Here is a 56,200-nt window from a genome sequence, read left to right as displayed (position 1 = left end):
AAACGCGGCCTGATCGCCTTTATGGCTGTTATGGGCGACCGTCGCCGTATTCCAGGACAGCCGATTCAGTTCATGCAATGCCTTTTTCATCGAATTCGAATTCCGGTGGAATGGAGCAGGATAGGCCATATCGTTTCGCCGTGCGCAATGGATGCCCGCATTGGCGCGCCGGGCGGTGCGTTGTGACCGGCGGACACGCGTGCGCGGCGATTATCGCCGGAATATTTGATCGAAATCATGGTAATGGCTGGATTGCATATTTTATGCGCGGCAGGATTAAGGTTTTCTGCCGAATTGCCGACAGCAAGGACGAGAACGTCGTAAAGCGATCAACCGTTTTTCGGCTACTGAGCGTGATTTCAGCGCGGCGCGGACAACCAATCCGCCTTTCGGAGCCTTGCATGCGCAACAACCAGCCCGTTACCCAACAGGAATTCGATTTTCCCGACGACGTCACGCTGATGTCGACGACCGATGCCGACAGCTACATCACGTACGCGAACACGACATTCGCGCAGGTGAGCGGCTATTCGAACGAGGAACTCGTCGGCCAGCCGCACAATGCCGTGCGCCACCCGGACATGCCGCGCGAGGCGTTCGCCGACATGTGGGCGACGCTCAAGCGCGGCGAGCCGTGGACCGCGCTCGTGAAGAACCGCCGCAAGAACGGCGATCACTACTGGGTGCGCGCGAACGCGATTCCGGTGATGCGCAACGGCGAGCCGCAGGGCTACATGTCGGTGCGCACGAAGGCGCCGAGCGACGAGACCGTGGCCGCCGATGCGCTGTATCGCGCGTTTCGCGAAGGCAAGGCCGGCCAGCGCCGCTTCCACAAGGGGCTCGTGATCCGTACCGGGCTGCTGCGCATCGCGTCGCTGCCGCAGACGATGTCGGTGCGCGCGCGCGTGCATGCGGCGCTGGGCGTGCTGGCGCCGGTCGTCGTCGGCACGGGCTGGGCCTGCGGGCTGACCGGCGGCGCGCTCGCGGCGTTCGCCGCGGTGACGGCCGGCGTGGCGGCCGCGGCCGGCTGGTGGCTCGACGCGCAGAGATCGTGCAACCGGTGAAGCGGTTGCACGAGCAGGCGCTGAACGTCGCGACCGGTGAAAGCCGGCGCGGCGTGCGGATGAACCGCGTCGACGAGATCGGCATGACGCTGCGCACGATCAATCAGCTCGGGCTGATGTTTCGCTGGCTCGTCGACGACGTCAGCGAGCAGGTGCACAACGTGCAGCGCGCGAGCAACGAGATCGCACAGGGCAACAACGACCTGAGCGCGCGCACCGAGCAGGCTGCGTCGAGCGTGCAGCAGACGGCCGCATCGATGGCCGAGATGACGGCGACCGTGTCGAGCAACGCGGAGACGGCCCTGCAGGCGAACCAGCTGTCGGTGTCGGCGAGCGACGCGGCCGAGCGCGGCGGGCAGGCGGTGAGCGAGGTCGTGACGACGATGAGCGAGATCACCGACAGCTCGCGCAAGATCGCCGACATCATCGGCGTGATCGACGGCATTGCATTCCAGACCAACATCCTCGCGCTGAACGCGGCGGTCGAGGCCGCGCGGGCCGGTGAACAGGGGCGCGGTTTCGCGGTGGTCGCGGGCGAGGTGCGCGCGCTCGCGCAGCGCAGCGCGAACGCGGCGAAGGAGATCAAGACGCTGATCGGCGCGAGCGTCGAGCGCGTGGAATCGGGCGCGCGGATCGTCGACGGCGCGGGCAAGACGATGGAAGACATCGTCACGCAGGTGAAGCGCGTGTCGGACCTGATCGCGGAGATCAGCTCGTCGACGGCCGAGCAGAGCACGGGCGTCGCGCAGGTCGACCAGGCGGTCGTGCATCTGGACAACATCACGCAGCAGAACGCGGCGCTCGTCGAGCAGAGCACGGCGGCATCGGAGAGCCTGAAGCAGCAGGCGACCCGGCTGGTGGATGCGGTGAACGTGTTCCGCTGATGGCCGCAAGCGTGCGCGACGGGCGGATTCGATCGAAGATTTCCGAATGTCGCGCACCCTGCGCATGGCTTTTTTTGCTTCAATCGAAATTCGATAAACGAGAAATATTCGTATTCATATTTTTCCGGCGGCGCATTAAATGGAATTGGCCGAATCGAAATCAATAATCAGACGAATACCCGTTAAACCGTTGTCCGGCAAGGCTTTTGTTTCATCCATAAACAAACGATTCGGCAAAAACAAGATGATGCAAATTTAATGAATATTTTCCCGAATACACCGTAATGTTTTCGTGGAATTTGCCGAAAGCGCAGGAGCACGGCTCACGCGCATGCGAATCGACAGCAATGCGCGCGGGTCTCGAATCAATCCACAAGCGGGCGCAAGATCCGCCATCCGGAGCTCCTCACCATGCGCAACAACCAGCCCGTCACGCAACGCGAATTCGATTTCCCCGATGACGCGACGCTGATGTCGACGACCGATGCCGACAGCTACATCACGTACGCCAACGCGGCATTCATCCAGGTCAGCGGATTTTCTCCCGACGAAATCGAACGTCAGCCGCACAACGTCGTGCGCCATCCGGACATGCCGAAGGAGGCGTTCGCCGACATGTGGGCGACGCTCAAGGGCGGCGAGCCGTGGACCGCGCTCGTGAAGAATCGCCGCAAGAACGGCGATCACTACTGGGTGCGCGCGAACGCGATTCCGGTGATGCGCAACGGCCAGCCGAAAGGCTATATGTCGGTGCGCACGAAGGCGACGCGCGACGAGATCGCGGCCGCCGAAGCGCTGTATCGCGATTTCCGCGAAGGCAAGGCCGGCAATCGCCGCTTCCACAAGGGGTTGATCGTCCGCACGGGTGTGATGCGCGTTGTTTCGCTGTTCCAGACGATGTCGGTGCGTGCGCGCGTGCATGCGGCGCTGGGCGCGCTGGCGCCGGCCGTCGTCGGCGCGGGCTGGGCCTGCGGGCTGACCGGCGGCGCGCTGGCGGCGTTTGCCGGCGCGGCGGTGGGCGTGACGGCGGTTGCCGGCTGGTGGCTCGATGCGCAGATCGTGCAGCCGCTTCGGCAGTTGCGCGACGAGGCGCTGCGCGTCGCGACCGGCGAGAGCCGCAGCAGCGTGCGGATGAACCGCGTCGACGAGATCGGCATGACGCTGCGCACGATCAACCAGCTCGGGCTGATGTTCCGCTGGCTCGTCGACGACGTCAGCGAGCAGGTGCACAACGTGCAGCGCGCGAGAGCAACGAGATCGCGCAGGGCAACAACGACCTGAGCGCACGTACCGAACAGGCCTCGACAAGCGTGCAGCAGACGGCCGCGTCGATGGCCGAGATGACGGCGACCGTGTCGAGCAACGCGGAGACGGCGCTGCAGGCGAACCAGCTGTCGGTGTCGGCGAGCGATGCGGCCGAGCGCGGCGGGCAGGCGGTGAGCGAGGTCGTGACGACGATGAACGACATCACCGCCAGTTCGCGCAAGATCGCCGACATCATCGGCGTGATCGACGGCATCGCGTTCCAGACCAATATCCTCGCGCTGAACGCCGCGGTCGAGGCCGCGCGCGCGGGCGACCAGGGACGCGGTTTCGCGGTGGTCGCGGGCGAGGTGCGCGCGCTCGCGCAGCGCAGCGCGAACGCGGCGAAGGAGATCAAGGCGCTGATCGGCGCGAGCGTCGAGCGCGTGGAATCGGGCGCGCGGATCGTCGACGGCGCGGGCAAGACGATGGAGGACATCGTCACGCAGGTGAAGCGCGTGTCGGACCTGATCGCGGAGATCAGCTCGTCGACGGCCGAGCAGAGCACGGGCGTCGCGCAGGTCGACCAGGCGGTCGTGCATCTGGACAACATCACGCAGCAGAACGCGGCGCTCGTCGAGCAGAGTGCGGCGGCGTCGGAGAGCCTGAAGCAGCAGGCGGCGCGGCTCGTGGAAGCGGTGAACGTGTTTCGTTGATCGCGGCAGGGAAGGTGACGCGGGCGCGGCGGAGAGGGGCGCCGGCCCGCGTCGGACCGCCCGGTTCCGGCCGGGCGGTCAGGGCCTGTCGCCGAAGCGGCAGGCCCCGAGCCGTCAGACGGCGAGGCAGAGGTACTTGATCACGACGTAGTCGTCGATGCCGTAGTGCGAGCCTTCGCGGCCGAGGCCCGACTGCTTGACGCCGCCGAACGGCGCGACTTCGTTCGAGATCAGGCCCGTGTTCACGCCGACCATCCCGTATTCGAGCGCTTCCGCCACCTTCCACACGCGGCCGATGTCGCGGCTGTAGAAGTAGGCGGCCAGGCCGAACTCGGTATCGTTCGCGAGGCCGATCACTTCCTCGTCGCTGCTGAACTTGAACAGCGGCGCGAGCGGCCCGAACGTCTCTTCCTTCGCGACCTTCATCGCCGGCGTGACGCCCGTCAGCACGGTCGGCTCGAAGAAGCCGTGGCCGAGCGCGTGGCGCTTGCCGCCCGTCACGACGGTCGCACCCTTCGCGAGCGCGTCCTCGATGTGCGCCTCGACCTTCAGCACGGCCGCTTCGTTGATCAGCGGGCCCTGCGTGACGCCCGGCTCGGTGCCGCGGCCGACCTTCAGCTGGCCGACGGCGGCCGCGAGCTTCTGCGCGAACGAGTCGTACACGGCTTCATGCACGTAGAAGCGGTTCGTGCACACGCAGGTCTGGCCGCTGTTGCGGTACTTCGATGCGATCGCGCCCTGCACGGCCGCATCGAGGTCGGCGTCGTCGAACACGATGAACGGCGCGTTGCCGCCCAGCTCCAGCGACACCTTCTTGACCGTCGCCGCGCATTGCGACATCAGCAGGCGGCCGACCGGCGTCGAGCCCGTGAACGACAGCTTGCGCACGATCGGGTTCGACGTCATTTCGCCGCCGATCGCCTTCGGGTCGCCCGTGACGACGCTGAACACGCCGGCCGGCACGCCCGCGCGTTCGGCCAGCACGGCCATCGCGAGTGCGGAGAACGGCGTGGCCTCGGCCGGCTTCACGACGATCGGGCAGCCGGCCGCGAGCGCCGGGCCGACCTTGCGCGTGATCATCGCCGCCGGGAAGTTCCACGGCGTGATCGCCGCGCACACGCCGATCGCTTCCTTCGTCACGACGATGCGCTTGTCGCTCGCCGGCGTTGGGATCGTGTCGCCGTACACGCGCTTGCCCTCTTCCGCGAACCACTCGAGGAACGACGCCGCGTAGCCGATCTCGCCCTTCGCCTCGGCCAGCGACTTGCCCTGCTCGGTCGTGAGGATCAGCGCGAGGTCGTCGGCGTTTTCCATCATCAGGTCGTGCCACTTGCGCAGGATGACCGCGCGTTCCTTCGCGGTCTTCTTGCGCCACGCCGGCCATGCGGCGTTCGCGGCGTCGATCGCGTGACGCGTCTCGGCCGTGCCCATCGCCGGCACGGTGCCGAGCAGGCCGCCCGTCGCCGGGTTGCGGACATCGAACGTCTCGCCGTTCGTTGCGCCTTGCCATTCGCCGTTGACGTACGCCTGCTGGCGGAACAGCGACGGATCTTTCAGTGCCAGGGTTTCCTGAACGGTGCTCATATGAATCGCCTGCTTTGAAAAGGACGGATAAGGACGGATGAAAACGGCCGCCGCCGTCTTCACGACGGCGGCGGCCCATTCAGTTGAAGTGGGCGGGCACTCAGGCCGGCACGCCGACCGTTTCCTTCAGCACTTCCTCGAGGATCGCGAGCGCTTCGTCGAACACGGGCTGCGTGATCGTCAGCGGGAACAGGAAACGCACGACGTTCGAGTACACGCCGCACACGAGCAGCAGCAGGCCGCGCTCGAGCGCGCGCGTCTGCACGCGCTTCGTGAATTCGGCATCCGGCTCGCCCGAGCCCGGCTTCAGGAACTCGACCGCGATCATCGCGCCCGGGCCGCGCACGTCGGCGATCTGCGGCACGTCGGCCTGCAGCGACGTCAGCTTCGCCTTCAGCACGTCGCCGAGCTGCGTCGCGCGTTCGCACAGCTTTTCCTCGTCGATGATCTCGAGCACCGCGTGCGCCGAGGCGACGGCCAGCGGGTTGCCCGCGTACGTGCCGCCGAGGCCGCCGGGCGCTGCCGCGTCCATCACGTCCGCACGGCCGACGACGCCCGACAGCGGCATGCCGCCCGCGAGGCTCTTCGCCATCGTGATCAGGTCGGCCAGCACGTCGTAGTGCTGCATCGCGAACAGTTTGCCGGTGCGTGCGAAGCCCGTCTGGACTTCGTCGGCGATCAGCAGGATGCCGTGTTCGTTACAGATCTTGCGCAGCGCGCGCACGAATTCGGCCGGTGCCGGGTTGAAGCCGCCTTCGCCCTGGACCGGTTCGAAGATGATCGCGGCGACGCGCTTCGGATCGATGTCGGCCTTGAACAGCATCTCGATCGCCTTGATCGAGTCGGCGGTCGTCACGCCGTGCAGCGCGTTCGGGTACGGCGCGTGGAACACGTCGCCCGGGAACGGGCCGAAGTTCAGTTTGTACGGGGCGACCTTGCCGGTCAGCGCCATGCCCATCATCGTGCGGCCGTGGAAGCCGCCCGAGAACGCGATGACGCCCGGGCGGCCGGTCGCGGCCCGCGCGATCTTGATCGCGTTCTCGACGGCTTCGGCGCCGGTCGTGAAGAATGCGGTCTTCTTCGGGAAGTCGCCCGGCGCGCGGTCGTTGATCTTCTCGGCCAGCTCGACGTACGACGCGTACGGGACGATCTGGTAAGCGGTGTGCGTGAAGCTGTTCAGTTGATCCGAGATCGCCTTGACGATCTTCGGGTGGCGGTGGCCCGTGTTCAGCACCGCGATGCCGGCGGCGAAATCGATGAAGCGACGGCCTTCGACATCCCACAGTTCCGCGTTCTCGGCGCGGGCTGCGTAGAAATCGCACATCACGCCGACGCCGCGCGGGGTGGCGGCGTTCTTGCGGGCCTGCAGATCGGCATTCTTCACGGTCATCTCCTTGATGTTCTTTCCGGTGAGTAGAAATTCGGGCGCCTTGGCAGCCCATGGAGGCGACTATAATCACATTTGGCTCTGGCAATCAGAGCCATTTCAATAAATATTCAGGAGCCAATCATGCGCGCGAGCGTGTTGTCGGACTGGCTGGCGCAGCGCCTCGTGCGCGGCGGCGCGCAGCCGATCTACCGGCAGCTTCACCGGCTGCTGCAACAGGCGATCCTGTCGCGCGAACTGCCGGCCGGCACGCGCGTGCCGTCGTCGCGGCTGCTGGCCGCCGAGCTCGGCATCGCCCGCAACACGGTCACGCAGGTTTACGAACAGCTGGCGCTCGAAGGCTATGTGAATTCGGCGACCGGCCGAGGCACCTTCGTCGCCGACAGCGCGCCGGACGAGATCGTCGGCGTGCCGCCCGACGCGGCGGCCGGGCCCGCCGTCGTGATGCCGTCCGCGCGGCGGCTGTCCGCGCGCGGCACGCGGCTCGTCGAAGGCGCCGGCGTGTCGAAGCGCCAGGGTGGCGCGTTCATGCCGGGCGTGCCCGATGTGTCGCGATTTCCGGCGCGCGTGTGGACGCGGCTGCACAACAAGTACTGGCGGCGCCTGCGCCCCGACCTGCTGACGTACGCACCGGGCGGCGGGCTCGCGCTGCTGCGCGAGGCGCTGGCCGACTACCTGCGCACGTCGCGCTCGGTGCGCTGCACGCCCGAGCAGATCGTGATCACGACCGGCATCCACCAGTCGATCGACCTCGCGGTGCGGTTGCTGACCGATCCGGGCGACGCGATCTGGACCGAGGACCCGTGCTACTGGGGCGTGCGCAGCGTGCTGAACGTGTCGGGGCTGACCACGCGGCCGATTCCGGTCGACGACGAAGGCATCGCGCCGTCGGCCGCCGATCTCGCCGCGCCGCCGAAGCTGATGCTCGTCACGCCGTCGCACCAGTATCCGCTCGGCATGGTGATGAGCCTCGCGCGGCGGCGGATGCTGCTCGAATACGCGCGCCAGCACGGCTGCTGGATCATCGAGGACGACTACGACAGCGAATTCCGCTACGGCAGCCGACCGCTCGCGTCGCTGCAGGGGCTCGACACGGCCGGGCAGGTGATCTACGTCGGCAGTTTCGGCAAGACGCTGTTCCCGGGGCTGCGGGTCGGGTATCTCGTCGCGCCGGAACCGCTCGCGGAAAGTTTCGCGACCGCGAGCGCCGAGCTGTACCGCGAAGGGCAACTGCTGCAGCAGGCGGTGCTCGCGGAATTCATCGCGGAAGGGCACTTCGTGTCGCATATCCGCAAGATGCGCACGCTGTACGGGCAGCGCCGCGAGGTGCTGCTCGAGGCGGTCGCGCGCCGCTACGGCGATACGCTGCAGGCACTCGGCAGCGACGCGGGGCTGCATCTGGTCACGCAACTGCCGGAAGGGGTCGACGATTGCGCGGTCGCGCAGGCCGCGCTCGAACGCAATATCGTTGTGCGGCCGCTGTCCGGTTACTACGCGGATCGCGAGCGCGCCGCGTCGGGGTTGCTGCTCGGTTATGCGTGCGTGCCGGAAGACGAGATCGCGACCGCGTTCGCGACGCTCGCCGAGGCGATCGACGAGCGGGCGTTCGGCAGGGCCGTCGCGGTGGCTTGACGGCGCGGCAGCGGCATCGTCGCGGGGCGGCGCCGGTGGTCGGTGCGAGGCCGGCGCGGGCGCGCCTACAGCCGGATCAGCGCCGCGCCGGCCACCACCAGCGCGCACGCAGCGAGCCGTTGCGCGCCGGGCCGCTCGCGCATCACGAACCAGCCGATCGCGACCGCGAAGATCGAACTCGTTTCGCGCAGCGCGGACACGGTCGCGACCGGCAGGTGCCGGTACGCGAGGATCACGATCCCGTATGCGGCGAGCGAGATCGTGCCGGCGATCGCGCCCTGCGTGAGCGCCGTGCGCGACGCGAGCACCGCGCGCGGGCCGCCGCGCAGCACGCCGACGAGCACGAGCTGCGGCACGCTCCACAGCAGGTACACCCACGCGATGTAGCCGAGCGCGCTGCCGGACAGGCGCGAGCCGATCCCGTCGCAGATCGAGTACGCGGCGATGAACACGCCCGTGAGCAGCGCATACGGCACGCCTTCGCCGGAGAACCGGAAGCCGCGCCGCAACGCGAGCGACATGATCCCGAACGACACCAGCGCGATGCCCGCGAAGCCGAACGGCGTCGGCCGCTCGTGCAGCATCGCGAGCGCCAGCACCGACACGAGCAGCGGCGAGATACCGCGCGCGATCGGATAGATCTGGCCGAATTCGCCGCTGCGGTACGCGCGCGCGAGCGTGAAGCAGTACGCGACCTCGAGCGTGGCCGACGCGACGATGTACGGCCACGCGGCGGGCGCCGGCGCCGGCAGCAGCGCGGCGCCGGCGATGCCGAACGCGAGATACGGCAGCGACATCGTGCCGAGCTGCACGAGCCGGTCTTCGCTGACGTGGAGGAACGCATTCCAGATGGCATGCAGCAGCGCGGAGCACAGCACGAGGCCGATGAACAGGTGATCCATGAACGAAGGTGCGGGCGGTGGCGGGCGGGGGACGGCGCCGTCAATTATGTGGGTATCCGGCGCGCTCGCGCGGAATTGTCGATAATAGAACGTTGTTATTCACCGGATGCCGACGATGACCGAAGCCACCCAAGCCCAGCCTGCCGTTCCGCGCCTCACGAGCCTGTCGCACGGGGGCGGCTGCGGCTGCAAGATCGCGCCGGGCGTGCTGTCCGAACTGCTGAAGCGCGCGACGCCGCCCGCGCTGTTCCCGGACCTGCTGGTCGGCACCGAGACGTCCGACGACGCGGCCGTCTACCGGCTCAACGACGAGCAGGCGATCGTCGCGACCACCGATTTCTTCATGCCGATCGTCGACGATCCGTTCGACTTCGGCCGCATCGCGGCGACCAACGCGCTGTCCGACGTGTATGCGATGGGCGGCAAGCCGATCCTCGCGCTCGCGCTGGTCGGCATGCCGATCAACGTGCTGCCGCATGAAACGATCGCGGCCGTGCTGCGCGGCGGCGAATCGGTGTGCGCGGACGCCGGCATTCCGGTCGCGGGCGGCCATTCGATCGATTCGGTCGAGCCGATCTACGGGCTCGCGGCGATCGGCGTCGTGCACCCGTCGCGCGTGAAGCGCAATGCGGCCGCGCGCGCCGGCGACGTGCTCGTGCTCGGCAAGCCGCTCGGCGTCGGCGTGCTGTCGGCCGCGCTGAAGAAGAACCAGCTCGATGCCGACGGTTACGCGCAGATGGTCGCGACGACCACCAAGCTGAACCGGCCGGGCACGGAGCTGGCCGCGCTGCCGGGCGTGCACGCGCTGACCGACGTCACGGGCTTCGGGCTGCTCGGCCATACGCTCGAGCTGGCGCGCGGCGCGCAGCTGACCGCGCGCGTGCACTATGCGTCGCTGCCGTGGCTCGCCGGCGTCGAGGCGTTCGTGGCCGACGGCGTGTTCACCGGCGCGTCGGGCCGCAACTGGGCCGCGTACGGCACCGACGTGCGGCTTGCCGACGGCCTGCCGCCGGTCGCGCAGGCGCTGCTGACCGATCCGCAGACGTCGGGCGGCCTGCTCGTCGCGTGCGCGCCCGACGCGGTCGACGACGTGCTCGCGTGCTTCCGTGCCGACGGTTTCGACCGCGCGGCCGTGATCGGCGAGATGGTGGACGGGCCCGCGCGCGTCGACGTCGCCTGACGCGGATTTTCCGCGCGGGTTCTTTATGCGGTCGCCGGAATCGATGCCTTCCCTCGAAGGCATCGACGATCGATGAACGACTTCCCGTTCGGGCTGATGATCGCGCTGTCGGTCGGGCCCGTTGCATGGATGATCGCGAACTACGGCATGCGCGCCGGCACGGCGACCGGCGTGCGCGCGGCAATCGGCGTTGCCGCGGCGGACGGCTGTCATGCAGTCGTCGCGTTCACGATCGGCGCGATGCTCGCGAGCACGCTCGCGGCGCATCTGTCGTTGTTCCGTAGCGTGGGCGCGGGCGTATTGCTCGCGATGGGCATGCGGATGCTGTGGCAGGCGCTGCGCGACCGTCGGCGCACGCTCGAAGGCGATACGCCGCCGCCGGGCGACCGCCCGTTCATGTCGATGTTCGTCGTCACACTCGCGAACCCGCTGACGATCCTGTTGTTCTACGGCTATGCAACGGCTGCCGCCGGCGCGCATCGGCACTGGCTGACCGGTGCCGCGTGCGTGTTCGCGGGCAGCCTCGCGGGGCAGCTCGCGTTCGCGTTCGGCGGCAGCGCGATCGGACGCTTCGTGAAGTCGCCCGGGTGGCTCGCGGCGAGCCATGTGGTCGCCGCGCTCGTCGTGCTCGGTAACGGTGTTGCGGGGCTGATGCGCGTGTAGCGCGGCGGGCAGCGGCCGGCGTCGCACGGGCGGCCAACCCGATAGCATTCCTGATGTTTGCAATACGGCGGCGAACGCGCGCATTCCGTCACGCAACACGCGTCCATGCGCACGAAACACCATTCGCCGTTTCGTAGTCGGGTTCCGCATTGCGTACGCCCGTTCTATACTCCCTCGCGCAGTCTCCGAGAGCCGTTCTCACCCAACATCATCGAAACAAGGAACGCCGATGCTGACTCGCTCCATCCTTTCCGCTGCCGCATTCTCGCTCGCAGCCTGTGCGACCGCGCCGTCGATCGCGCAGGACAACCAGGGCAACAACGCGGGCAACCATGCATTCGCCGAGACCGGTGCACAGGGCCGCCCGGTCAAGGTCATGATCATCACGATGTTCGGTCCGGAGGGCCAGGCGTGGCTCGACCGGCTCGGCCCGTGGCGCGACATCGCCGTGCCGGGCCTGTCGCCCGACTACCCGGCCGTTCACTGCAACAAGCAGGACGTGTGCGTCGTGACGACCGGCATGGGTTATGCGAACGCGTCGGCGACGATCATGGCGCTCACGTTCTCGCAGCGCTTCGATCTGCGCCGGACGTATTTCCTGGTGTCCGGCATCGCGGGCGTCGACCCCGCGCAGGGCACGGTCGGTTCGGCCGCGTGGTCGAAATACCTCGTCGATTTCAGCCTGCAGTGGGAGCTCGACGCGCGCGAGATTCCCGCCGGCTGGAACACGGGTTTCCTCGGCATCAACACGAAGAGCCCGAACGACAAGCCGCCGCTCGACTATCGCACCGAAGTGTTCCAGCTCAACCCGCAGCTGACCGACGCCGCGTACGCGCTGTCGCGCAACGTCGTGCTCGCCGACAGCGCGCAGGCGCAGGCTGCCCGCGCGAAGTTCACGTATGCGCCGGCGAACCGGCCGCCGACGGTGATCCAGTGCGATACGTCATCGGGCAACACGTGGTTCTCCGGCACGCTGATCGGCGAGCGCGCGCGCCAGTGGACGAAGATCCTGACCGACGGCAAGGGCACCTACTGCATGACCGCGCAGGAAGACAACGCGACGTATGAGGCGCTCAAGCGCGCGGCGAGCGTGAAGCGGGTCGACCTGTCACGCGTCGCGGTGCTGCGCACGGGGTCCGATTTCGACCGCCCGTATGCGGGGCAGACGAGCGCCGACAACCTGCTGAACTACGCGGACCAGGGCGGCTTCGCCCCGGCGACCGAAAACCTGTACCGCGCGGGTAATCCGCTGGTTCAGGACATCGTCACGCACTGGGGCGAATGGCGCGACGGCGTGCCGCGCCGTTGACGGCCGGACGATGACTCGGCCGGCGGTCAATGCGATCGCGGGGCCGAACGGAACGGCGTCCAGACCGGCGTGGTGTCGTCCCAGTGATCGAGCGGCGAAGGAAGGGTGTCGTTCATCATGTGCTCCTGCAAGTCACTGACTCGGCGAGTCGTCGAAAGGTGTGCCGCGACGCCGCGCACGGGCCGACCCGTTGCGCGGCGTCGCGCGTTTACCGGCCCCCGCCGGCGAGCTGGTTGCTTTCCGGCAGCGAGCGATACGGGCCCTGGGCGAGTTCGAGCCCTTGCGGATACGAATTCGCCTTGCGCAGGTACGCGAGCGTGCCGTCCTTGCGCGCTTGCACGACTTCCGCGCTCACTTCGGCACGCGTACGCGGGCCATTGTGCTGCGCGTACCACGACGTATTGCCGTAGTCGCCGGCGTGCGGCGTGCCCGAATCGGCGAAGGCCGGTGCGGCCACGGCGAGCGTGAGCGCGAGGGCGGAGAGAAGATGGCGGCGGTTCATGGCATAACTCCTGTGTCGATATGAGTCAGCGCTTCAGCGCTGACTCGGATCCCATGTCGGAGCGGGCGTCCGAGCGCTGCTCCGGTCCCATCGAGCGGGATCTGTTCGATGCGCAACGAGGTGCGCGACAGGGTTTACTCTAGGTATCTGTTCGGTCGCGATAAATGCGGCAGACGCGAATTGATTTGTCGCCGCACCGGAACAATCGACATCCGCATGGACGACAGGGTTATGCGGAAATTGCCGGCAGCCCCGTGCAGCGGGGCGCACGCGGGTGCGGCGGCCACCCGCGACGGCGCGCGCGGGCGATTGCTGCTCGCGACACAAAGGTTTGCTGCGGAATCGGGAAGGATCGGATGCGCCGAGCGCATCGGCGGCTTGAAGACGGCGAGGAGAGCGGACGATGCGCGAGCCGCGCGGCCCGCGCATGCAGGTCAGACGATTACGCGACCCATTCGTTGATGACCGGCGTGTCGAGCGCCGGTGCGCGTTCGGCTTCCTCGAACGTGCGCTTGCTGCACGTCGCGTCGAGGCTGCCCTTGCCGCTCAGCAGCGGGCAGCGGTCGAACACCTCGGCCACCCAGTCGACGAACACGCGCACCTTCGGCGACAGGTGGCGGCTGTGCGGATACACGACCGAGATCGGCATCGGCAGCGGCTTGACGCCGGGCAGCACTTCCTTGAGCCGGCCTTCGCGCAGCTGCGGCAGCACCATGAAGAGCGGCGGCTGGATCAGGCCGAAGCCTTCGATCCCGCAGGTCACGTACGCATCCGCGTCGTTCACCGACACGATGCTGTTCATCTTCACCTCGATTTCCTTGCCTTCGGTGAGGAACGTCCAGTCGATCGTGCGGCCGGTGCGGCTCGAGAAATAATTGACGGCCTTGTGCTGGCCGAGATCGTCGATCGTCTGCGGCTCGCCGTGGCGCTCGAGATACGCGGGCGCGGCGACCGTCACGCATTCGAACAGGCCGACGCGACGCGCGACCAGCGACGAATCCTGCAGCGCGCCGACCCGGATCACGCAGTCGACGCCTTCCTGCAGCAGGTCGACCGGCCGGTCGGACAGGCCGAGCTGCAGGTCGATGTCCGGATAGCGTGTATGAAATTCGCACAGCGACGGAATCACGAGCAGCCGCCCGATCGAGCCCGGCATGTCGATACGCAACTTTCCGTGCGGTTTCCGGTTGTTGGCCTGGAAGCTCGCTTCGGTTTCCTCGACGTCCGCGAGGATCCGCACGCATCGTTCGTAGTACGCGGCGCCGTCCGGCGTGAGCGACAGCCGGCGCGTGGTCCGGTGCATCAGTCGCACGCCGAGGAAGGCTTCGAGATTCTGGATGATCGTCGTGACGGACGCTCGCGGCAGGCCGAGCGTTTCTGCTGCCTTGGTGAAGCTGCTTGTATCGACGACGCGAGTAAACACCTGCATGGCCTGAAGCCGGTCCATCACAACCTCCGCAATCTAATTTGCCGCCGGAACGACAAGGCTGCGCTACCTCGTGGGTAAACGCAGCCTCGGATTGTTCGGGGGCGTTGAATTGTGTTGCCGGATTATAGGCATTTATCCCAATGTCTGCCGGACCCAGAATTCGTTCCATCTCGAAATGGATGCTGCATCGTCATGGACGCTTCTGAATTCAGCAAATTCCTGAAAGCCGCGTTGCCCGCGCAAGCCTTGGCGGGCGCGGCGCTGACGGTCGCCGAAGTGGAAATTCCTGGCTACGCGCAGGACATCGTGCTGCGCCTCTACCGCCGCCCGGACAAGACCGGGTTGCCGGTAGTGCTTTATTTCCACGGCGGCGGTTTCGTCCGCGGTTCGCTCGAGGACGCGGATTTCGCCGCGCGTTTTTTAGCAGAACGCTTACCAGCACTCGTAGTGTCGGTCGATTATTCGCTCGCGCCGGCCTTTCCCTTTCCGGCCGCGCCGGAGGATGCGTATCGCGCGGCCGTGTGGGTCGCGACGCGGGCCCGCGCGTTCGGCGGCAACCCGAAGAAGATCGGGGTCGCCGGCCACGACGCGGGCGGCCAGCTCGCGAATTGCCTCGCCTTCATCGCCCGCGACCGCGGTGAAGTGTCGATCGCCGCGCAGGCGCTGTTCGGACCGATGCTCGACCCGAGCATGACGCGCATCGGCGACGCCGAGCGCCTCGCGTCCGACATCACCCCGCGCGAATGCGCGGCCTGTTATCGCGCGTATCTGCCGCAGGCGGCGCAGCGCATGCATCCGTACGCGGCGCCGCTCGAGTCGGTGCGCCTCGCGGGGCTGCCGCCGACGCTTGTCGTCACCGCGCAGAACGACGTGCTGCACGTCGAAGCGGAGAAATATGCGAGCTGCCTGATCTCGTCGGGCGTGCTCACGCAGGTGATCCGCTATCCGGACATCACGCACGCCGCGCTCGCGACGCACGAAGCCGCGTTCGAGGAAGCCGTGCGCTTCTTCCAGTGCCGCTTCCAGGCGCGCCAGCCGAACCGTTCCGAATAACCAAAACCATTCCACGTTTACTGGAGATCCACATGGCCATCCTACGCACCTCCCGCTCGCGAATCGCCACCGCGGCGATCGTGACGCTCGCCGTCGTCGGCCTCGGCACGTTCGGCGCGATGCGCGTGAACGCGAACGCGCCCGAGAAAGCGGCGGCGCCGCTGCCCGAAGTCGACGTCGCGACCGTCGTGCCGCAAACCGTGACCGACTGGCAAAGTTATTCGGGCCGCCTCGAAGCGGTCGAGAAAGTCGACGTGCGTCCGCAGGTGTCGGGCACGATCGTCGCGGTGAACTTCAAGGACGGCGCGCTCGTGAAGAAGGGCGACGTGCTGTTCGTGATCGACCCGCGCCCGTACCAGGCCGAAACCGATCGCGCGGCCGCGCAGCTGGCCGCCGCGCAGGCGCGCAACGGTTATGCGCAGACGGACTGGCAGCGCGCGCAGCGGCTGATCGGCGACAACGCGATCGCGAAGCGCGACTACGACGAGAAGCAGAACGCGGCGCGCGAGGCGACGGCGAACCTGAAGGCCGCCGAAGCCGCGCTGGAAACGGCGCGCATCAACCTCGGCTATACGCGGATCACCGCCCCCGTGTCGGGCCGCGTGTCGCGCGCGGAAATCACGCTCGGCAACGTCGTGTCGGCCGGCGCGTCGGCCGCGCCGCTGACGACGCTGGTATCGGTGTCGCCGATCTACGCGTCGTTCGACGCGGACGAGCAGACCTACCTGCAATACATCAACGGCGCGCGCAACGGCCGCAAGGTGCCGGTGGAGCTCGGTCTCGCGAACGAAACGGGCTACTCGCGCAGCGGCGAGATCGATTCGGTCGACAACCGGCTCGATACGTCGTCCGGCACGATCCGCGTACGCGCGCGTTTCGACAACGCCGACGGCGCGCTCGTCCCGGGGCTCTATGCACGCGTGAAGGTGGGCGGCAGCGCGCCGCACGAGGCATTGCTCGTCGACGACGCGGCGATCAACACCGACCAGGACAAGAAGTTCGTGTTCGTCGTCGACCAGCAGGGCCGTGTGTCGTACCGCGAAGTGCAGCAGGGAATGCAGCACGGCAACCGGCGCGTGATCGTGAGCGGGCTGTCGGCCGGCGATCGCGTGATCGTGAACGGCACGCAGCGCGTACGCCCCGGCGAGCAGGTGAAGCCGCACATGGTCCCGATGACGGGCGGCGATGCGCCGTCCGCGCCGCTCGCGAACAACGCGAAGCCGGCCGCACCGGCGAAGGCGGATTCGTAAGCGGCCCGCCGCTTCGCATCCGCGTTCAACCAGACAGAGCCACACATGAACATTTCCAAATTCTTTATCGACCGGCCGATCTTTGCAGGAGTCCTATCGGTGATCATCCTGCTCGGCGGGGTGATCGCGATGTTCCTGCTGCCGATTTCGGAGTATCCGGAAGTCGTGCCGCCTTCGGTGATCGTGAAGGCGCAGTATCCGGGCGCGAACCCGAAAGTGATCGCCGAGACGGTCGCGTCGCCGCTTGAAGAGCAGATCAACGGCGTCGAGGACATGCTCTACATGCAGTCGCAGGCGAACAGCGACGGCAACATGACGATCACCGTCACGTTCAAGCTCGGCACCGATCCGGACAAGGCCACGCAGCTCGTGCAGAACCGCGTGAACCAGGCGCTGCCGCGCTTGCCGGAAGACGTGCAGCGGCTCGGCATCACGACGGTGAAGAGCTCGCCGACGCTGACGATGGTGGTCCACCTGATCTCGCCGGACAACCGCTACGACATGACCTACCTGCGCAACTACGCGCTGATCAACGTGAAGGATCGCCTGTCGCGGATCCAGGGCGTCGGCCAGGTGCAGCTGTGGGGTTCGGGCGACTACGCGATGCGCGTATGGCTCGATCCGCAGAAGGTCGCGCAGCGCGGGTTGTCGGCCGAGGACGTCGTGCAGTCGATCCGCGAGCAGAACGTGCAGGTCGCGGCCGGCGTGATCGGCGCGTCGCCGTCGCTGCCCGGCACGCCGTTGCAGCTGTCGGTGAACGCGCGCGGCCGTCTGCAGACGGAAGACGAATTCGGCGACATCGTCGTGAAGACGACGCCGGACGGCGGCGTCACGCACCTGCGCGACATCGCGCGGATCGAGCTCGACGCGTCCGAATACGGGCTGCGCTCGCTGCTCGACAACAAGCCGGCCGTCGCGATGGCGATCAACCAGTCGCCTGGTGCGAACTCGCTGCAGATCTCGGACGAAGTCCGCAAGACGATGGCCGAGCTGAAGCAGGACATGCCGGCGGGCGTCGACTACAAGATCGTCTATGACCCGACGCAGTTCGTGCGCTCGTCGATCAAGGCCGTCGTGCACACGCTGCTCGAGGCGATCGCGCTGGTCGTGATCGTCGTGATCGTGTTCCTGCAGACCTGGCGCGCGTCGCTGATTCCGCTGATCGCTGTGCCGGTGTCGATCATCGGCACGTTCTCGCTGCTGCTGGCGTTCGGGTATTCGATCAACGCGTTGTCGCTGTTCGGGATGGTGCTCGCGATCGGGATCGTGGTCGACGATGCGATCGTCGTCGTCGAGAACGTCGAGCGGAACATCGAGAGCGGGATGAACGCGCGGCAGGCGACCTACAAGGCGATGCAGGAAGTGAGCGGGCCGATCATCGCGATCGCGCTGACGCTCGTCGCCGTGTTCGTGCCGCTCGCGTTCATGTCGGGCCTGACCGGCCAGTTCTACAAGCAGTTCGCGATGACCATCGCGATCTCGACGGTGATCTCGGCGTTCAACTCGCTGACGCTGTCGCCGGCGCTGTCCGCGATCCTGCTGAAGGGTCACGGCGACAAGGAAGACTGGCTCACGCGCGTGATGAACCGCGTGCTCGGCGGCTTCTTCCGCGGCTTCAACAAGGTGTTCCATCGCGGCGCGGAGAACTACGGCCGCGGCGTGCGCGGCGTGCTGTCGCGCAAGACGCTGATGCTCGGCGTGTACCTCGTGCTGGTGGGCGCGACCGTGCTCGTGTCGAAGGTCGTGCCGGGCGGCTTCGTGCCCGCGCAGGACAAGGAATACCTGATCGCGTTCGCGCAGCTGCCGAACGGCGCGTCGCTCGACCGTACCGAGAAGGTGATCCGCGACATGGGCTCGATCGCGCTGAAGCAGCCGGGCGTCGAGAGCGCGGTCGCGTTCCCGGGGCTGTCGGTGAACGGCTTCACGAACAGCTCGAGCGCGGGCATCGTGTTCGTCACGCTGAAGCCGTTCTCGGAACGGCATGGCAAGGCGCTGTCGGCCGGCGCGATCGCGGGCGCATTGAACCAGCAGTACAGCACGATGAAGGATTCGTTCGTCGCGGTGTTCCCGCCGCCGCCGGTGCTGGGGCTCGGTACGCTCGGCGGGTTCAAGATGCAGATCGAGGATCGCGGCGCGGTCGGCTACGCGAAGCTGTCGGATGCGACCAACGACTTCATCAAGCGCGCGCAGCAGGCGCCTGAACTCGGCCCGCTGTTCACGAGCTACCAGATCAACGTGCCGCAGCTCAACGTCGATCTCGATCGCGTGAAGGCGAAGCAGCTCGGCGTGCCGGTGACCGACGTGTTCAACACGATGCAGGTGTATCTCGGCTCGCTGTACGTGAACGACTTCAACCGCTTCGGGCGCGTGTACCAGGTGCGCGTGCAGGCCGATGCGCCGTTCCGCCAGCGCGCGGACGACATCCTGCAGCTGAAGACGCGCAACGACAAGGGGGAGATGGTGCCGCTGTCGTCGCTCGTCACGGTGACGCCGACGTTCGGCCCCGAAATGGTCGTGCGCTACAACGGCTACACGGCGGCCGACATCAACGGCGGCCCGGCGCCGGGTTTCTCGTCGGGCCAGGCGCAGGCCGCGATCGAGCGCATCGCGCATGAAACGCTGCCGCGCGGCGTGCGGTTCGAGTGGACCGACCTCACGTACCAGCAGATTCTTGCCGGCGATTCGGCGATGTACGTGTTCCCGATCAGCGTGCTGCTCGTGTTCCTCGTGCTCGCGGCGTTGTACGAAAGCCTGACGCTGCCGCTCGCGGTGATCCTGATCGTGCCGATGAGCATTCTGTCGGCGCTGACGGGCGTGTGGCTCACGCAGGGCGACAACAACATCTTCACGCAGATCGGCCTGATGGTGCTGGTGGGGCTGTCGGCGAAGAACGCGATCCTGATCGTCGAGTTCGCACGCGAGCTCGAACACGACGGCAGGACGCCGCTCGAGGCCGCGATCGAGGCGAGCCGGCTGCGTCTGCGCCCGATCCTGATGACGTCGATCGCCTTCATCATGGGCGTGGTGCCGCTCGTCACGTCGACGGGGGCCGGGTCGGAAATGCGCCATGCGATGGGGGTCGCGGTGTTCTTCGGGATGCTGGGCGTGACGCTGTTCGGGCTGATGCTGACGCCGGTGTTCTACGTCGTGCTGCGGACGCTTGCGGGCGGCAAGATCCACGTCGCCGGCAAGGATTCGTCGGGATACGGCGTGCCGCCGTCGGGCGCGTCGGCTTCGGATGCTTGAGGAAAACAAGATGGACAACATGCACAACACGAACGGCCTGATGCGCTTCGCGAAGGTGGCGGCCGCGAGCACCCTGCTCGCGACGCTGCTCGCCGCGTGCGCGGTGGGCCCCGACTACCAGCGTCCGGATGCCGCGGCGCCCGCCGCATTCAAGGAAGCGCCGACACTCGCCGCCGGCGAGCAGGCCGGCACCTGGAAGACGGCCGAGCCGTCGGACGGCGCCCATCGCGGCGAATGGTGGAAGGTATTCGGCGACCCGGTGCTCGATTCGCTCGAGACCCAGGCGCTCGCCGCGAACCAGAACCTGAAGGCCGCGGCCGCGCGTGTCGAGGAAGCGCGCGCGGCGACGCGTTCGGCGCGTTCGCAATGGTTCCCGCAGGTCGGCGCTGGTTTCGGGCCGACGCGCGAAGGGCTGTCGTCGGCGTCGCAGTTCCAGCCGCAGGGCACGGGCCCGACCAACGCGACGCTGTGGCGCGCGCAGGGCACGGTGTCGTACGAGGCCGACCTGTTCGGCCGCGTCGGCCGCAACGTCGAGGCGTCGCGTGCGGACCAGGCGCAGAGCGAAGCGCTGTTCCTTTCGGTGCAGCTCGCGCTGCAGGCCGACGTCGCGCAGAACTACTTCGAACTGCGCCAGCTCGATGCGGACCAGGACCTGTACCGCCGCACGGTGGAGCTGCGCGAGCAGGCACTGACGCTCGTGCAGCGCCGCTTCAACGAAGGCGACATCAGCGAGCTCGACGTGTCGCGCGCGAAGAACGAGCTGGCCAGCGCGCAGGCCGATGCGGTCGGCGTCGCGCGCCGGCGTGCGGCGTCCGAGCATGCGCTCGCGATCCTGCTCGGCAAGGCGCCCGCGGATTTCGGGTTCAAGGAAACGCCGATCGTGCCGGTCGCGGTGAAGATTCCGCCGGGCCTGCCGTCCGCGCTGCTCGAACGCCGTCCGGACGTGTCGGCGGCCGAGCGCGCGATGGCCGCCGCGAATGCGCGGATCGGCCTCGCGAAGTCCGCGTACTTCCCGAAGCTCGATATCACGGGCTCGTTCGGTTATGAAGCGTCGACGCTCGGCAACCTGTTCCTGTGGTCGAGCCGCACGTTCCTGCTCGGGCCGTTCGCCGGCACCGCGCTGACGTTGCCGCTGTTCGACGGCGGCCGTCGCGCGGCCGGCGTGCAGCAGGCGCGCGCGCAGTACGACGAGCAGGTCGCGAACTACCGGCAGCAGGTGCTCGTCGCGTTCCGCGAGGTCGAGGACAATCTGTCCGACCTGCGCCTGCTCGACGACCAGATCCGCGCGCAGGATGCGGCCGTCAACGCGTCGCGCCGTGCGGCGAAGCTGTCTCGGACGCAGTACCAGGAAGGCGAGGTCGCCTATCTCGACGTGATCGACAGCGAGCGCTCGGTGCTGCAGTCGCAACTGCAGGCGAACCAGTTGACCGGCGCGCAGGCCGTGTCGACCGTCAACCTGATCCGCGCGCTCGGCGGCGGCTGGGGCGCGGCGCCGACGGCGGTCGGCGATGCGGCCTCCGTGAAGGCGGAAGTCGCAGCACGTTGACGCGGCGGCCCGTCAAGGGCCGTTCAGGCAGATGGTGGAGGCCAGTACCCCGATTCGCGGCAACGCGGATCGGGGTTTTTTCATTGGCCGGTCGTCAGGGCTGCCGTTCGGGCTGCACGTCCGTGCGCTCGGCGATCACGACTGCGTAGCGGCCGACCGCATCGGCGATGCGCTGCGCGAGTTCGGGATCGCGCACGGCACGCGCGAGCGTGACGCCGCCCGACAGCAGCGCGAGGAACGCGATCGCGCGGTCGTCGTCGGGTCGGTCGCCGAGCCCGGACGACACTTCGTCGACGATCTGCCGCAACGCCTGTTCGTACGCGTCGCGCGTGTCGTCGTCGGCGCGCATCACTTCGGGCGACAGGCTCGGCAGCGCGCAGCTTTCGCCGAGTGCGCAGGTGCGCCGCGGCCCGAGATAGAACGACACGAACGGGCGCCGCCAGCGCGCGCCGTGTTCGGCCTTGAGCGCCGCGACGCCTTGCCGGAGCTGGTCGAGGCCGTCGAGCACGACGGTGCGGAACGCTTCGCCTTTCGATTTGAAATGCCCGTAGAACGCGCCGTTGGTGACGCCGGCCGCTTTCGTCAGCGGACCGACGCCGGAGCCGCCGTAACCCTCCTGGCGGAACAGGCGGCTCGCGGCTTCGAGGATGCGCGTGCGGGTTTCGTGCTTGTGCTCGACGGAATAACGCATGACAGGCTCGCTTCAGAGCGATCGCTCTCTTTATGACTTGCATAGAGAGCGATCAGTGTCTAATGTATAGAGAGTGACTGATATTTATATCACGTCACGATTCTGATGACCTGACCTGGAGAAAGTGCGATGCCGATTACGCTGACAGTATCCGAAGGGGTTTTCACGCCGGACGACGAGGGGCCGGTGTTTGCCGAGTTGACCGATGCGCTGCTGGAAGTCGAGGGCTTGACCGGGAACGGGTTCCTGGCGCCGAACGTGGTGGGCACGCTCAACGTGCTGCCGCGTAACAGGACCTTCGTGCACGGCCGCGCGGCGCCCGCCGCGTTCGTCGAACTGAAACTGCCTGCCGTGGCGCTCGCGGCGCCCGACAAGCAGCGGCAATTCGTCGAACGGGCGACCGGGATCGTGCTGCATCGCGCGGGCGGGCGCCTGACGCCGGCGCAGGTATGGGTGAATGTCGTGCATGCGGCCGATGGCGGATGGGGCATTGCCGGGCGACGGTACGACAACGCAGCGCTCGTCGATTCGATTCAGGGCGCGGCGGTTGCCTCGCATTGATCGCAACTAACGGTCAGGCCGCCGGGCGTTGACCGACGGCGTGGCGGCGATGGCCGCCACGCCGGCTATTTGCCGTCGCCGGCCGCCCGCAGCGCGCGCACCAGCTCGCTCGCCGCCTTGCCGAGCTCCGTATGCTTCGGCCGCCGCAGATAAACGGGCAGCGGCAAGCCGTTGCGGATGTTCGCGAACACGAGCGGCGCGAGTTCGCCGTCGGCGACATACCGGCCGATCATGGATTCGGGCAGGTTCGCCCAGCCGTGCCCGGCCTTCACGAGCGAGATCGCGGTCGCCATGTCGGTCACTTTCCAGGTGCGGTTGCCGATCAGCGGCCGCACGTCGGTCAATGGCCGTTCGGGATCGGCGATCACGATCTGCCGGAAGCCCGACAGCCGCTCGATCCCTTCGGGATGCGCGGCTTCGGCGAGCGACGGATGATCGGGCGCCGCAACGGCTAGCAGCGTCTCGGTCCACAGCGCATGAATCTGCTCCCGCGGATGCAGGTCGAGCCCGCCGTACGCGACGCAGAGATCGACGGTGCCGCGATGCAGGGCGTCGACGATCGCGTCCTGCGGCGCGGTCACGATGCTGATCGCGAGCGCCGGGTATTTCGCGGCAACGGCGGTCAGCGCACGCGCAACGGGCGCGCCGTCGAGTTCGGCCGCGAGCCCGAGCCGCAGCGTGTCCTCGACGCCTTCGGACAAGTGCCGCGCATGCGCGCGCAGCGCGTGCAGCCGTTCGGCGATCGAGCGCGCGTCGGGCAGCAGCGCGATCATCGCGGCGGTTGGCGTCGGTTCGCGCGAGCCGCGATCGAACAGCACGAGATCGAGTTCGGCCTCGAGGTTCGCGATCGCCATGCTGACGGCCGACGGCGTGCGACCGAGCGCACGCGCGGCTGCCGAGAATGAGCCTTGGTCGATCACGGTCAGCAGCATGTCGATGTGATCGCTGGTCAGCATCGGCGGCCTCCTGTCAGCAAAATTGAAAGGACCTGACTTGGGCGGGCGGCGGCCCGCTGATAGTCTCGCCACCTTGTTCGACATGAAGGTGGATGGTCATGCAAGGGTGGAAGAGACGCATAGTTTACGTCGTGATGTTCGAGGTGCTCGGCATCCTCGTCGCGTCGTCGGTGCTCGGCATGCTGAGCGGGGCGAGTGTCGCGGCGAGCGGCCTGCTGGGCGTGATGATCTCGACGACGGGCGTCACGGTCAATTTTCTGTACAACCTCGCGTTCGAGGCATGGGAGCGGCGCAGCGCGGCGACGACGCGCACGGTCGGGCGGCGCGTGGTGCATGCGATCGGGTTCCAGGTCGCGCTGGTGACGTTCCTGATTCCGCTGATCGCGTGGTGGCTCGACGTGTCGCTGTGGCAGGCGTTCCTGTACGACGCGGTGCTGATCGTGTTCTTCCCGATCTTCACGTTCACGTACAACTGGGCGTTCGACAGCGTATTCGGATTGCCGGATGCGGTGACGCGCAAGGCCGAACCGGTCGTTTGAGGCAAAGGCAGGCGCAACGGCGCGACGCGGGGTTGGCCGCCCGCATCGTTTCGTGTCGGAGGGGAAAAGGCGTGACGGGCGGCGCGACAGCCGCCCCGGAAATCACGCGGCGACGAATTCGTGCACGTAACGGTTGAACACGGCGGGGCTCGCGGCGTTCATCCCGTGCGACGCGCCGGCGACGGTCTGCCGTTGCGCGTTGGCGATCCACTGCGACAGCGTATCGACGTTGTGGCGGAACATCTTCGGGCTGCGCTGGCCGTCGATCAGCAGCGTGCGGCATGCGATATCGCCGGCCGTGTGCTGCGAATACGCGGGCAGCGGGTCGCGCAGCTGTTTCGGCAGCGTGCTCGCGTTGTCGATCGCCATCGTGCGGAAGCGCGACGTGCTCTTCTTCCACGCGCCCGGCAGGCTCACGGAATCGACGAACATCTCGAGGCCGGATTCGACGTCGCCCTGGCCGATCAGGTTCACGGCCTGCGTGCGCAGCGCGAGCGCGGCGGCCGGCAGCGCGGCTTCGCGCACGCCCGGCTGCTGCAGCGGGCCGCCCGGATCGGCGAGCACGAGCGACTCGACGAGGTGCGGATGCTGGCGCGCGACATTGAATGCAACGCTGCCGCCACGCGAATGGCCGACCAGGTGCACGGGGCCGAGATCGAGCGCGTCGATGAATTCGGCGAGCTCGTCGACGTGGTTCTGCCAGCTGAACTCGTCCTGGATGCCCGCTTCGACGGCCGGCCAGTAGTGGCTGAGGCTCGGCGCGATGCAGCGGTAGTGGGCCGACAGCGCCGCGAGTTGCGGATCCCAGTAGCGGTAGTCGCACAGCGAGCCGTGCACGAACACCATCGGCGCACCGCTGCCCCGCTCGACATACGGCAGGCTGATGCCCGACGAAAGCGTCGCAAATTGCAGGTCGGGGTTCGCGAGCACGGACGGCTCGATTCGCATGTTCATGACTGAAAGGCTCAAAGGTGCGTCAACACGACGCAACTATGCATCACGGCGACCTGCAAGGAAAACGCATAATTTTCATCGTGACGATCAATTTTTTTGATGGCTGCGGCGGAAACCCTTGTCGCAGCGTGGTCATGTGTCGAAGCCTTCAATCGTCTGACGATTCATTTCGCCGATGAAAGGGCGCGCGACGGCCCGCGCGCATGCGCCTTCGCCGCGAAAAAGAGGAGGCCCGCGCGTCAGCGCACCGTCAACGCGGGCGCGGTCTGAAGCGCGACGGGGAGGTCGTTGTCGGCGGCGAACTGCATCGCGAAGGCGAATGCGTCCGCGCATACGGTGCGCAATTCGTCCGACACGAACAGGCATTTGACGTTGTCGACGACGACGGGCATCGCGAGCCGCGACAGCGCGCACGGATAGCCGGGCCGCCGTTCGCCGACGAACAGCGTGATGACGCCCGCGAGGCGCTCGGGCCAGTCGCTCGGGCGGAAGGTCTTCCGCGCGTGCGTGATGCCGCGGATCAGGTGGCCGGTGACGCGTCCGCGTTCGGTGACTTCGATGCGATCCATGCTGTCGTGCGTGCCCTCGTTCGCGTCATTCGCCACCGTCGGCCGCCGCGTCGCCGCGCGCGGGGATCCGCAGGTTGCGCAGCTTGTGATAGAGCGTCTTCTTCGGCATGCCGAGCGCGACGCTGGCATCGGCCACGTTGCCGTGGTGACGCTGCAGCATGTCCTCGATCAGCATCCGTTCGAAATACGCGAGCTGCTCCGCGAGCGTGCCGCCCACGACCGGCGCTGCGCCGGACGACAGCAGGCTGTCGCCGGTCAGCCCGAGCACGAAGCGGTCGGCCACGTTCTGCAGTTCGCGCACGTTGCCGGGCCACGCATGCGTCATCAGTTCGGACACCTGCGCGGCCGTGACGACCGGCGCCGGCTGCCCGAAGCGCCGCGCGGCCGCGAGCACGAAATGCTCGAACAGCAGCGGTACGTCCTCGCGCCGCTCGCGCAGCGGCGGCAGCTCGATCTGCGCGACGTTGAGGCGATACAGGAGGTCCGCGCGAAAGCGCCCGTCGGCCGCGAGTTCGGCGAGATCGGCCTTCGAGGCGGCCACCACGCGGCAGTCGACCGGAATCAGCTCGTTCGCGCCGAGCCGCTCGACCACGCGCTCCTGCAGCACGCGCAGCATCTTGATCTGCAGCGCAATCGGCATCGTCTCGATCTCGTCGAGGAACAGCGTGCCGCCGTCCGCCCATTCGATCTTGCCGATGCGCTTCTTGATCGCGCCCGTGAACGCGCCCGCTTCGTGGCCGAACAGTTCGCTCTCGAAGATCTGCTCGGGCAGGCCGCCGCAATTGAGCGCGACGAAGTGCGCGTCGCGCCGGCCGCCGAAGTCGTGCAGGCTGCGTGCGATCAGTTCCTTGCCGGTACCCGTCTCGCCGGTGATCAGCACCGACACCGCGGTATCGGCGAGGCGCAGGATCTTCTTGCGCACGTCGGCCATCGCGGGCGACTTGCCGAGCACGAACGCCTCGATGCCCTGCCAGTTGTTCAACGCCGCGCGCAGCCCCTGCACCTCGAGCGTCAGGCGGCGCTTCTCGACCGCGCGCGCGACGCGCCCGGCGATCACGTCCGACGAAAACGGCTTCTCGATGAAGTCGTACGCGCCGACCTGCATCGCGCCGACGGCCGTCGAGATGTCCGCGTGGCCGCTGATCAGCACGACCGGGATCTGCGCATCGACGGCCATCACGCGGTCGAGCAGCTGCAGCCCGTCGATGCCCGGCATCCGCACGTCCGACACGATCACGACCGGCGCGCCCGGTGCGACGTGGGCGAGCGCGTCGGCGGCCGACGCGAATGCGTCCACCGGGAACCCGGCGAGCGCGACGGCCTGCTCGACGCCGATCCGGACGTTTTCATCGTCCTCGACGACCAGCACGCGAATCTTATCTTCCATGCTCTATCCTCTGTTGCGGCGTGGCCGCCGCGAATTCGATACTGAACTGCGCGCCGCCCTCGTCGCGGTTCGTCGCGGCGATCCTCGCGCCGAACGCCTCGACGAGGCGCGACGTGATCGCGAGGCCGAGCCCGAGGCCCTGGCCGCGCGGCTTGGTCGTGACGAACGGCTCGAACAGGTGCGGCAGCACGTCGGGCGCGATGCCGGCGCCGCTGTCGGCCACCGTGAAGCGCACGCGGCCCGCTTCGTCCGGCCCGGCGGCTTCGATGACGATGCGGCGCACCGGTGCGTCGTGCACCGCGTCGAGCGCGTTGCCGAGCAGGTTCACGATCACCTGCTGCAACTGGCTCGACTCGGCCGACACGGTCGTGCCGGGGGCGATGTTCACGTCGAGCCGCACGCCTTCGTCGCGAATCCGCGCGTCGTAGATCAGCCGCGCATGCGCAACGGCCTCGTTCAGCGACACCGCGACGCGTTCGACGTCGGGCTTGCGCGCGAAGGTCTTCAGCTCACCGGTGAGCACGGCCATGCCGTCGACCAGCTTGCCGATCCGTTCGAGGTTCGCGAGCGCCGGCGCCGGCTGGCCGCGCTCGAAGAACGTGCGCGCGTTGTCGCACAGCGTGCGGATCGCGACGAGCGGCTGGTTCAGCTCGTGGGTGAGGCCGGCGGCCATCTGCCCGAGCACCGCGAGCTTGCCCGCATGCACGACTTCCTGTTGCGACGCGCGCAGCCGCTGCTCGGTGCGCTCGCGCTCGACGATCTCGCGCTGCATCCGCTCGTTCGCGGCCGTCAGCGCGGCCGTGCGCTGCGCGACGGTCAGTTCGAGCCGGTCGTTCGCGCGGCGCAGCGCGTCCTGCGCGTTCAGCCGCGCGACGATCGCCCGGCGGCGCTGGATCGCATAGCCGGCCAGCAGCGCCGCGATCAGGAACGCGCCGGTGACGAACACGAACGCCGTCTGCTGCTGGCGCCGCGCGCCCGCGATGTCGAGCAGTACCATCAGCGAATCGCCGGCCTGCGGCGCGGGGCGCGACATCACGAGATAACGCGTGGTGTGGCCCGCGCGGCGTGGATCGGGGAACGTGCCGAACCACGCGGCCGAGCTGCGGTCGCCGATGCGGCGGTACGGCAGCGCGTCGACGGTGCGGCCCGCGTATTGGCGCGACGCCTGGATGTCGCGCTGCTGCTGCGCGGTGATCGGGCGCAGCGCGGTGAATTTCCATGCGGGCTCGGTCGAGATCACGACCACGCCGTTGCTGTCGACGACCATCGCGGCGACGCCCGGCGCGCGCCAGGCCGATTCGAGCGGATCGACGCTGATCTTCACGGCGGCCACGCCGATCGGCACGCCGTCGTCGCGCACCGCGCTCGCGAAATAGACGCCCGGCACGCCCGTGTTGGTGCCGATCCCGAAGAAGCGGCCGCTGCCGCGCGCGAGCGCGTCCTTGAAGTACGGCCGGTACGACACGTTGGTGCCGACGAAGCTGATCGTCTCGTTCCAGTTGCTGGCGGCGATCACCTCGCCCTGCAGGTCGATCACGTCGACCGCGCCGCTGCCGGCGTCGCGGTTCACGGCTTCGAGGTAGGTGTTTACCGAGTGCACGAGCGCGGGCGCATCGTGCGGCGCGGCCTTCAGCATCGCGCGCACGCCGTCCTGCCGCGCGACGAGGCCCGGCAGGATCTCGAAGCGGCCGAGTTCGCTCTTCAGGCTCGACGCATACAGGTCGAGCCGGTGCGCGCCGGTTTCCTCGAGCGCGTCGATCGCGCGCTCCCACGCGAAATCGACGGCGGCGCCCGCCACGCCGACATACAGCGCGGCGGCCGACGCCCAGCCCCACCACGGGATTCCCTTGAAGCCCTTTTGCACGTTCGCCCTCATCGAAGCCCGCTACCGTCCGTCCGCCACCGGCCGTCCGCCACCTGCCCTCCGCAACCGGCCCTCCCTAACGACACGCGCCGCGCGCCGGCGAGGCCGGCGGCGGCGCGTGCGAAGCAGCCTGCGCGACGGTGCGCGCGGCCGCGCATCAACCGAAGTGCGCGACCAGGATCAGCGTCACCGTGACGACGATCGCGCCGCCGATCCGCGTCGCGATCTGCGCGAACGGCATCAGCTGCATCCGGTTCGCGGCGGTCAGGATCGCGACGTCGCCGGTGCCGCCTTGCCCGCTGTGGCAGGCGTTCACGATTGCGGTGTCGATAGGGTACATCTTCAGCAGGCGGCCGACCACGAAACCGGTGCCCATCAGCGTCGCGACGGTCGACACGATCGTGACCACGTTGACGATCGTGAACGCGGCGGTCAGCTTGTCCCACGGCGTCATCGCGACGCCGATCGCGAACAGCAGCGGATACGTGACGGCGGTCGAGAAGAACTTGTAGACGACGAACGCGCCTTCCTGCAGCGGCGGCGACACCGCGCGCGCGAGCTTCACGAGCACCGCGAGGAACAGCATCGCGACCGGCGCGGGCAGGCCGAACAGCTTGTGCGCCATCAGGCCGACGAGGTACAGCGTGATGGCGGTGATGCCGGCGCCCGCGATGTGCGTGACGTCGACATGGCCGCGGATCTCTTCGCTTTCCGGCGTCATGTCGCCGCTTTCGCCGACCTGCAGGCGGCCGTTGCCGGTCAGGTGCGGCAGGCGCTTGCCGAGCATGTCGAGCGCGCCCGACAGGATGATCGCGGTCAGGCTGCCGAGCATCACCGGCGGCAGCACCATCGCGAACATCTCGCCCTGCGGCAGGTGCATCAGTTCCGAATAGCCGATCGACAGCGGAATCGCGCCTTCGCCGACGCCGCCCGCCATGATCGGCACGACGATGTACAGCAGCGTGTGGCGCGCGCCGAGGCCGAGCGCGGTGCCGACGGCCGTGCCGACGATCGCCGCGGCGACCGAACCGGCCGCGAGCGGGATGAAGATCTTCACGAAGCCCTGGATCAGCACGCGGCGATCCATGCTCAGGATGCTGCCGACGATGATCGACGCGATGAACAGGTACAGGAAGTTGGTCGACTTCGTGAATTCGACGGTCAGGTTCAGCACCGGCTTCGGCAGCACGTGGTAGTACGTGAGCGCCGACGGCACGAAGGTCGCGAAGATCGCGGCCGCGCCGATGTTGCGCAGGAGCGGCAGGCGCTTGCCGAGTTCCGCGCAGGTGAAGCCGAAGAACGCGAGCACGGCGATCGCCATCGAGATTTCGCCCGGCACCTTGCCCGTCACCGCGAAACCGACGATCAGCGCGAACAGGATCACGTAGACGGGCAGCGGGATGATGCCGATGCGGATTTCCATCAGCTTCCACCAGCCTTCCGGCCAGAAGCGTGCGCGCGTGGCGGGGCCGGCTTCGGCAATCGGCTCGGGATGGGACGGGGTATGGATAGAGGTCTGCAAGACGTGTCTCCTGATGTTGGAATGCCTGCATTGCTTCGCGGCATCGTGTGCCGTCTGTTACGCAACCCCCGTGCCAGGAATCCGGCCTGCCGGAATATTTTCAATCCATTGATTCATAAGGGATTTGTTTCGTCTGCGGAAAGGGTTGGCCGGCCGGCTGGCCGAGATTTCGGAATTCGCCGCGCGCCCAGGCCGAGATTTCGGCCCGGCACCCGGTCCGGCGTCCGGCCGGCCCTTCGGGCGCGCCCGGTCGCCCGCCATATCGCCGCGCGCGATTTTCTTCCCACAATCGCTTCGTAGACCGCCTCCGCGCCGCTCTCTATCATCGGCTGATCCTTTTCCGATGCGATGACGACCGTCCGGAGAACGCCCATGCGTTCGCCGCGGCGCCGCTCATCCGTCGATACCGTCTTTGGACAGGAGTGGTTTCATGCTGCATCCCGTTTTTTCCGCCCGCTTTTCCGCCGGCCGCACGGCTCGCCTGCTGATGGCCGCGCTGCTCGGCGTCGTGCTGCTGAACGGCGCGCGCGCCGACACCCCGCCGCTGAAGGTCGGCATCTCGACCAGCCCGCAGATCGAGGCACTGAAGATCGCCGCGAAGGAGGCGAAAGAGCAGGGGCTCGACGTGAAGATCGTCGAGTTCACCGACTGGAATACGCCGAACGCCGCGCTCGCGAACAAGGACATCGACGTCAACTACTTCCAGCACATCCCGTTTCTCGAGAACGCGAAGAAGCAGGGCGGCTACAACTTCATCTCGATCGCGCCCGGCACGATCATGAAGATCGGCCTCTATTCGAAGAAGGTGAAGCGCTTCGACGAACTGAAGGACGGTGCGCGCGTCGCGATCGCGAACGATCCGGTCAACGGCGGGCGCGGCTTGCTGCTGCTGCAGCGCGCCGGGCTCATCACGCTGAAGCCGGGCGCCGATTACCGCGCGACCACGCACGACATCGTCGCCAACCCGAAGCATCTGAAGATCATCCCGCTCGAGGCGTCGCAGCTCGCGCGCTCGCTCGACGACGTCGATCTCGCGCAGGGCTACCCGAGCTTCATCAAGCTTGCCGGCACGACCGATCCGAACAGCGCGCTGCTGTTCGACGGCACCGAGAACAAGAACTTCGCGATCCAGTGGGTCGTGCGGCCCGAGAGCGCGAACGATCCGCGCATCCGCAAGTTCATCGCGATCTACCAGCACTCGCCGGCCGTGCGCCGTGCGCTCGACAACGCGTTCGGCTCGCTGTACGCGATCGCGTGGTGACGGAGGCAGGCATGACGACGGCGAACCGCAAGAAGATCCTGCTCAACGCGTTCAACATGAACTGCGTCGGGCACATCAACCACGGGCTGTGGACGCATCCGCGCGACCGCTCCGCGCACTACACCGATCTCGACTACTGGGCCGATCTCGCGAAGACGCTCGAACGCGGCAAGTTCGACGGGATCTTTCTCGCGGACATCGTCGGCGTGTACGACGTGTTCGGCGGCGGCCCCGAAGCGGCGCTGCGCGAATCGGTGCAGGTGCCGGTCAACGATCCGCTGCTGCTCGTGCCCGCGATGGCGCAGGTCACGCGGCATCTCGGCTTCGGCGTGACCGCGAACCTGACCTACGAGCCGCCTTATCTGTTCGCGCGCCGCATGTCGACGCTCGATCATCTGACGAAAGGCCGCGTGGGCTGGAACATCGTCACCGGCTACCTCGACAGCGCCGCGCGCGGGATGGGCCTCGCGCAGCAAATCGGCCACGACGACCGCTACGAGCGCGCGGACGACTACATGGACGTCGTCTACAAGCTGTGGGAACAGAGCTGGGACGACGACGCGGTGATCCGCGATGCGCAGGCGCGCGTGTTCGCGCAGCCGGGCAAGGTGCGGCGCGTGAAGCACGACGGGCCGTTCTATTCGGTCGACGCGATCCATCTGAGCGAGCCGTCGCTGCAGCGCACGCCGGTGCTGTACCAGGCCGGGTCGTCGGCGCGCGGCGTCGAGTTCGCGGGCCGTCACGCGGAATGCGTGTTCGTGAACGGGCAGAGCAAGGCGGCCGCGCGCGTGGCGGCGCTCGACATCCGCGCGGCCGCCGCGCGGCAGGGCCGCGATCCGGCATCGATCCGGATCTTCGCGGGCGTGAGCGTCGTGACGGCTGAGACCGAGCGGCTCGCACGCGAGAAATTCGACGAATACCGGCGCTATGCGAGCCCCGAAGCCGGCCTCGCGCATTTCGCGAGCTCGACCGGCATCGATTTCGCGCAGTACGGCCTCGACGAGCCGATCTCGTACGTGAAGACCGATTCGATCCAGTCGGCCGTCGACGCGATCTCGCGCAAGAGCACGACCGGCACGTGGACCGTGCGGCGCATGCTCGAACAGATGTCGCTCGGCGGCCGTTACGCGCCGATCGTCGGCTCGCCGTCGCAGGTCGCGGACGAACTGCAGTCGTGGATCGACGAGACCGGCATCGACGGCTTCAACCTGACGCGCACCGTGATGCCCGAATCGTTCGAGGATTTCGTCGACTGGGTCGTGCCGGAACTGCAGAACCGCGGCGTCTACAAGGAAGACTACGATCCCGCGCCGACGCTGCGCGAGAAGCTGTTCGGCGCGGGCCCGCGCCTGCCCGCGTGGCACACCGGCGCGCAGCACCGGCCGGCCGCCGCGGCGCAAACCGAACCCGCGCATCCCGCGCATGCGTGAACCTGACGGAGCGAAGCGATGACGCAATTGTTCGATACGCTGGGTTTCATCGAGCCGTCGGCCGTGCGGGCCGGCGCGGGGGCCGCGGCGCGTGACGAAGCGGCCGCGCGATATGACGGCGTGGCCGTCTCGCTGGAGCAGGTCGGCAAGGTATTCGCGACGCCGCGCGGCCACGCTGCCGCGCTGCGTGACGTGACGCTCGACGTGCGGCGCGGCGAGGTGTTCGGGATCATCGGCCGCAGCGGCGCCGGCAAATCGACGCTGCTGCGGCTCGTGAACGGTCTCGAACGGCCGAGTTCGGGCCGCGTGCGCGTGCAGGGCGTCGACGTCGGCGCGCTCGACGAGGATGGGCTCGTCGCGCTGCGGCGGCGCACCGGCATGGTGTTCCAGCATTTCAACCTGCTGTCCGCGAAGACGGTGTTCGAGAACGTCGCGCTGCCGCTGAAGATCGCCGGCGTGCCGAAGGCCGAGCGCGTGCGCAAGGTCGAGGCGCTGCTCGATCTCGTCGGGCTCGCGGCCAAGCGCGATGCGTATCCGGCGAGCCTGTCGGGCGGGCAGAAGCAGCGCGTCGGCATTGCCCGCGCGCTCGTGCACGATCCCGAGGTCCTGCTGTGCGACGAGGCGACGTCGGCGCTCGATCCGGAGACGACGCAATCGATCCTCGCGCTGCTCGCCGACATCAACCGCCGCCTCGGGCTGACGATCGTGCTGATCACGCACGAGATGGAAGTGATCCGCGCGGTGTGCGATACGGTCGCGGTCATCGAACAGGGGGAAGTGGTCGAAACGGGCGCCGTGTGGCGTGTGTTCGGCGATCCGCGCCACGGCGCGACGCGCGCGCTGCTCAGTACGCTGCAGCATGACCTGCCGGCCGAGCTGGCCGCGCGTGTGCAGCCGCTGCCCGAACAGGCCGCGTTGCCCGACGGTGCGCAGGTCGTGCTCGACGTCCGCTATACGGGCGAGAGCGGCGGCGAGCCCGACGTCGGCGCGCTCGCGGCGGCGCTCGGCGGCTCGGTGCGGTTCCTGCACGGCGGCATCGAGCGTATTCAAGGCCATGCGCAGGGGCGGCTCGTGATCGCGGCCGCGCCCGGCGTGGACGATACGGGCGCGCAGCCTGCGCGCCGCGCGGTCGCCGTGCTGCTCGAACGCGCGCGGCGCCACGCGAATCACGCGGAGGTGCTCGGTTATGTTTGAGCTCTGGTGGCCCGAACTGCTCGACGCGATCCGCGACACGCTGTCGATGGTCGCGGCATCGGCCGCGATCGCCGCGCTGCTCGGCATTCCGCTCGCGGTGATCCTCGTCACTACCGCACCCGGCGGGATCTACGCGCGGCGCGGCGTGAACGCGGTGCTCGGCGCGCTCGTCAACGTGTTCCGCTCGACGCCGTTCATCATCCTGCTCGTCGCGCTGCTGCCGTTCACGCGCGTGCTGATCGGCACGACGATCGGCGTGTGGGCAGCCGTCGTGCCGCTGTCGATCGCCGCGATCCCGTTCTTCGCGCGGATCGCCGAAGTGAGCCTGCGCGAAGTCGATCGCGGGCTGATCGAGGCGGCGCTCGCGATGGGCGCGAAGCGTCGCCACATCGTGTGGCACGTGCTGCTGCCGGAGGCGCTGCCCGGCATGCTCGGCGGCTTCACGATCACCGTCGTCGCGCTGATCGGCTCGACCGCGATGGCGGGCGCCGTCGGCGCGGGCGGGCTCGGCGATCTGGCGATCCGCTACGGCTATCAACGTTTCGACACTACCGTCATGGCGACCGTGATCGTGATCCTGATCGCGCTCGTCTCGGCCGTGCAAATCACGGGCGACCGCCTGGTCCGACGCGTGACCCGGCGTACCTGAGCGACGCCACAAGCGTCCGCTCGTTTCATTCCTGATCCTGAGAGAACCTACCCATGACCTTGCCCATCGGCGCTCCGCGCGAGTGGAACGGAGCATTCGAGGAAGCGCTGTTCCTGGACGTGGCGCGACGCCACCGTCCGGACTTTCCGGCCAAGCTCGCGACACCGCCGCGCGAGCCGCGCAACGACGACGAACTGGCCGCCGTCGCCGACTACTACACGAAGATGGCGTCGCACGACCTGTTCATCGTGCAGGTCGTCGCGAAGGCGATCGACACGCTGTTCCGCGACGATCCGCATTTCCAGCTGATCCTGTCGCGCCAGCTCGGCGACGACGGCGCGCACGCGGTGATCGGCCGCGAACGCGTCACCGAACTGACGGGGCGCGATCCGCTGCCGGAAGTCGACCGGCTCGTCGCCGCGCACTGGGCGCGCATCGGCGACATCGCGGTGCGCGACGTCGCGGGTTTTCTTGCGTTCGAATGGCATTACGAGCTGCACATCCTCGCGAAGCTGTGGATCCAGCGCAAGACCGGCCGCATCGGCGACAGCGCGATGCGCGAGCATGGCGAGAACCGGATCCGGCCGGACGAGGAGTGGCATCGCGTGCAGATCGTCCAGTGGTGGTTCGACACGCTGAAGGCGCTGCCGGCCGCCGAGCGCGACGCGCTGATCGATCGCGTGATCGCGGCCGACGAGGAAACGCAGGCACGGCTCGACGGTTATCTGCACGACGAATACGCGCACACCGCGCACGTGTTCGGCGCCGATATCGCCGAATACCGCGCGATCTACGACGACTGGCGGCGCGAGATCCTGTCGCGCCTCACCGGCCACCGGCTCGAGGCGCTGGTGCCGCTGTCGGGCGCAACCGTCGCACAGGAAGCCCTTGCATGAACGATCCACGCGGCCCGGCGACCTTCGCGCCGGATACCGATGCACCGGCCGTCGACCGCGACGCGCTGGCGCGCGCGATCGACGCGCTGCGCGTGACCGCCGCCGAGCGCGACCGAACGGGCGGTCACGCGGCGCAGGAGAAACAGTGGCTTGCCGACGCGGGCCTGTTGACGCTCGCGGTGCCGCGCGCGTTCGGCGGGCAGGAAGCCGCATGGCCCGAGATCTACGACGCGATCCGGCAGGTCGCGCGCGTCGACAGCGCGCTCGCGCATCTCGTCGGGTTCCAGTGCCTGCAGGTGGTGAGCGTCGACGTATGGGGCAACCCGGCGCAGCGCGAACGCTATCTGCGCGGCACGGTCGAGCAGCGCTGGTGGTGGGGCAATGCGGTCAATCCGCTCGATACGCGGCTCATCGCCACGGCGACGCCCGACGGCGGCTACCGGCTCGACGGCGTGAAGGGCTTCTGTTCGGGTACGCGCGGGTCGCAGCGCATGACGGTGTCCGCGCACGATCCGGCAAGCGGCCGCACCGTGTTCGGCGTCGTGCCGACCGATCGTCCGGGGATCACGGTCAACGAGGACTGGGACCCGATCGGCCAGCGCCAGACCGACAGCGGCAGCGTGCGCTTCGACGGCGTGACGCTCGCGGCGGACGAGGTGCTGCATCGTTCCGAAGCGCCGCCGACGCCGCGCGCGACGCTGCGCACGCTCGTGTCGCAGCTCGTGCTGACGAACCTGTTCGTCGGCCTGGCGGAAGGCGCGTTGGCCGAGGCGCGCGATTACGTGCGGCAGCACGGCCGCCCGTGGATTCACGCGGACGTCGCGCAGGCGGAAGACGATCCGTACACGCTGCAGCGTGTCGGCGACATGCGCGTGCGCGCGATCGCCGCGGCGGCACTGGCCGATCGCGCGGCCGCTGCGTTGCAGCGCGCGTGGGCGCGTCAGGATGCGCTGACGGCCGACGCGCGCGCCGACGTCGCGCTTGCGGTATCGGAAGCGAAGATCGTCGCGCAGCGCGCGGCGCTCGACAACGGCGAAGCACTGTTCGACGCGTGCGGCGCGCGCGCGACGGCCGCGTCGCTCGGCCTCGACCGTTTCTGGCGGAATGCGCGCACGCATACGCTGCACGATCCGCTCGACTACCGGTTGCGCGATGTCGGCCGGTTCGCGCTGACGGGGGAATTGCCGCAGGCGTCGCTTTATACGTGACGGCAATACGGGCGCGGGGCCGCTGCGCGGCGGCTCCGCGCCGACGGTCCGGTGCGGGCGCTTGCCGTTCCGGCCGGCACATCGTTCGATCGGAGCGCTGGACGTTCAAAATGATATGTTATATCGTTGCGATACAATATATCATCTGCTCCTCGACCTCCTCTTCCGGAATCGCCCGATGCGCATCGCACCCCGTCCGTCCACGCGGCTTCCCGTGACCGTCCTGTCCGGCTTCCTCGGCGCCGGCAAGACGACGCTGCTCAACCACATCCTCAACAATCGCGAGGGCCGGCGCGTCGCGGTCATCGTCAACGACATGTCCGAGGTCAACATCGATGCGGCGCTCGTGCGCGACGGCGGCGCGGGCCTGTCGCGCACCGACGAGAAGTTGGTCGAGATGAGCAACGGCTGCATCTGCTGCACGTTGCGCGAGGATCTGCTGATCGAGGTCGACCGGCTCGCGCGCGAAGGGCGCTTCGACCAGCTCGTGATCGAATCCACCGGCATCTCGGAGCCGCTGCCGGTGGCCGAGACGTTCACGTTCGAAGGCGAGGACGGCCGCAGCCTCGGCGAAGTCGCGCGGCTCGACACGATGGTGACGGTGGTCGACGCATTCAATTTCCTGCGCGACTACGCGTCGCGCGACAGCCTGCGGTCGCGCGGCGAATCGATGGGCGACGACGACGCGCGCACGGTCGTCGATCTGCTGGTCGACCAGATCGAGTTCTGCGACGTGATCGTGATCAACAAGATCGACCTGATCGACGCCGGCGCGCGCGAGCGGCTGGTCGCGCTGCTGCGCGGGCTGAACCCGCGCGCGCGGATCGAGATCGCCGAGTTCGGCAAGGTGCCGCTCGAGCGCGTGCTCGACACGGGCCTGTTCGACTTCGACGAGGCGTCGCGCGCGCCGGGCTGGCTGCAGGAGATGCGCGGCACGCATACGCCGGAGACCGACGCGTACGGGATCCGCAGCTTCGTCTACCGCGCGCGGCGGCCGTTCCATCCGCGGCGCTTCTTCGAGCTCGTCGAAAGCGAATGGCCGGGCGTCGTCCGCTCGAAGGGGTTCTTCTGGCTGGCCACGCATCCGACCGTCGCCGGGTCGTGGTCGCAGGCCGGGGCGGTCGCGCGGCACGGGCCGGCGGGTTACTGGTGGGCGGCCGTGCCGCCCGAGCGCTGGCCGCGGGACGCCGAGGCCGTCGCGCAGATCCGCGCGCGCTGGGACGAGCGCGTCGGCGACGCCCGCCAGGAACTCGTGCTGATCGGCATGGACATGGACGAGCCCGCGCTGCGTGCGCGCCTCGACGCGTGTCTGCTGACCGACGCCGAGATGGCCGCCGGCCCCGAACACTGGACCACGTGGGACAACCCGTTTCGCGACTGGTCCTGACCTGAACGCGCGCTGCCTGCATCGATCCGGATGGACAAGGCGCGCCACCGGAATCCGAGCATGAATGCAGCCCTTCCCGATGTTTCCCTGACCGATGCCGCGCCCGGCCGCCGTCCGCTCGAATGGGTCGGCATGCAGGGCATCGACCTGCCCGCCGCGGTGGCCGAGCCCGGCTGCCGGCGCGACGTGCATGCCCGCGCCGACGTGCAGGTCGATCTGCCCGCACCGCACGTGAAAGGCATCCACATGTCGCGGCTGTACGGGCTGCTCGACCGGCTCGCCGACGGCGAAGCGCTGTCGCCGGCCGGCCTCGGGCGCGTGCTGCGCGCGATGGTCGACAGCCATCGCGACTGCGACACGCGCAGCGCGCGCGTGCGGCTGCGCTTCGACCTGCTGGCCCGCCGCCCCGCGCTCGTGACCGAGGGGCTGGCCGGGTGGAAGGCGTATCCGGTGCGGATCGACGCGACGCTCGCCGGCGAAGCGTTCGAGCTGCGCGCCCAGGTGACGGTCGCCTATTCGTCCACATGCCCGTGCTCGGCCGCGCTGTCGCGGCACTGGGTCGAACAGGCATTCCTGGCCGCGTTCGGCCGCGAGGATCGCGTGGCGCCGGCGGCCGTCGCCGCATGGCTGAAACGGCATGCGTCGGCCGCCACGCCGCACAGCCAGCGCAGCGAAGCCGTCGTCGGCGTGGCGCTGCCCGCCGCCGGCGCGACGCTGGGGCTGATCGACCTGATCGATCGCGTCGAGCACGCGCTCGGCACGCCGGTGCAGACGGCCGTCAAGCGCGCGGACGAACAGGCGTTCGCGGTGCTGAACGGCGGCAACCTGATGTTCGTCGAGGATGCCGCGCGCCGCGTGCAGGCCGCGCTGGACGGTCGTCACGCGAATCCGTGCGTCCAGGTGCGCCATCTGGAAAGCCTGCACCCGCACGATGCGGTGGCCTGGGCCGCGCCGATGGCGGAAGGCGCCGGCGCATGCTGATCCGCAAGCTGTTCCGGTTCGAGAATGCGCATGTCGTGCGCGGCTGCAGCACGCGGCGCTGCTCGCATTCGATCCACGGCCATTCGTACCGCGTCGAGTTGCTGCTCGAAGCGCACGCGCTGGACCATGGGCAGATGGTCTACGACTTCGGGCTGCTCAAGGGCGACGTGCGCGACCTGATCGATGCGTTCGATCATGCGGTGACGCTGTGGTCGGACGACGATCCATGCTACGTCGAAAGCATGCGTCGTTTTTCCGAGCGCTGGGTGGTGCTGCCCGTGTCACCGAGCGCCGAACAGTTCTCGCGCGTGTTGTTTCGCCTCGTCGACGCGGCGCTGAGCGGCACGCGCATGTCGAACGGCGAAGCCGACGTGCGGCTGCATTCGGTCATCGTGCACGAGACCGAGACCGGCTACGCGCAGTGTTTTCGCGACGACGCCTTCAATCCGCGCATGGGCCCGATCGACCTCGATGCGATCGTGTTCGCCCCGGCCATCGCCGCGCAGTGGCGCGATCCGGGCCTGTTCGAGCGGCTCAGGCGCGGCCCCCTCCTTTCCCGGCAGGAATCCTCATGATCCGAAAGAACCCGCGCGGCGACCTGCCGCGGATTCATCCGAACGCCTTCGTCGACCCGACCGCCATCCTGTGCGGGCACGTGATCGTCGAGGAGAACGTGTTCATCGGCCCGTACGCGGTGATCCGCGCGGACGAAACGGATGCCGACGGCCGGATCGCGCCGATCGTGATCGGCGCGCATTCGAACATCCAGGACGGCGTCGTGATCCATTCGAAGTCGGGCGCGAGCGTGACGATCGGCCGGCACACGTCGATCGCGCATCGCGCGATCGTCCACGGGCCGTGCAAGGTCGGCGACGGCGTATTCGTCGGGTTCAACAGCGTGCTGTTCAACTGCACGATCGACGACGGCTGCGTGGTGCGCTACAACGCGGTCGTCGACGGCTGCCATCTGCCGCCGGGCTTCTACGTCCGTTCGACCGAACGCATCGGGCCGGAAACCGATCTCGCCGCGTTGCCGCAGGTCACGGCCGATGCGAGCGATTTCTCCGAGGACGTCGCGCGCACGAACAATGCGCTGGTGCTCGGCTACAAGCACATCCAGAACGAGTTCTGAGTCATGGGCGAGCGGATGGGGCATGACGCAACCGACGCGCCGACGCGTCGCCACGTCGACCTGCTCGTGCAGGGCGGCACGGTGATGACGCCCAACGGCGCCGAACGGATCGACGTCGCGTGCGCGGCGGGCCGCGTGGTCGCGCTGGGCGCGTTGCAGGGCAGCTGGCGGGCCGACGTCGTGCTCGATGCGCGCGGATTGCATGTGCTGCCTGGCGTGGTCGACAGCCAGGTGCATTTCCGCGAGCCGGGGCTGACGCACAAGGAGACCTTCGAAGCCGGCACGCGCGGCGCGGTGCTCGGCGGCGTCACGACCGTCTTCGAGATGCCCAACACGCATCCGTTGACGCTGAGCGGGCAGGACCTGCAGGCGAAGCTGGACCTGGCGCGCGGTCGCGCGTGGTGCGACTACGCGTTCTATATCGGCGGCTCGGCCGTGAATGCGGAGCGGTTGCCGGCACTCGAGCGCCTGCCCGGCTGCGCGGGCGTGAAGGTATTCATGGGCAGTTCGTTCGGCGACCTGCTGGCCGACGACGCAACCGTGTTACGCCGGATCCTGCGCAACGGGCGCCGGCGCATGGCCGTGCATGCGGAGGACGAGGCGCGGCTGCGCGAACGCAAGGCGATCGTGGAAGCGAGCGGCGACGTGCGCGATCATCCGCGCTGGCGCGACGAGGACAGTGCGCTGATCGCGACGCGGCGCATCGTCGGGCTGGCGGCCGAAACGGGCCGTCGGCTGCATGTGCTGCACGTGTCCACGGCGGACGAAATGGCGTTTCTTCAACACCATCGGCGGCGCGTGACGGTCGAGGTCACGCCGCACCACCTGAGCCTCGCTGCGCCGGATTGCTACGAGCGGCTCGGCACGTTCGCGCAGATGAATCCGCCCGTGCGCGAGCGGCGTCACCGGGACGCGTTGTGGCAGGCCGTCCGCGACGGCGTGGTCGACGTGATCGGCAGCGATCACGCGCCGCATACGCGCGACGAAAAGCGGCACCCGTATCCGCAGTCGCCGAGCGGGATGACCGGCGTGCAGACGCTGCTGCCGCTGATGCTCGACCACGTGCATGCGGGCCGCTTGAGCCTCGAACGGCTGGTCGACCTGACCAGCGCCGGGCCGGCGCGCATTTTCGGCATCGAGGGGAAAGGGCGCATCGCGGCCGGCTACGACGCCGATTTCAGCATCGTCGACCTGCGGGCGCGACGGATCATCCGCGACGAATGGATCGCCAGCGTGAGCGGCTGGACACCTTACGACGGGTGCGCAGTCACGGGCTGGCCCGTGCATACGGTCGTGCGCGGGCAGGTCGTCGTGCGCGACGGCGCGCTGAACGGGCAGCCGGCCGGGGAGGCCGTCACGTTTCTGGACGCCTAGATCGGCAGGCGAACCGTCTGCTTGATGCGCTTCAGCGGAATCTCGGTTTCGACGTTGCGGACGCCTTCGATCTGCGTGAGCGTTTCCATCTGGAAGCGTTGGTAGTCGTCGAGATCGCGCGCGATCACGCGCAGCAGATAGTCGTAGCTGCCGGCCATCAGATGACATTCGAGCACTTCGGGCGCCTGCTCCATCTCGCGCGCGAAGCGCTCGACCGTCGTCTTGTCCTGGCGCTCCAGCGTGACGCGCACGAACGCGCTGAATCGCAGGTCGACGGCGGCGGGATTCAGCAGCGCGACATAAGCGTCGATCACGCCCTGTTCCTCGAGCAGATGAACGCGGCGCAGGCAGGGCGTGGCCGACAGCCCGGCCTGTTGCGCGAGTTCGGCATTCGTCTGATTCGAATTCCGTTGCAATGCGCGCAGAATGCGCCGATCGATTGCATCCAGTTTGATTGACATTTTTGACTACCATGAGCGTGATTGCTAGAGAATAGCGCCAAATCAGGCCGGTGAAGTAGCCAAATTTGCATCCAATCTCCACGGAAGGGCGTCGATAATCTGACGACCGGCCGGGCGATTCCCGTCCGTCGGCCATCCCGTTCTGGAGTGCTCCCATGTCGCATCTATCCTGGTTGCCGTTCATTGCAACGTCGCTGCTGGTCATCGTCACGCCGGGCCAGGACATGGTTCTCGTGATGTCGCGCACGCTGTCCGGCGGCACGCGCGCGGGCCTCGTGACCGCCGCGGGCGTCAGCGTCGGGTTGCTCGTGCACACGATGCTCGCGACGCTCGGGCTGGGCGCGCTTCTTCAGGCATCCGAATGGTTGTTCACGGCGCTGAAGGTGATCGGCGCGCTGTACCTGCTGTACCTCGGCATCACGTTGCTGCGTTCGTCGGGCGAACTGTCGCTCGCGAGCAGCAGCAGCGGCGGCGCGCAGGTGTCGCGGCTGCGTACGTTCGCGCAAGGCGCGCTGTCCAACGTGTCGAATCCGAAGGTCGCGCTGTTCTATCTGGCGTTCCTGCCGCAGTTCGTGCCGGCGGGCACCGCGCATCCGATGCGGTCGCTGTTCGTGCTGGGCGCGACGTTCGCCGGCCTGACGTTTCTCGTCAAGGGGCCCGTCGCGCTGTTCGCCGGCCTGCTGTCGGCATCGATCCGGCGCAACCCGCGCATCCTGACGCGCCTGCACCGCGTCAGCGGCGTGGTCCTGCTGGGGCTTGGCGTGAAGCTGGCGCTCGAGCGCCGCTGATGGCGGTCATGACGCGGGCAGGGTGTCCGCCAGCGCCCGCATTGCGTCGACCGTCTCCGGATTCGCCGGAAAGAACGCCTCGATCGCGAGTTCCGACAGCGTCACGTCGACCGGCGTGCCGAACACCGTCGTCGTACTGAAGAACGTCAGCTCGCCGGCCGCCGTGCGCAATCGCAATGGCACGGCGATATCCGCGAAATCGGCGCGTGCCGGCGGGGTGTCGGGCTGGCCGCCCGGCGCCGGATACGCGGCGAGCTCGTCGCGCAGCGCATGCAGCGTGCGGTCGCCGCTCGCGTCGATCTGCCGCTGCAGCCGATGCAGGATGTGCGCGCGCCATTCATGCCAGTTGGCGATCTGCGATGCGAGGCCGTCCGGATGCAGGCTCAGCCGCAGCACGTTGACGGGCGGCTGCAGCAGCGCCGGATCGGCCCGCGCGACCAGCGCGCCGAGCATCCGGTTCGCGGCGAGCAGCACCCAGTGGCGGTCGACCGCGAGCGCCGGGTAGGGCTCGTGGCCGCGCAGCACGGCTTCGACCGCGTGGCGCGCGGCGTCGAGTTGAGGATCCGAAAACGGCCGTTCGCGAAACAGCGGTGCGAAGCCGGCCGCGACGAGCAGCGCATTGCGTTCGCGCAGCGGCACGTCGAGGCGTTCGGCGAGGTGCAGCACCATCTCGCGGCTCGGCTGCGCGCGGCCCGATTCGACGAAGCTCAGGTGGCGCGCGGAGACTTCCGCGTCGAGCGCGAGCGCCATCTGGCTCAGGCGCCGGCGCTGGCGCCACGTGCGCAGCAGCGGGCCGACGCCGGACGCGCGGCCGGCGGACGGGGAGGGCGAATGGGCGGTGGCGGTCGGGTTCATGACGCGGATGATAGGCAATCTCGCGCACCTTGGGCATTACCTGTCAGGTAAGCATCGCGCCGCTCCCCGGGCCCTGGCGCGTCGCGGCGCTGCGTTACCATGGCGACCGTGCCACCTGAGAGGCGGCGCCGGACCCGCGAGACCAATCACGGGCCGGTGCCGCGCACATTCACGACAAGGCATTCCAGGGGAATCCAACAATGAAAAGACTTGCCGTCCGGCTCGCCTGCGTGGCGACGCTCGCACTCGCCGCGACCAGCGGCCACGCGCAGACCGAAGCTGCGCAGGTGGAAATGAGGGCCGCCGCCGCGGCCGCCAACGAAGCGGTCGTGAAAGGGCCGACCGACATCGACGTGAAACACGAAGCCGTGCTGAAGCTGAAGGCCGGCGAGTCGTTCGTGCCGGCCGCCGAGGCCGGCCGCTACCTGCGCTCGATGGGTAATTCGATCGACGAAGCCAAGCTGGTCGGCCTCGTGCTGCCCGACGACCCGGACGCCGACTGGATTTCGGTCGTGTCGTTCGAGCCGAGCGGCTATATCCGCGACGACGACGCGAAGGACTGGAAGCCCGACGAGCTGCTGAAGAGCCTGCAGGCCGGCACCGAGGAAAACAACCCGGCGCGCAAGGAGCGCGGCCTGCCCGAAACCGAGGTGGTCGGCTGGGCGAAGGCGCCCGCGTACGACGCGGCCACGCACCGGCTCGTGTGGTCCGCGATTATCCGCGACAAGGGCGCGGCGCCGAATGCCGCAAACGACGGCGTGAACTACCGGACGCTCGTGCTGGGCCGCGACGGCTACCTCTCGCTGACGATGGCGTCGACGCTTGCCGACCTGCCGAAATACAAGGCATCGGCCGACGACCTGCTGTCGAACATCAGCTTCAACGACGGCAAGCGCTACGCCGATTTCAACCAGTCGACCGACCACGTTGCCGAGTACGGGCTGGCGGCGCTGATCGTCGGCGTCGGCGCGAAGAAGCTCGGCCTGCTCGCGCTGATCGGCGCGTTCGCGGTGAAGTTCTTCAAGATCGGCGCGGTCGCGCTGCTGGCCGGCGGCGCGGCGCTCAAGCGCTTCTTCGGGCGCAAGCCGAAGGCCGCCGCGGTGCCGGCGGTCGCCGACGCGTCCGAGGCAGCCGCCACGGAGCGCAAGGAATGACGAAGCTGCTGCTGCTGATCTTCGGCGGCCTCAAGCTCGGCAAGGTGCTCGTGTCGGCGGGCACCATGCTGGCGTCGATCGCGGTCTACGCGCTGTTCTACGGCTGGCGGTTCGCGGCCGGTTTCGTCGCGCTGCTGCTGGTGCACGAGGCCGGCCACTACGTCGCCGCGCGGCGGCGCGGGCTCGACGTCGGGCTGCCGACCTTCATCCCGTTCGTCGGCGCATGGATCCAGCTGAAGGCGATGCCGCACGACGCGGAAACCGAGGCATACATCGGGCTTGCCGGGCCGTTCGTCGGCACGCTCGGCGCGCTGGCCTGCTACGCGGCCGCGCGGCACACCGACAGCAACCTGCTGCTCGCGCTGTCGTACACGGGCTTCTTCCTGAACCTGTTCAACATGATTCCGCTGTCGCCGTTCGACGGCGGGCGGATCACCGCGGTGCTGTCGCCGCGCATCTGGTTCGCGGGCGTGCCCGTGCTGATCGCGCTGTTCGTGTATCGCCCGAGCCCGCTGCTGATCGTGATGGCGATCCTCGCGCTGCCGCAGCTGAAGCGCGCGTGGCGCTACGATCCCGACGCGCCGGAGAACCGCGTGTACTACGCGACGTCGATCGAGACGAAAACGACGTACGCGCTCTGCTACGTCGGCCTGCTCGCGTTCCTTGCGCTGATGACGTCCGGCGTGCACGACATGCTGCGCGTCGCGCATTCCGCCGCTTGATGCGAAAACGGCGGCCGCTCGAAAGCGGCCGCCGTTTGCATGGAACGTCGACCCTCAGGCGTCGCGATGACGCAATTCGACGCGCTTGATGTCCTTCACGATCACGAGATAGCTGAACACGGTGACGAGCGCGTTCAGCCCGACGAACACGAGCGCGCCGTTGAACGAGCCGCTCGCGCCGACGAGGTAGCCGATCGCGATCGGCGCGACGATGCCGGCCGTGTTGCCGAACATGTTGAACAGGCTGCCCGACAGGCCGATCGCCTCCTTCGGCGCGGTGTCCGCGACGACGGCCCAGCCGAGCGAGCCGATCCCCTTGCCGAAGAACGACACGGCCATCAGCACGATCACCAGCGCTTCGCTGTCGACGTAGTTGCAGCCGATGATCGCCATCGACAGCGCCATCCCGCCGACGATCGGAATCTTGCGGGCGAGCGTCAGCGACACGCCGCGACGGATCAGCGCGTCCGACAGCATTCCGCCGAGCACGCCGCCGAGGAACCCGCAGATCGCGGGCAGCGACGTCATGAAGCCGGCCTTCAGCAGCGACATGCCGCGCGCCTGCACGAGATAGATCGGGAACCACGTGAGGAAGAAGTACGTGAGCACGTTCACGCAATACTGGCCGAGGTACACGCCGATCAGCATCCGGTTCGACAGCAGCTGGCGCACGTAGTACCAGCCGGCGACGCGGCCGCCTTCCGCGCGCGTGCCGCCGGCGTCGCGCGGCCCGGCGGGCCGGCCCGCCGATCGCACGAGCCCGCCGCCCTGTTCGATATGGTCGAGTTCCGCGCGGTTCACCGCCGGATGGTCGGCCGGGTCCTTCATGACGCGCAGCCACAGGAACGCGAGCGCGATGCCGGCCAGGCCGAGCCACAGGTACACCTGGTGCCAGCCGTACGCATGCGTGAGCCACGCCATCAGCGGCGAGAACACCACGGCCGCGAAGTACTGCGCGGCGTTGAAGATCGCCGACGCGGTGCCGCGCTCGGCGGTCGGGAACCAGCTCGCGACGACTTTCGCATTGGCCGGAAACGCGGGCGCCTCGGCGATGCCGACCGCGAAGCGCATCGCGAACAGCGCGGCGACCGCGAACGCGGCGCTGCCGCCGAGGCCGATCGTGCTCTGCAGCAGCGTGAACGCCGACCACAGGAAGATGCTCGCCGCATAGACGCGCCGTGCGCCGAAGCGGTCGAGCAGCCAGCCGCTCGGCAGTTGCGCGAGCACGTACGCCCAGCTGAACGCCGAGAAGATGTAGCCCATCGTCACCGGATCGATGCCGAACGCCTGGCGGATCGGCGTGCCGGTGATCGACAGCGTCGCACGGTCCGCATAGTTGAGCGTCGTGACGACGAACAGCATCGCCAGGATCCAGTAGCGCACGGCGGTCCGACGCGCGGTGCGCGCGAGGTCGAGCGGAAGATCGCGAGGGGAAGTCTGATGGCTCACTTTGAATGTACGTCGTCGTATGACATGACTGAAAGTTTATTGATAATGGCCGGATGCATAAACTTCGGGTTTTCCCTTTGAAGCGTGTCGCCACAGTGTGGGAAAGTCGTGAGAACCTGGCCGGACAAGGCTTACGGGTGTATCGTCGGCGCCCTCGCAAACGGCGGACAGGGGGCGATGATGTCAGCGGACATCGTATCTGTTGCGCTACAATGAGCCATTCATTCCCGAACCACGGAGCACATCCCATGCAACTGACAGGAGAGATGCTGATCGGCGCCGACGCGGTGGCCGGCTCGGCCGGAACCTTGCACGCGTTCGACCCGACGCAGGGCGCGCCGATCGACGCGCCGGCGTTCGGCGTCGCGTCGCCGGCCGATATCGACCGCGCGTGCGAACTCGCGCGCGACGCGTTCGATGCGTACCGCGCGCAGCCGCTCGCGGCCCGCGCGGCGTTTCTCGAGGCGATCGCCGATGAAATCGTCGCGCTCGGCGATGCGCTGATCGAGCGCGCGCACGCCGAAACGGGCCTGCCCGTCGCGCGGCTGCAGGGCGAGCGCGGCCGCACCGTCGGCCAGCTCCGGCTGTTCGCGCGCGTCGTGCGCGACGGGCGCTTCCTTGCCGCGTCGATCGATCCCGCCCAGCCCGCGCGCACGCCGCTGCCGCGTTCGGACCTGCGTCTGCAGAAAGTCGCGCTCGGGCCCGTCGTCGTGTTCGGCGCGAGCAATTTCCCGCTCGCGTTCTCGGTGGCCGGCGGCGATACGGCGTCGGCACTCGCGGCCGGTTGCCCGGTGATCGTCAAGGCGCACGAGGCGCATCTCGGCACGTCCGAGCTGGTCGGCCGCGCGATCCGCGCCGCCGTCGCGAAAACCGGCATGCCGGCCGGCGTGTTCTCGCTGCTGATCGGCCCCGGCCGCGCGATCGGCCCGGCGCTCGTCAGCCATCCGGCGGTCCAGGCCGTCGGCTTCACCGGCTCGCGGCAGGGCGGCATGGCGCTCGTGCAGCTCGCGAACGCGCGTGCGCAGCCGATTCCCGTCTACGCGGAAATGAGCAGCATCAACCCGGTCGTGCTGTTCCCGGCCGCGCTCGCCGCGCGCGGCGACGCGATCGCGACGGGCTTCGTCGATTCGCTGACGCTCGGCGTCGGCCAGTTCTGCACGAACCCGGGCCTCGTGCTCGCGATCGACGGCCCCGATCTCGACCGCTTCGAAACCGTCGCCGCGCAGGCGCTCGCGAAGAAGCCGGCCGGCGTGATGCTCACGCACGGCATTGCCGATGCGTACCGCAGCGGTCGCGGCAAGCTGGCCGAACTGCCGGGCGTGCGCGAAATCGGCGCGGGCGAGGCGGCGCAGACCGACTGCCAGGCCGGCGGCGCACTGTACGAAGTCGGCGCGCAGGCGTTCCTGGCCGAACCGGCGTTCAGCCACGAGGTGTTCGGGCCAGCGTCGCTGATCGTGCGCTGCCGCGATCTCGACGAAGTCGCGCGCGTGCTCGACGGGCTCGAAGGCCAGTTGACGGCCACGCTCCAGATGGACGCCGACGACAAGCCGCTCGCCCGCCGGCTGCTGCCGATCCTCGAACGCAAGGCCGGGCGCCTGCTCGTCAACGGCTACCCGACGGGCGTCGAGGTGTGCGATGCGATGGTGCACGGCGGGCCGTTCCCCGCGACGTCGAACCCGGCCGTCACGTCGGTCGGCGCGACGGCGATCGAGCGTTTCCTGCGGCCCGTGTGCTATCAGGACTTTCCGGACGATCTGCTGCCCGAAGGGCTGCAGGACGGCAATCCGCTGGCGATCCCGCGCTTGCGGGACGGTAAGGCGGAATGACGGACGGCGGCCCGGCAACGAACGCCGGGCCGCTCCCCGGAGGGACGAAAGCGGAGGCGGCCGACGGGTCGCCTCCGCTTTTTTCGTGGTGTCTTCCGCGTTTCCCGAATTTCTCCTACAGTACCGGTGCCTCGGGCCGCCCGGCCTGCAGGCGAGCCTGAGAGACCGACAAAAGACAACGAGGGAACCCTCCATGAACATCAACAAGCGTGGCGATCACCTGTTCGCGGCCGGATTGTGGAAAGCGATCGGCGACGTCGCGAAATCCGTGCGCACCCAGATCGGCCAGTACAGCGAAGGGCGTGTGCTCGCGAACGCGCTGCAGGAATTCCAGCGCGACCTCGGCGGCAGCGAATTCGACGTGACGATCAACCAGGGGCGGCTCGTCACGGGCGCCGACGCCCATTCGCTCGTGTTCGGGCAGGCCGTTCGCCGTTTCCGGCAGGACATGGAAGCGCTGGTGTTTGCGCTCCAGTACCGGCGCAGCATCGACGAGCGCGACCCGAACCTGCGTACCGACGCGCTGATGCAGGCGAACAGCCAGCTCGCGACCGCGAAGCAGTCGGCGACGATCACGGTCGGCCGGTTCTTCGATGCGGTCGTCGACCGCGACGTGCTCGGGCAGATCCTCGGCGGCGAATCGAATGCGCGCACCCGCGCGGGCGCACAGGGGCAGATCGAGGCGACGCGGGTCAAGCTGGGGAACGTGCGCTACCGGATCGTCGGGATCATCGCGCAGATGTGACGGCGGCGGCATGCATCGCGGCGGATGCGTGCGCGATCGCGGAAAGGAAGGGTAACGAACGATCGCGGCCGGCGCGTGCCGGCCTGCGATGCAGGCGTGCCGGCCGCGGCGCCGATGAGGGCCCGCGCCGCCGGCGAACGCCGCTTACTGCGGGCCCATCTTCTTGATCAGCACGTCGAGCTCGGCGGCTTCCGCCTCGGTGAGGTCGACGAGCGGCGCGCGCACCGGGCCCGCGTCGTGGCCGACGAGCCTTGCGCCTGCCTTCACGATGCTCACCGCATAACCGGCACGGCGGTTGCGGATCTTCAGGTACGGCAGGAAGAATTCGTCGATCAGGCGGCCGACCGTCGCGTGGTCGTCCTTCGCGATCGCTTCGTAGAATTCCATTGCCGTCTTCGGGATGAAGTTGAACACGGCCGACGAGTACACCGGCACGCCGAGCGCCTTGTACGCGGCCGCATAGACTTCGGCCGTCGGCAGGCCGCCGAGGTACGCGAAGCGGTCGCCGAGGCGGCGGCGGATCGTGACCATGCTCTCGATCTCGCCGACGCCGTCCTTGAAGCCGATCAGGTTCGGGCAACGGTCGGCGAGGCGCTCGAGCATGTCGGCGTTCAGCTTCGAATTCGCGCGGTTGTACACCACGACGCCGATCTTCAGCGCGCGGCACACCTGCTCGACGTGGTCGGCGATTCCTTCCTGGCTCGCTTCGGTCAGGTAATGCGGCATCAGCAGCACGCCGCTCGCGCCGAGGCGCTCGGCTTCCTGCGCGTACTCGATCGCGACGCGCGTGGCGCCGCCCGCGCCGGCGAGGATCGGCACCTTGCCCTTGCAGGTTTCCGTCGCGACGCGGATCACGTCCGAATACTCGCGCTGCGTGAGCGAGAAGAATTCGCCGGTGCCGCCCGCCGCGAACAGCGCGCTCGCGCCGTACGGCGCGAGCCATTCCAGGCGCTCGGCGTAGGTGGACGGACGGAAGTTGCCGCCGGCGTCGAAATCCGTCAGCGGAAACGACAGCAGGCCGTGGGAGATGATCTGTTTGAGTTCTTGCGGTGAAGTCATGATTGGGTCGTCCGTCTAGCGCGAGTGCTGGGTTCGTCGGGAAACGGCATGCGAGCCGAATTGGCGATGTCGTTGTATGTCATCGTACAACGAGGGAAAAGGTGGCGCAAGCGGTTTGCTGGCCGTTCAAGGTCAGGGTCTTTCCGGATCAGGGTTTACGCAGCATCGCGGGTTGAGGTTGAATGTCGTATGATGACTAACGATATCGCCGACAGCTTTCAGGAATTGCAATGACTGCTTCCCCTCTCTACATCCGCGTGCATCCGGCCGACAACGTCGCGATCGTCGTCAACGACGGCGGCCTGCCCGAAGGCGCGACGTTCGCCGACGGGCTGACGCTGTGCGAAGGCGTGCCGCAGGGGCACAAGGTCGCGCTCGTCGATCTCGCGGCCGGCGATCCGGTCGTCCGCTACAACGTGGTGATCGGCTATGCGCTGACGGACCTGCGGCGCGGCAGCTGGGTCAACGAGCGCACGATGCGCATGCCCGAGCCGCCGGGGCTCGACGACCTGCCGCTCGCGACGCGTGCCGCGCCGCCGCTCGAGCCGCTCGAAGGCTATACGTTCGAGGGTTTCCGCAATGCCGACGGCTCGGTCGGCACGCGCAACATCCTGGCGATCACGACGACCGTGCAGTGCGTGTCGGGCGTCGTCGAGCATGCGGTGAAGCGGATCAAGGACGAACTGCTGCCGCGCTACCCGAACGTCGACGACGTGGTCGGGCTCGAACACACGTACGGCTGCGGCGTCGCGATCGACGCCCCCGACGCCGACATCCCGATCCGCACGCTGCGCAACATCAGCCTGAATCCGAATTTCGGCGGCGAAGTGATGACCGTGAGCCTCGGCTGCGAGAAGCTGCAGCCCGAGCGCCTGCTGCCGCCCGGTGCGATTCCGGTGACCGCCGACGGCACGGCCGGCAACGGCGGCGTCGTATGCCTGCAGGACGCCGCGCACGTCGGCTTCAACTCGATGATCGACTCGATCATGAAGATGGCCGAAGCGCATCTCGAGCGGTTGAACCGCCGCCGCCGCGAGACGTGCCCGGCGTCGGATCTCGTCGTCGGCGTGCAGTGCGGCGGCAGCGACGCGTTCTCGGGGCTCACCGCGAACCCGGCCGTGGGCTTCGCGGCCGACCTGCTGGTGCGCGCCGGCGCGACGATCATGTTCTCGGAAGTGACCGAAGTCCGCGACGGCGTCGCGCAGCTCACGTCGCGCGCGGCGAGCGAAGCGGTGGCGCGCGAGATCATCCGCGAGATGGACTGGTACGACCGCTACCTGCAGCGCGGCCGCGTCGACCGCAGCGCGAACACGACGCCCGGCAACAAGAAGGGCGGCCTGTCGAACATCGTCGAGAAGGCGATGGGGTCGATCGTGAAGTCGGGCAGCGCGCCGATCGCCGGCGTCGTGCGTCCCGGCGATCGCGCGCGGCAGAAGGGGCTGCTGTACGCGGCGACGCCCGCGAGCGATTTCATCTGCGGCACGCTGCAGCTCGCGGCCGGGATGAACCTGCACATCTTCACGACCGGCCGCGGCACGCCGTACGGCCTCGCGCAGGTGCCGGTGATCAAGGTCGCGACGCGCAGCGATCTCGCGCGCCGCTGGCACGACCTGATGGATCTCGACGCGGGGCAGATCGCGACCGGCGCGGCGACGATCGAGGACACCGGCTGGGCGTTGTTCCGGCTGATGCTCGACGTCGCGAGCGGCAAGCGCCGCACGTGGGCCGAGCAGTGGAAGCTCGCGAATGCGCTGACGCTGTTCAATCCGGCGCCGGTGACCTGATGCGCGCGAACGTGGCGGCACGCCGACGCGGGCGCCTTCGGGCGCCCGTTTTCGTTGCGGCCGCACGGGTGTGCCGGTGGTGGCAGGCGCGATTTCCTTACCTCCCGCGTAATCGACCGCCCGCGCGCGTCCGGCGACGATGGCGGCACGCGGACACGAAACGTTCGCGACATCGTCCCTTCATCGACACCAGGAGTCTTGCCATGAACACCGCCCGATCCGCTGCGTCCGTTCACACCGGCCTGATCGACCGCTACATCGACGCATGGAACGAACCCGACGTCGCACGCCGCCGCGCGCTGATCGATGCGACCTACGCGAGCGACGCGGCGTATCGCGATCCGCTGATGAGCGGCGACGGCCACGCGGGCATCGACACGATGATCGCGGCGGTGCAGGAACGCTTTCCCGCCTGCCGCTTCCGCCGCACGACCGACGTCGACGGCTTCGGCCGGCACCTGCGGTTCTCGTGGGCGCTCGTGTCGCCCGACGGCGCGGCGATCGTGAAGGGTTCGGACTTCGGCACCGTCGACGCGTCGGGCCGCCTCGCATCGGTCACGGGTTTCATCGACGAAATGCCGGCCGCGGCGTCGTAATGCGGGCGATGCATGCGCAGCGGCCGCCGGGATCGGGTAACGTTACGCGGTTCCTTCCCGATCCCGGAGACTAGCCGACATGCTGAAGAATCTCGACCCGCTGCTGCACGCCGACATCCTGCACACGCTGCGCGCGATGGGCCATGGTGACGAAATCGCGATCTGCGATGCGAATTTCCCGGCGGAATCCGTCGCGGAGCACACCGTGGTCGGCCGCGCGCTGCGGATCGACGGCGCCGATTCGGCGCGCGTCGTGCGCGCGGTGCTGTCGGTGCTGCCGCTCGATACGTTCGTCGACACGCCCGCGTGGCGGATGGAAGTCGTCGGCGACGCGGCCGCGGTGCCGCCCGTGCAGCGCGAAGTGCAGGCCGAGATCGACCGCGCGGAAGGGCGCGCGGTGCCGCTGACCGGCGTCGAGCGTTTCGCGTTCTACGAGCGCGCGCAGCAGACGTACGCGGTGATCGTCACCGGCGAGCTGCGCGGCTACGGCTGCTTCATCTTCAAGAAAGGCGTGCTGTTGAGCGACGCCGGCTAAACGCGTTTTTCGATGCGCCGGGCTGCCGGTGCCGCGGCCGCAGTGTAAAGATTTGCTACAACCTTTTTCTTGGACACCGCGGAAAGACCCTCTATGCTGGCCCATTTGCCGCGCGCCCCGCAGGGCCGCGCGGCGCTCCCGAGCCGCATGGGCGCGCCCGTGCGGACGGCCGAATTGCATACGAGGAGAAAGGCATGACGCGTTCCGTCGATTCCGGCGTCATTTTTTTCGCACGCCTGGCGCTGGCGGCGTTGTTTTTGTGGGGCGGCATCATGAAGCTGCTCGGCTACGGTGATTTCATCGCGTATCTGCATGCGATGAACGTGCCCTATCAACAGGTCGTCGCGCCGATCGTCGTCGCGATCGAGGGGCTGGGCGGCCTGCTGCTGATCGTCGGCTACAAGGTGCGGCCGCTCGCGCTGCTGATGGCGGTCTACACGATCGCGACCGCGATGGTCGGGCATAATTTCTGGGACGCGACGAATGCCGCCGTCCAGCACGACATGGTGATCCACTTCTGGAAGAACGTCGCGATCGCCGGCGGTTTCCTGCTGCTGTTCGTCACCGGCGCCGGCGGCGCGAGCATCGACGCGCTGCGCCGCCCGAGTTCGTCGTACGGCGTGCTGCGTTGAACTGAATCGATCCGCGGCGTCGCGCCGCACCAAGTCCGCACCAAGTCAAAAGGGCCGAATCCCGCACGTCGCGGGATTCGTCCCTTTCCGCATGAAACCGGCGCTTGCGCGCCGACGTTCAGCGCGCGTCCTTCACGTCCTTCGCATCCTTCGAGAACTGCACGGCGATCGCGCCGAGCACGCAGATCGCCGCGACGTACACGACCGGCGCGAGCGGGTTCGACTTCATCATCAGCGACACGATCACCGGCGTGAGGCCGCCGAAGATCGCGTACGCGACGTTGTACGAGAACGAGATGCCCGAGAAGCGCACGACGGCCGGGAAGCTCTTGACCATCACGAACGGCACCGCGCCGATCGTGCCGACCATGAAGCCCGCGATGCCGTAGTAGAGCGGCAGCGTCGACGTGTCGGCCGCGACCTGTGCGAACAGCAGGTAGTAGCACGCGGCCAGTCCGATGCCGCCGATCGCGAGCACGCGCTTCGCGCCGATCCAGCCCGCGAGCGACCCCGCGGTGATGCAGCCGGCCGTCAGGCACAGCGTCGCGACGCTGTTCGCGAACAGCGTCGTCGCGGGCGTCAGGTGGAACTGCTTCTGCAGCAGCGCGGGCGTCATCAGGATCACGACGACGATCGCGGCCGACAGCATCCACGTGAGCAGCATCGACACGATCACCGCGCGGCCGTGGTCGCGCAGCACGGCCTTCAGCGGAATCTCGGCCGCGAGCGCCTTTTTCGCCTTCATTTCGGCGAACACCGGCGTTTCGTGCAGCCAGCGGCGCAGGTACACGGAGAACAGCCCGAACACGCCGCCCAGCAGGAACGGAATGCGCCACGCGAACGCGGCGACTTCCGCCGTCGAGTAGCGGGTGTTGATGCCGGCCGCGACCAGCGAGCCGAGCAGGATGCCGGCCGTGAGGCCCGCGGTCAGCGTGCCGCACGCATAGCCGATGTGGCGCGACGGCACGTGCTCGGACACGAACACCCATGCGCCCGGCACTTCGCCGCCGACCGCCGCGCCCTGCAGCACGCGGAACAGCAGCAGCAACACCGGCGCGAGGATGCCGATCGTGTCGTAGGTCGGCAGCAGGCCCATCAGCAGCGTCGGCACCGACATCATCAGCACGCTCAGCGTGAACATCCGCTTGCGGCCGAACAGGTCGCCGAAGTGCGCCATGATCACGCCGCCGAGCGGGCGCGCGAGATAGCCGGCCGCGAAGATGCCGAACGTCTGCAACTGGCGCAGCCAGTCGGGAATGTCGTGCGGGAAGAAGAGCTGTCCTATCGCCGGCGCGAAGAACACGAAGATGATGAAGTCGTAGAACTCGAGGGCGCCGCCGAGTGCGGCAAGGCCAAGGGTCTTGTAGTCGCTGCGCGTGAGCGCGCGTTCGGCGGCGCGAGGCACGCCGCTCAATTCGGAAGCTTGCATGGTCAGGACGGTCGGTTTTCG

General features: G+C 68.2%; 48 protein-coding genes and 2 pseudogenes (1 of these 50 only partly in view). 32 read left to right on the top strand and 18 right to left on the bottom strand.

Features of this window, described 5'->3' with window-relative positions:
* A protein-coding gene (locus AC1VVG_RS18770; RefSeq protein ID WP_367188777.1) for a class I SAM-dependent methyltransferase crosses the window boundary here: on the bottom strand, positions 1-90 show its 5' portion. 768 nt of this gene lie to the left of the window's left edge; only the first 90 of its 858 coding nucleotides appear in the window; the start codon lies at positions 88-90; the stop codon falls past the left edge of the window.
* A gap of 311 nt (positions 91-401) precedes the next feature.
* Here AC1VVG_RS18770 and AC1VVG_RS18765 point away from each other — a divergent pair.
* Together AC1VVG_RS18765 and AC1VVG_RS18760 are read left to right on the top strand one after the other, a co-directional pair.
* Positions 402-1,948, top strand: a pseudogene (locus AC1VVG_RS18765) (methyl-accepting chemotaxis protein).
* A gap of 411 nt (positions 1,949-2,359) precedes the next feature.
* A pseudogene (locus tag AC1VVG_RS18760) lies at positions 2,360-3,906 on the top strand (methyl-accepting chemotaxis protein).
* A 114-nt stretch (positions 3,907-4,020) separates the two neighbouring features.
* On the opposite strand, the gene gabD reads toward AC1VVG_RS18760, so the two are convergent.
* Both gabD and AC1VVG_RS18750 read right to left on the bottom strand, forming a co-directional pair.
* Positions 4,021-5,490 carry an NADP-dependent succinate-semialdehyde dehydrogenase gene (gene gabD / locus AC1VVG_RS18755; RefSeq protein ID WP_034187779.1) on the bottom strand — a complete coding sequence of 490 codons (1,470 nt, stop codon included), beginning with the start codon at positions 5,488-5,490 and terminating at the stop codon, positions 4,021-4,023.
* Positions 5,491-5,590: 100 nt separating this feature from the next.
* Positions 5,591-6,880, bottom strand: coding sequence for a 4-aminobutyrate--2-oxoglutarate transaminase (locus AC1VVG_RS18750; protein WP_049028866.1), 1,290 nt, complete (start codon positions 6,878-6,880; stop codon positions 5,591-5,593).
* A gap of 120 nt (positions 6,881-7,000) precedes the next feature.
* Here AC1VVG_RS18750 and pdxR point away from each other — a divergent pair, with 120 nt between their 5' ends.
* Positions 7,001-8,509: a MocR-like pyridoxine biosynthesis transcription factor PdxR gene (gene pdxR, locus AC1VVG_RS18745; protein WP_482836010.1), complete on the top strand. Its 1,509-nt coding sequence runs from the start codon at positions 7,001-7,003 to the stop codon at positions 8,507-8,509.
* A 65-nt stretch (positions 8,510-8,574) separates the two neighbouring features.
* Here pdxR and AC1VVG_RS18740 read toward each other — a convergent pair whose 3' ends face one another.
* Positions 8,575-9,411, bottom strand: coding sequence for an EamA family transporter (locus AC1VVG_RS18740; protein WP_482836009.1), 837 nt, complete (start codon positions 9,409-9,411; stop codon positions 8,575-8,577).
* A gap of 115 nt (positions 9,412-9,526) precedes the next feature.
* Here AC1VVG_RS18740 and selD point away from each other — a divergent pair, with 115 nt between their 5' ends.
* The 3 genes from selD (at position 9,527) to AC1VVG_RS18725 (ending at position 12,563) form a co-directional block, all read left to right on the top strand.
* On the top strand, positions 9,527-10,591 hold the full coding sequence (gene selD, locus AC1VVG_RS18735) for a selenide, water dikinase SelD (RefSeq protein ID WP_063851213.1): 1,065 nt from the start codon (positions 9,527-9,529) through the stop codon (positions 10,589-10,591).
* A 72-nt stretch (positions 10,592-10,663) separates the two neighbouring features.
* Positions 10,664-11,254, top strand: a complete 591-nt coding sequence (locus AC1VVG_RS18730; protein ID WP_482836008.1) for a LysE family translocator — start codon at positions 10,664-10,666, stop codon at positions 11,252-11,254.
* 229 nt (positions 11,255-11,483) lie between these two features.
* Positions 11,484-12,563, top strand: a complete 1,080-nt coding sequence (locus tag AC1VVG_RS18725) for a purine-nucleoside phosphorylase (RefSeq protein ID WP_034187784.1) — start codon at positions 11,484-11,486, stop codon at positions 12,561-12,563.
* A gap of 208 nt (positions 12,564-12,771) precedes the next feature.
* Here the strand turns inward: AC1VVG_RS18725 and AC1VVG_RS18720 are convergent, their stop codons facing one another.
* Complete coding sequence (locus tag AC1VVG_RS18720; protein WP_482836007.1) at positions 12,772-13,065, bottom strand: DUF4148 domain-containing protein; 294 nt, start codon at positions 13,063-13,065, stop codon at positions 12,772-12,774.
* Between the two features lie 442 nt (positions 13,066-13,507).
* Positions 13,508-14,512, bottom strand: coding sequence for a putative multidrug efflux transcriptional regulator CeoR (ceoR, locus tag AC1VVG_RS18715; protein ID WP_034187786.1), 1,005 nt, complete (start codon positions 14,510-14,512; stop codon positions 13,508-13,510).
* A gap of 174 nt (positions 14,513-14,686) precedes the next feature.
* Between ceoR and AC1VVG_RS18710 the strand changes: the two genes are divergently transcribed.
* From AC1VVG_RS18710 to opcM, 4 genes are read left to right on the top strand one after another with little or no spacing between them, the layout of a single operon-like run.
* Positions 14,687-15,547 carry an alpha/beta hydrolase gene (locus AC1VVG_RS18710; protein WP_034187787.1) on the top strand — a complete coding sequence of 287 codons (861 nt, stop codon included), beginning with the start codon at positions 14,687-14,689 and terminating at the stop codon, positions 15,545-15,547.
* A gap of 32 nt (positions 15,548-15,579) precedes the next feature.
* A complete protein-coding gene (ceoA, locus tag AC1VVG_RS18705) occupies positions 15,580-16,797 on the top strand; it encodes a multidrug efflux RND transporter periplasmic adaptor subunit CeoA (RefSeq protein ID WP_034187788.1) in 1,218 nt (405 codons plus the stop codon).
* Positions 16,798-16,842: 45 nt separating this feature from the next.
* Entirely contained in the window at positions 16,843-20,043 is a 3,201-nt protein-coding gene (gene ceoB / locus AC1VVG_RS18700) for a multidrug efflux RND transporter permease subunit CeoB (protein ID WP_034187789.1), read from the top strand.
* 10 nt (positions 20,044-20,053) lie between these two features.
* Positions 20,054-21,589: a multidrug efflux transporter outer membrane subunit OpcM gene (gene opcM / locus AC1VVG_RS18695; protein WP_482836006.1), complete on the top strand. Its 1,536-nt coding sequence runs from the start codon at positions 20,054-20,056 to the stop codon at positions 21,587-21,589.
* Between the two features lie 94 nt (positions 21,590-21,683).
* Here the strand turns inward: opcM and AC1VVG_RS18690 are convergent, their stop codons facing one another.
* Positions 21,684-22,280, bottom strand: coding sequence for a TetR/AcrR family transcriptional regulator (locus AC1VVG_RS18690; protein WP_301741401.1), 597 nt, complete (start codon positions 22,278-22,280; stop codon positions 21,684-21,686).
* Positions 22,281-22,409: 129 nt separating this feature from the next.
* Here AC1VVG_RS18690 and AC1VVG_RS18685 point away from each other — a divergent pair, with 129 nt between their 5' ends.
* A complete protein-coding gene (locus AC1VVG_RS18685) occupies positions 22,410-22,841 on the top strand; it encodes a hypothetical protein (protein WP_034187792.1) in 432 nt (143 codons plus the stop codon).
* A 65-nt stretch (positions 22,842-22,906) separates the two neighbouring features.
* On the opposite strand, the gene AC1VVG_RS18680 is transcribed toward AC1VVG_RS18685, so the two are convergent.
* A complete protein-coding gene (locus AC1VVG_RS18680; RefSeq protein ID WP_049029246.1) occupies positions 22,907-23,797 on the bottom strand; it encodes a LysR family transcriptional regulator in 891 nt (296 codons plus the stop codon).
* 98 nt (positions 23,798-23,895) lie between these two features.
* Between AC1VVG_RS18680 and AC1VVG_RS18675 the strand changes: the two genes are divergently transcribed.
* Positions 23,896-24,336, top strand: coding sequence for a PACE efflux transporter (locus AC1VVG_RS18675; RefSeq protein WP_034187865.1), 441 nt, complete (start codon positions 23,896-23,898; stop codon positions 24,334-24,336).
* Positions 24,337-24,438: 102 nt separating this feature from the next.
* On the opposite strand, the gene AC1VVG_RS18670 is transcribed toward AC1VVG_RS18675, so the two are convergent.
* From AC1VVG_RS18670 to AC1VVG_RS18650, 5 genes are all read right to left on the bottom strand, one after another.
* Positions 24,439-25,290: an alpha/beta fold hydrolase gene (locus AC1VVG_RS18670; RefSeq protein ID WP_059558958.1), complete on the bottom strand. Its 852-nt coding sequence runs from the start codon at positions 25,288-25,290 to the stop codon at positions 24,439-24,441.
* Positions 25,291-25,529: 239 nt separating this feature from the next.
* Positions 25,530-25,859, bottom strand: a complete 330-nt coding sequence (locus tag AC1VVG_RS18665; protein WP_343727277.1) for a DUF3579 domain-containing protein — start codon at positions 25,857-25,859, stop codon at positions 25,530-25,532.
* A 25-nt stretch (positions 25,860-25,884) separates the two neighbouring features.
* Positions 25,885-27,246 (bottom strand): sigma-54-dependent transcriptional regulator, encoded by a 1,362-nt coding sequence (locus AC1VVG_RS18660; protein WP_059558955.1) that lies wholly within the window; start codon positions 27,244-27,246, stop codon positions 25,885-25,887.
* On the bottom strand, positions 27,236-29,122 hold the full coding sequence (locus AC1VVG_RS18655) for a sensor histidine kinase (RefSeq protein ID WP_034187796.1): 1,887 nt from the start codon (positions 29,120-29,122) through the stop codon (positions 27,236-27,238). Before AC1VVG_RS18655 ends, AC1VVG_RS18660 begins: the two co-directional genes overlap by 11 nt.
* A gap of 145 nt (positions 29,123-29,267) precedes the next feature.
* Entirely contained in the window at positions 29,268-30,632 is a 1,365-nt protein-coding gene (locus AC1VVG_RS18650) for a 2-hydroxycarboxylate transporter family protein (protein WP_049028681.1), read from the bottom strand.
* 430 nt (positions 30,633-31,062) lie between these two features.
* Here AC1VVG_RS18650 and AC1VVG_RS18645 point away from each other — a divergent pair, with 430 nt between their 5' ends.
* The 11 genes from AC1VVG_RS18645 to AC1VVG_RS18595 all read left to right on the top strand — a co-directional run bounded on the left by AC1VVG_RS18645 (position 31,063) and on the right by AC1VVG_RS18595 (position 42,144).
* Complete coding sequence (locus AC1VVG_RS18645) at positions 31,063-31,893, top strand: MetQ/NlpA family ABC transporter substrate-binding protein (protein ID WP_069706916.1); 831 nt, start codon at positions 31,063-31,065, stop codon at positions 31,891-31,893.
* Between the two features lie 11 nt (positions 31,894-31,904).
* Positions 31,905-33,323, top strand: coding sequence for an LLM class flavin-dependent oxidoreductase (locus AC1VVG_RS18640; protein ID WP_482836005.1), 1,419 nt, complete (start codon positions 31,905-31,907; stop codon positions 33,321-33,323).
* An 18-nt stretch (positions 33,324-33,341) separates the two neighbouring features.
* Positions 33,342-34,517, top strand: a complete 1,176-nt coding sequence (locus tag AC1VVG_RS18635; RefSeq protein WP_034187800.1) for a methionine ABC transporter ATP-binding protein — start codon at positions 33,342-33,344, stop codon at positions 34,515-34,517.
* Positions 34,510-35,166: a methionine ABC transporter permease gene (locus AC1VVG_RS18630; protein ID WP_034187801.1), complete on the top strand. Its 657-nt coding sequence runs from the start codon at positions 34,510-34,512 to the stop codon at positions 35,164-35,166. The genes AC1VVG_RS18635 and AC1VVG_RS18630 overlap by 8 nt, the downstream gene beginning before the upstream one ends.
* Positions 35,167-35,219: 53 nt before the next feature.
* Positions 35,220-36,062 carry a hypothetical protein gene (locus AC1VVG_RS18625; protein WP_482836004.1) on the top strand — a complete coding sequence of 281 codons (843 nt, stop codon included), beginning with the start codon at positions 35,220-35,222 and terminating at the stop codon, positions 36,060-36,062.
* A complete protein-coding gene (locus AC1VVG_RS18620; RefSeq protein WP_124610056.1) occupies positions 36,059-37,270 on the top strand; it encodes an acyl-CoA dehydrogenase family protein in 1,212 nt (403 codons plus the stop codon). Before AC1VVG_RS18625 ends, AC1VVG_RS18620 begins: the two co-directional genes overlap by 4 nt.
* A 178-nt stretch (positions 37,271-37,448) precedes the next feature.
* Positions 37,449-38,657, top strand: a complete 1,209-nt coding sequence (gene zigA, locus AC1VVG_RS18615) for a zinc metallochaperone GTPase ZigA (RefSeq protein WP_482836003.1) — start codon at positions 37,449-37,451, stop codon at positions 38,655-38,657.
* 60 nt (positions 38,658-38,717) lie between these two features.
* Entirely contained in the window at positions 38,718-39,638 is a 921-nt protein-coding gene (gene folE2, locus AC1VVG_RS18610; protein ID WP_176730101.1) for a GTP cyclohydrolase FolE2, read from the top strand.
* The gene (locus tag AC1VVG_RS18605; RefSeq protein ID WP_124670349.1) at positions 39,632-40,213 is read left to right on the top strand and encodes a 6-pyruvoyl trahydropterin synthase family protein; all 582 of its coding nucleotides are present in this window, start codon (positions 39,632-39,634) and stop codon (positions 40,211-40,213) included. Before folE2 ends, AC1VVG_RS18605 begins: the two co-directional genes overlap by 7 nt.
* Complete coding sequence (locus AC1VVG_RS18600; RefSeq protein WP_034187807.1) at positions 40,210-40,770, top strand: gamma carbonic anhydrase family protein; 561 nt, start codon at positions 40,210-40,212, stop codon at positions 40,768-40,770. Before AC1VVG_RS18605 ends, AC1VVG_RS18600 begins: the two co-directional genes overlap by 4 nt.
* A gap of 3 nt (positions 40,771-40,773) precedes the next feature.
* Positions 40,774-42,144, top strand: a complete 1,371-nt coding sequence (locus AC1VVG_RS18595; RefSeq protein WP_473375919.1) for a dihydroorotase — start codon at positions 40,774-40,776, stop codon at positions 42,142-42,144.
* Here the strand turns inward: AC1VVG_RS18595 and AC1VVG_RS18590 are convergent.
* Positions 42,141-42,605, bottom strand: a complete 465-nt coding sequence (locus AC1VVG_RS18590; RefSeq protein ID WP_034187809.1) for an Lrp/AsnC family transcriptional regulator — start codon at positions 42,603-42,605, stop codon at positions 42,141-42,143. The two genes, AC1VVG_RS18595 and AC1VVG_RS18590, sit on opposite strands and share 4 nt — an antisense overlap.
* 155 nt (positions 42,606-42,760) lie before the next feature.
* On the opposite strand from AC1VVG_RS18590, the gene AC1VVG_RS18585 reads away from it, so the two are divergent.
* Positions 42,761-43,393, top strand: a complete 633-nt coding sequence (locus AC1VVG_RS18585; RefSeq protein WP_049032008.1) for a LysE family translocator — start codon at positions 42,761-42,763, stop codon at positions 43,391-43,393.
* A 6-nt stretch (positions 43,394-43,399) separates the two neighbouring features.
* Here AC1VVG_RS18585 and AC1VVG_RS18580 read toward each other — a convergent pair whose 3' ends face one another.
* A complete protein-coding gene (locus tag AC1VVG_RS18580) occupies positions 43,400-44,248 on the bottom strand; it encodes a helix-turn-helix domain-containing protein (protein WP_473375918.1) in 849 nt (282 codons plus the stop codon).
* Positions 44,249-44,448: 200 nt separating this feature from the next.
* Between AC1VVG_RS18580 and AC1VVG_RS18575 the strand changes: the two genes are divergently transcribed.
* Together AC1VVG_RS18575 and AC1VVG_RS18570 are read left to right on the top strand one after the other, a co-directional pair.
* On the top strand, positions 44,449-45,402 hold the full coding sequence (locus tag AC1VVG_RS18575; RefSeq protein ID WP_049032009.1) for a DUF2167 domain-containing protein: 954 nt from the start codon (positions 44,449-44,451) through the stop codon (positions 45,400-45,402).
* Positions 45,399-46,124 carry a site-2 protease family protein gene (locus AC1VVG_RS18570; protein WP_301741408.1) on the top strand — a complete coding sequence of 242 codons (726 nt, stop codon included), beginning with the start codon at positions 45,399-45,401 and terminating at the stop codon, positions 46,122-46,124. The genes AC1VVG_RS18575 and AC1VVG_RS18570 overlap by 4 nt, the downstream gene beginning before the upstream one ends.
* Positions 46,125-46,178: 54 nt before the next feature.
* On the opposite strand, the gene AC1VVG_RS18565 is transcribed toward AC1VVG_RS18570, so the two are convergent.
* A complete protein-coding gene (locus AC1VVG_RS18565) occupies positions 46,179-47,573 on the bottom strand; it encodes an MFS transporter (RefSeq protein ID WP_069706924.1) in 1,395 nt (464 codons plus the stop codon).
* A gap of 248 nt (positions 47,574-47,821) precedes the next feature.
* On the opposite strand from AC1VVG_RS18565, the gene AC1VVG_RS18560 reads away from it, so the two are divergent.
* Together AC1VVG_RS18560 and AC1VVG_RS18555 are read left to right on the top strand one after the other, a co-directional pair.
* Positions 47,822-49,399, top strand: a complete 1,578-nt coding sequence (locus tag AC1VVG_RS18560) for an aldehyde dehydrogenase (NADP(+)) (RefSeq protein WP_473375916.1) — start codon at positions 47,822-47,824, stop codon at positions 49,397-49,399.
* Positions 49,400-49,592: 193 nt separating this feature from the next.
* Positions 49,593-50,144, top strand: a complete 552-nt coding sequence (locus tag AC1VVG_RS18555; protein ID WP_482836002.1) for a hypothetical protein — start codon at positions 49,593-49,595, stop codon at positions 50,142-50,144.
* A gap of 144 nt (positions 50,145-50,288) precedes the next feature.
* On the opposite strand, the gene kdgD is transcribed toward AC1VVG_RS18555, so the two are convergent.
* A complete protein-coding gene (kdgD, locus tag AC1VVG_RS18550; RefSeq protein WP_301741410.1) occupies positions 50,289-51,203 on the bottom strand; it encodes a 5-dehydro-4-deoxyglucarate dehydratase in 915 nt (304 codons plus the stop codon).
* Positions 51,204-51,433: 230 nt separating this feature from the next.
* On the opposite strand from kdgD, the gene garD reads away from it, so the two are divergent.
* From garD to AC1VVG_RS18530, 4 genes are all read left to right on the top strand, one after another.
* On the top strand, positions 51,434-52,987 hold the full coding sequence (garD, locus tag AC1VVG_RS18545; RefSeq protein WP_482836001.1) for a galactarate dehydratase: 1,554 nt from the start codon (positions 51,434-51,436) through the stop codon (positions 52,985-52,987).
* A 203-nt stretch (positions 52,988-53,190) separates the two neighbouring features.
* On the top strand, positions 53,191-53,583 hold the full coding sequence (locus tag AC1VVG_RS18540) for a nuclear transport factor 2 family protein (protein WP_034187819.1): 393 nt from the start codon (positions 53,191-53,193) through the stop codon (positions 53,581-53,583).
* Between the two features lie 79 nt (positions 53,584-53,662).
* Entirely contained in the window at positions 53,663-54,118 is a 456-nt protein-coding gene (locus AC1VVG_RS18535) for an RbsD/FucU family protein (protein WP_034187820.1), read from the top strand.
* A 194-nt stretch (positions 54,119-54,312) separates the two neighbouring features.
* The gene (locus AC1VVG_RS18530; RefSeq protein ID WP_049028982.1) at positions 54,313-54,750 is read left to right on the top strand and encodes a DoxX family protein; all 438 of its coding nucleotides are present in this window, start codon (positions 54,313-54,315) and stop codon (positions 54,748-54,750) included.
* Positions 54,751-54,868: 118 nt separating this feature from the next.
* Here the strand turns inward: AC1VVG_RS18530 and AC1VVG_RS18525 are convergent, their stop codons facing one another.
* Positions 54,869-56,179, bottom strand: coding sequence for an MFS transporter (locus tag AC1VVG_RS18525; RefSeq protein WP_034187822.1), 1,311 nt, complete (start codon positions 56,177-56,179; stop codon positions 54,869-54,871).
* Positions 56,180-56,200 lie beyond the last annotated feature (21 nt).

The sequence above is a fragment of the Burkholderia sp. L-4 genome (genome assembly GCF_056856535.1).
Note: the sequence above shows the minus strand (reverse complement) of the source record. Positions and strands in the feature narration are given on the sequence as shown.

Bases quoted from the DNA above. Each gene is read 5' to 3' on its own strand.
- AC1VVG_RS18560 (WP_473375916.1), top strand. From the start codon at position 47,822: ATGCAACTGACAGGAGAGATGCTGATCGGCGCCGACGCGGTGGCCGGC.
- AC1VVG_RS18750 (WP_049028866.1), bottom strand. From the start codon at position 6,880: ATGACCGTGAAGAATGCCGATCTGCAGGCCCGCAAGAACGCCGCCACC.
- AC1VVG_RS18640 (WP_482836005.1), top strand. From the start codon at position 31,905: ATGACGACGGCGAACCGCAAGAAGATCCTGCTCAACGCGTTCAACATG.
- garD (WP_482836001.1), top strand. From the start codon at position 51,434: ATGACTGCTTCCCCTCTCTACATCCGCGTGCATCCGGCCGACAACGTC.
- AC1VVG_RS18575 (WP_049032009.1), top strand. From the start codon at position 44,449: ATGAAAAGACTTGCCGTCCGGCTCGCCTGCGTGGCGACGCTCGCACTC.
- AC1VVG_RS18690 (WP_301741401.1), bottom strand. From the start codon at position 22,280: ATGCGTTATTCCGTCGAGCACAAGCACGAAACCCGCACGCGCATCCTC.
- AC1VVG_RS18655 (WP_034187796.1), bottom strand. From the start codon at position 29,122: ATGAGGGCGAACGTGCAAAAGGGCTTCAAGGGAATCCCGTGGTGGGGC.
- AC1VVG_RS18585 (WP_049032008.1), top strand. From the start codon at position 42,761: ATGTCGCATCTATCCTGGTTGCCGTTCATTGCAACGTCGCTGCTGGTC.
- AC1VVG_RS18720 (WP_482836007.1), bottom strand. From the start codon at position 13,065: ATGAACCGCCGCCATCTTCTCTCCGCCCTCGCGCTCACGCTCGCCGTG.
- AC1VVG_RS18635 (WP_034187800.1), top strand. From the start codon at position 33,342: ATGACGCAATTGTTCGATACGCTGGGTTTCATCGAGCCGTCGGCCGTG.
- folE2 (WP_176730101.1), top strand. From the start codon at position 38,718: ATGAATGCAGCCCTTCCCGATGTTTCCCTGACCGATGCCGCGCCCGGC.
- AC1VVG_RS18530 (WP_049028982.1), top strand. From the start codon at position 54,313: ATGACGCGTTCCGTCGATTCCGGCGTCATTTTTTTCGCACGCCTGGCG.
- AC1VVG_RS18535 (WP_034187820.1), top strand. From the start codon at position 53,663: ATGCTGAAGAATCTCGACCCGCTGCTGCACGCCGACATCCTGCACACG.
- AC1VVG_RS18605 (WP_124670349.1), top strand. From the start codon at position 39,632: ATGCTGATCCGCAAGCTGTTCCGGTTCGAGAATGCGCATGTCGTGCGC.
- AC1VVG_RS18730 (WP_482836008.1), top strand. From the start codon at position 10,664: ATGAACGACTTCCCGTTCGGGCTGATGATCGCGCTGTCGGTCGGGCCC.
- AC1VVG_RS18630 (WP_034187801.1), top strand. From the start codon at position 34,510: ATGTTTGAGCTCTGGTGGCCCGAACTGCTCGACGCGATCCGCGACACG.
- AC1VVG_RS18625 (WP_482836004.1), top strand. From the start codon at position 35,220: ATGACCTTGCCCATCGGCGCTCCGCGCGAGTGGAACGGAGCATTCGAG.
- AC1VVG_RS18620 (WP_124610056.1), top strand. From the start codon at position 36,059: ATGAACGATCCACGCGGCCCGGCGACCTTCGCGCCGGATACCGATGCA.
- AC1VVG_RS18570 (WP_301741408.1), top strand. From the start codon at position 45,399: ATGACGAAGCTGCTGCTGCTGATCTTCGGCGGCCTCAAGCTCGGCAAG.
- ceoB (WP_034187789.1), top strand. From the start codon at position 16,843: ATGAACATTTCCAAATTCTTTATCGACCGGCCGATCTTTGCAGGAGTC.
- AC1VVG_RS18685 (WP_034187792.1), top strand. From the start codon at position 22,410: ATGCCGATTACGCTGACAGTATCCGAAGGGGTTTTCACGCCGGACGAC.
- AC1VVG_RS18595 (WP_473375919.1), top strand. From the start codon at position 40,774: ATGGGCGAGCGGATGGGGCATGACGCAACCGACGCGCCGACGCGTCGC.
- gabD (WP_034187779.1), bottom strand. From the start codon at position 5,490: ATGAGCACCGTTCAGGAAACCCTGGCACTGAAAGATCCGTCGCTGTTC.
- opcM (WP_482836006.1), top strand. From the start codon at position 20,054: ATGGACAACATGCACAACACGAACGGCCTGATGCGCTTCGCGAAGGTG.
- AC1VVG_RS18580 (WP_473375918.1), bottom strand. From the start codon at position 44,248: ATGAACCCGACCGCCACCGCCCATTCGCCCTCCCCGTCCGCCGGCCGC.
- AC1VVG_RS18645 (WP_069706916.1), top strand. From the start codon at position 31,063: ATGCTGCATCCCGTTTTTTCCGCCCGCTTTTCCGCCGGCCGCACGGCT.
- AC1VVG_RS18675 (WP_034187865.1), top strand. From the start codon at position 23,896: ATGCAAGGGTGGAAGAGACGCATAGTTTACGTCGTGATGTTCGAGGTG.
- AC1VVG_RS18710 (WP_034187787.1), top strand. From the start codon at position 14,687: ATGGACGCTTCTGAATTCAGCAAATTCCTGAAAGCCGCGTTGCCCGCG.
- pdxR (WP_482836010.1), top strand. From the start codon at position 7,001: ATGCGCGCGAGCGTGTTGTCGGACTGGCTGGCGCAGCGCCTCGTGCGC.
- AC1VVG_RS18660 (WP_059558955.1), bottom strand. From the start codon at position 27,246: ATGGAAGATAAGATTCGCGTGCTGGTCGTCGAGGACGATGAAAACGTC.
- AC1VVG_RS18540 (WP_034187819.1), top strand. From the start codon at position 53,191: ATGAACACCGCCCGATCCGCTGCGTCCGTTCACACCGGCCTGATCGAC.
- AC1VVG_RS18670 (WP_059558958.1), bottom strand. From the start codon at position 25,290: ATGAACATGCGAATCGAGCCGTCCGTGCTCGCGAACCCCGACCTGCAA.
- AC1VVG_RS18590 (WP_034187809.1), bottom strand. From the start codon at position 42,605: ATGTCAATCAAACTGGATGCAATCGATCGGCGCATTCTGCGCGCATTG.
- AC1VVG_RS18680 (WP_049029246.1), bottom strand. From the start codon at position 23,797: ATGCTGACCAGCGATCACATCGACATGCTGCTGACCGTGATCGACCAA.
- AC1VVG_RS18600 (WP_034187807.1), top strand. From the start codon at position 40,210: ATGATCCGAAAGAACCCGCGCGGCGACCTGCCGCGGATTCATCCGAAC.
- kdgD (WP_301741410.1), bottom strand. From the start codon at position 51,203: ATGACTTCACCGCAAGAACTCAAACAGATCATCTCCCACGGCCTGCTG.
- AC1VVG_RS18525 (WP_034187822.1), bottom strand. From the start codon at position 56,179: ATGCAAGCTTCCGAATTGAGCGGCGTGCCTCGCGCCGCCGAACGCGCG.
- ceoA (WP_034187788.1), top strand. From the start codon at position 15,580: ATGGCCATCCTACGCACCTCCCGCTCGCGAATCGCCACCGCGGCGATC.
- selD (WP_063851213.1), top strand. From the start codon at position 9,527: ATGACCGAAGCCACCCAAGCCCAGCCTGCCGTTCCGCGCCTCACGAGC.
- AC1VVG_RS18725 (WP_034187784.1), top strand. From the start codon at position 11,484: ATGCTGACTCGCTCCATCCTTTCCGCTGCCGCATTCTCGCTCGCAGCC.
- AC1VVG_RS18555 (WP_482836002.1), top strand. From the start codon at position 49,593: ATGAACATCAACAAGCGTGGCGATCACCTGTTCGCGGCCGGATTGTGG.
- AC1VVG_RS18665 (WP_343727277.1), bottom strand. From the start codon at position 25,859: ATGGATCGCATCGAAGTCACCGAACGCGGACGCGTCACCGGCCACCTG.
- AC1VVG_RS18740 (WP_482836009.1), bottom strand. From the start codon at position 9,411: ATGGATCACCTGTTCATCGGCCTCGTGCTGTGCTCCGCGCTGCTGCAT.
- ceoR (WP_034187786.1), bottom strand. From the start codon at position 14,512: ATGGACCGGCTTCAGGCCATGCAGGTGTTTACTCGCGTCGTCGATACA.
- zigA (WP_482836003.1), top strand. From the start codon at position 37,449: ATGCGCATCGCACCCCGTCCGTCCACGCGGCTTCCCGTGACCGTCCTG.